This window comes from Brachybacterium tyrofermentans, from assembly GCF_039526165.1.
In the GTDB taxonomy this organism is placed as follows: Bacteria; Actinomycetota; Actinomycetes; order Actinomycetales; family Dermabacteraceae; genus Brachybacterium; species Brachybacterium tyrofermentans.
In genome coordinates, this window is record NZ_BAAAIR010000105.1 from 1 (window position 1) to 56,410 (window position 56,410).

Here is a 56,410-nt window from a genome sequence, read left to right on the forward strand (position 1 = left end):
CTCGTCGGGGTACTTCCTCGGTGCTGCCATGCTCCTCATCCTCCCGTGGATTCAGAGCCTCCACCAGACCCGGGGCGATTCACAGGATGCCGCCACGACCTACGCCGAGTCCTATGAGGACGCGACCGTGAAGGTCAACTGGGTGACCGGCGATTACGCCGCCCGGCTCTCGACCGCCCTGCTCTCGGGCGGCGGCGTCGACGTGTTCGAGAACAACGGGATCGCCGTCGACCAGGCGCAGCAGGGGCGATACGCCGACCTGACCGACATCATGGAACCGGTCAAGGACCAGTTCAACGAGGCGTCCCTCGGCCCGGTCACGATCGACGGCAAGATCTGGGGCATCCCCATGATCCTGGACCCGCAGCACTTCTACTACCGCAAGAGCCTGTTCGAGAAGGCCGGCATCGAGCCGCCGACGACCTTCGACGACCTGGTCGCCGCGGCCACCGAGCTGACCACGCCGGATCAGAAGGGCCTGTTCCTGGGCAACAACTACGACGCCAGCTCGTGGGCGATGGTCTGGGCCGCAGGCGGATCCCCGATGAACGAGGCGAAGGACGCGGTCGGCTACAACACCCCCGGCTACGCCGAAGGACTCGGGTCGATCCAGCAGATGATCAAGGACGACGTGCTCCTCACCGGTGCCCCCTCGGACTGGGCGGATCCGGCGGCATTCGCCGCGGGCCTCGCCGCGATCACCTGGGGCGGCTGCTGGGCGCTGCCGGCCCTCGAGGGCGCTCTCGACGACATCGGCGTGTTCCCGCATCCGGCCGTCGGCTCGGACGGCCGCCAGGTCGCCTTCATGGGCTCCTGGAACGAGCAGGTCGCCGGCAACAGCGAGAAGACCGATGCGGCCACGGCGTTCGCCAAGTGGCTGTGGGTGGACCAGACCGATCATCAGACGGACTGGGCGCTCAGCTACGGATTCCACATCCCGCCGATCACCGCGGTCGCCGATCAGGCGGAGGCGCTCAAGGAGGGCAACGGCCTGGAGATCGCGACCATGGCCAAGGACATGGGGGTCACCGGCCCGCCGGAGTACACCGGGGACATCGGCACACCGCGCGACGACGCGATCAGCAACATCCTCAAGAACGGTGCCGACCCGGCCGAGGAGCTGGCGAAGGCCGAGGAGGCCAGCAACCGGGCGATCGGATCGTGAGCGCCCCGTCCGCCACGCGGGCCGACGCCACGGCCGCGACCTCGACCCGCACGGGCCCCACCCGGATCAAGGGGAACGGACTCGCCTTCTGGCTCTTCTTCACCCCGTTCCTGGTCGGACTGTGCGTGTTCACGATCCTGCCGCTGATCTGGGGTGGGACGCTGAGCCTCTTCGAGGCCCGCGGCACCGTGCTGCCCACGAAGTTCGTCGGCCTGGACAACTTCCGCGGCTTCCTCGTCGACACCGCGTTCCTGCAGTCCCTGCGCACCTTCCTCGTGTTCGCGGTGTTCATCGTGCCGGTGACGATGGCGGTCTCCCTCGCGCTCGCCGTGCTGGTCAACGGACTGCCGAGGTTCCAGACCTTCTTCCGCTCGGTGTTCTTCCTGCCCACGGCGTGCAGCTATGTCGTCGCCTGCGTGGTGTGGAGGCTGTCGCTGTTCAACGGGCTCGAGTCCGGGATCGTGAACCAGCTGCTGGGCGTGGTCGGGCTCGACTCGATCTCGGCGTGGCTCTCCGCCTCGCCGTACTGGTGGATCGTGCTGGTCACCGTGCGCCTGTGGCTGCAGGTCGGCTTCTACATGCTGCTGTTCCTCGCGGGCCTCCAGGCGATCCCCACGCAGATGTATGAGGCGGCCTCGGTGGACGGGCTCAACCCCGGCGGCTTCACCATGTTCCGCCTGATCACGCTGCCGCAGCTGCGCACCACGTCCGCCGCGGTGCTGCTGCTCCTGCTCATCGCGTCCTTCCAGGCGTTCGACGAGTTCTACAACCTCACCGGCAACAACCCCGAGACCCGGCCCCCGCTGGTCTACCTCTACAACATCGCCCTCGGCCCCCAGCAGGACTTCGGTCGCGGCTCCGCGGGCGCGCTGGTGCTCACCGCGATCATGGTCCTCGCCGGGCTCCTGCAGACCTGGCTGGTCGGCTTCGGATCCAACGACGACGCCACCAAGCGCCGGTTCGGGTTCCTGCGAGGGCGCCGCCGTCGGCCCGTCGACGCGGCAGAGACAGAGACCGCGGAAGAGCTCGAGGCGACAGGGTCGACAGGGTCGACAGGGTCGACGGAGAAGACGGCGACGCCGGAGAAGGAGGTGCGGCGATGACCGCACAGCTCAACATCGTCGGCCAGAACCGCAGCAGCGTCGGTCTCGTGCTGCGCTATACGGTGGCCTCCGTGCTGGCGCTCGTGTTCCTGGTGCCGTTCTACGCGATGATCAAGACGGCGCTGTCCACGAACGACGAGATCTATTCGCAGGACTTCGTGTTCTGGCCGAGCGATCCGCAATGGCAGCGCATCCCGGAGCTCTTCGCGGATCCGCGGTATCTCGACGCCCTGATGAACTCCGCGATCATGGCGATCGTCTCGACCTCGCTGTCGATCCTCATCGCGGCGCTCGCCGGGTATGCGCTGGTGCGGATCCCGCATCCGGCCGCGAAGCCGATGTTCATCCTGGTCATCGTGGTGCTGCTGGTGCCGGCGACCACGGCGTTCGTCCCGAACTTCATCATCGTCGCCTCGCTCGGCTGGATCGGCACCCTGCAGGGTCTGATCGTGCCGGGCCTGTTCAGCGCCTTCAACGTGTTCCTGTTCCGGCAGTTCTACGTGAACTTCCCGCGGGAGATCGAAGAAGCCGCCTATATCGACGGTGCGGGATTCTTCCGCACCTTCTTCCGGATCGTCTTCCCCAATACGCTGCCCTTCGCCTCCGCGCTCACGGTGCTCGGGCTGATCGGTTCGTGGAACGCCTTCCTGTGGCCGCTGGTGGTGGCGGGTGACGGGCAGAATGCGATGACGGTGCAGATCTATCTGTCCTCGTTCCTCACCGCGCAGACCTTCGACTACGGCGGCCTGTTCATGGCGGCGACCGTCAGCCTGATCCCGGTGCTGCTGGTGTTCTTCGTGCTGCAGCGCTATCTCGTGGCAGGCATCGCGGCGACGGGGCTGAAGGGATGAGGGGCGAGCGCGCGCCCAGCGGGCGGGCCGATCCTGCCGGGCAGACTGAGTTCGTCGGACGGACAGAGCCCGTCGGGCGGGCCGATCCCGCCTGGTCGACACCGCTCGCGGATCCCGCCGTGGTGCGCACGGCCGACGGGTGGATCGCCTACGGGACCGGTCCGGTGGCGGGCGGCCGCGCGGTCCCGGCGGCGGTCTCGTCGGATCTGCAGCAGTGGCGCGGGATCGGCACCGTGCTGCAGGCCCTCGAGCCGGAGGCGGGGGATTCCTACTGGGCGCCCGAGGTCTGCGTGCGCGACGGCATCTGGTGGATGTACTACTCGGTGGGCCATGGCGATCGCGGTCACCTGCTGCGGGTCGCCCGGGCCGAGCGTCCCGAGGGGCCCTTCAACGACCAGGGCGTGGTCCTCACCCCGGATGAGCTGTTCGCGATCGACGCCTCCCCGTGCCGGCTGCCCGATGGCAGCTGGTGGCTGTTCTTCGCCCGCGACGTGCTCGACCATGAGCGGCCGGGCACTCACCTGGCGGCCGCGCCGCTGCTCACGCCGACCTCGCTCGGGGAGACGGCGAGCGTGCTCGCGCCGTATGCGGACTGGCAGATCTTCGCGCGTGATCGGGAGATGTACGGCCGCCGCTTCGACTGGCACACCCTCGAGGGTCCGCACGTGGTGGTGCGCGATGGCGTGCTGCTGATGACCTGGTCAGGGGGTTCCTGGCAGGGGCCCGGCTATCGCACGGCCTGGGCCTGGGCGACGTCGCCCGAGGGCCCCTGGACGGTGCCGGCGCCGGGGGAGGACGTGCTGCTGACGAGCGATGACGAGTTCATCGGGCCCGGCCACAACTCGTGCACCATCGGGCCCGAGGGCCAGGACGTGATCGCCTTCCATGCCTGGGACGAGGAGCGCACCGGCCGCTACCTGCACCTGCGGGAGCTCGAGGTGGGTACGACGCCGCCGTCCCTGGCCGTGAGCCGCCGGGCTCCGTGAGCTGACGGCTTGGGAGAGCAGACAGGTTGGGTGAGCAGACCGGTTGGGTGAGCCGCCGGCCCCGTGTCGCCAGGCTCCAGGAGGCCGCGTCGCCCGCTGTACTGTCCTGCCGCAGCGCCAGGCCAGGTCGAGCCAGGGCAGGCCAGGGCGCCGCGACGGGGTGGGACCGGGAGCGGATCAGCGGGTGTAGGTGAGGATGCGGTAGCGCAGACCGTTCTTCGCCTCGTGCCAGCCTGTCGCCGGATCGGCCGCGGGCGTGCCGAATCGATCCGGCACCTCGGGCGCCGTGGTGTCCCCGTCGACCTCGAGGTCGATCTCGGTGACCACCAGCAGGTCGGCATCCGCGATCGCCTCGCGGTAGACGGAGCCGCCGCCGATCACCCAGATCGTCGGGCGGGAATCGGCGTCGGGCGGTCCCTCGGTCTCGGTCACCTGCCCGGTCGTCGCCACCGTCTCCTCGGCGATCCGCAGCGCATCGGCCAGATCGCGGGCGCGCACGGCGCCGTCGTCGGCGAAAGAATCGTCACGGGTGATGACGATGTTCGTGCGCCCCGGCAGCGGACGGAACGTCGGCGGGAACGACTGCCAGGTGCGTCGGCCCATCACCACGGGCGAGCCCTTCGTGGTGCGCGAGAAGTGCTTGAGGTCCTCGCTCAGGTGCCAGGGCATGGTGCCGTCCGCGCCGATCACGCCGTCGCGGGCCTGCGCCCAGATCAGGCCGATCCGGGTATCCGCGGCATTCACACCGCCACCGGGGCCTTGATGCCCTTGTGGTGCTGGTAGCCCTCGATCTCGAAGTCCTCGAGCTCGTAGTCGAGGATCGACGCGGGCCGGCGCGCGATCGTCAGCGTGGGGTACGGGAACGGCTCGCGGGAGAGCTGTCGGGTCACCTGCTCGACGTGGTTGTCGTAGATGTGGCAGTCGCCGCCGGTCCACACGAAGTCGCCCACCTCGAGGTCGGTCTGCTGGGCGATCATGTGGGTCAGCAGCGCGTAGCTGGCGATGTTGAACGGCACCCCGAGGAACAGGTCGGCGCTGCGCTGGTACAGCTGGCAGGAGAGCTTCCCGTCGTGCACCTCGAACTGGAACAGCGCATGGCAGGGGGCGAGCGCCATCGTCGGGATGTCGGCCGGGTTCCAGGCCGAGACGATCAGGCGGCGCGAGTCCGGGTTCGTGCGGATCTGCTCGACGACGTCGCTGATCTGGTCGATCACGCCGCCGTCCGCCGTGGGCCAGGAGCGCCACTGCGCACCGTAGATCGGGCCGAGGTCGCCGTCGGCGCCCGCCCACTCGTCCCAGATGCTCACGTCGCGCTCCTGCAGCCAGCGCGCGTTGGTGTCGCCGCGCAGGAACCACAGTAGCTCCAGGATGATCGAGCGGGTGTGCACGCGCTTGGTGGTGATCAGCGGGAAGCCCTGGGAGAGGTCGAAGCGGATCTGTTTGCCGAAGAGGCTGCGGGTGCCGGTGCCGGTGCGGTCGCTCTTGGCGTTGCCGGTCTCCATGACCTCGCGCAGCAGGTCCTCGTAGGGGGTCGGGATGGTCACCGGGGGAGCTCCTCGAGACAGGGTGCGGTGGGTGCGGTGGATGACGGGGTGGTCGGAGCGTGGTCGCCGGCCGCGCGATCCGTGGATTCACGGATCACCAGCGAATACGGGGTGTCGGCGATCCGGGGCGGCCCGTCGAACCCTTGGATGCGCTCGGTCAGCAGATCCAGGGCGGTGGCGGCGAGGGCATGCTTGTCCGGGGAGATCGTGGACAGCGGGGGCGAGGCGAACGGGGCGTCGGGGGTGTCGTCGTAGCCGATCACGGCGATGTCCTGCGGCACGCGACGGCCCAGTCGGCGCAGGTGGGCGAGGACTCCGATCGCGAGGTCGTCGTTGCCGCAGACGATCGCGTCGAGGTCCGGGTGCCGGGCCATCAGGTCCTGCGCACCGGTGAACCCGTCATGGCGATGCCAGTCGTCGACCGCCTGCACGAGGCCGGCATCCGGCTCGACCCCGTGCTCCTCCAGGGCGGCGACGTAGCCGTCCCGGCGCAGGGAGCCGGAGCTGTGCGGCTGCAGGCCGTGCTTGGTGGCGATCGCGCCGAGGAACGCGATGCGCCGCCGGCCCGACTCGAGCAGATGGGTCGTGGCGTCGAAGGCGGCGGCGGCATTGTCGATCCGCACGTAGTCGCTGCCGTGGGGCAGCTTCTCGGGCAGGTGCTCGCCGATGAAGACGGTGGGCTGCGTGGTCTGCTCCATGCGCGCGAACACCTCCTCCTCGATCAGCAGCGGATTGAAGATCACGCCGTCGCCCACCACGCGGTTGAATCCCTCGAGCACGGTGCGCTCGGCCTCCCGGCCGCCGGACGTCGAATGCAGGACGACGGTCTGGCCCCGTCGTTGCGCCTCGTCGATGAACTGCTGGGCGAGGTCGGAGAAGTAGGAGAAGGTCAGGGCCGGCACCGCGAGCGTGATCATCTTCGAGGCCCCGGTGCGCAGCTGCTGCGCCGCGGCCTGCGGGCGGTAGCCGACCTGCAGGATCGCCTCGCGCACCGTCTCCCGGGTCGAGTCCTTCACGTGCGGGTAGTCGTTGACCACGTTGGAGACGGTCTTGATGGAGACGCCCGCGAGCTCGGCGACATCGCGCAGCGCCGGAGGGCGCTTGCGGCCGGAGGCGGGGTGCAGGGGCATGGGGTCGATTCTCGCACCTGGCAGGAGGCGCGCGGGTGAGGTGCGGCGGTGAGCGGCCCGAGAGAGGGCGTTGACCGGATCCCGGAGACCCGTTGACGTGGTCACGACGGTATGGAAAGGTTATTGCAACGTTGTAGAACTGGCTAACGTTGTAGAACGGGCCGTCGCACAGCTGCGCACGGACCGGAGCCCCTACCTTCCAGAAGGACGCCGACACCGATGTCTTCGAACGTCTCCCTGACCCTGAACCCCGCCTTCCGTGTCGCCCCCGTGCGCCGTCGCACCTTCGGCGCCTTCGTCGAGCACCTCGGCCGCTGCGTCTACACCGGCATCCACGAGCCGGGCCACCCGTCGGCCGACGAGGACGGCTTCCGCACCGACGTCCTCGAGCTCACCCGTGAGCTCGGCGTGAGCTCCGTGCGCTACCCGGGCGGAAACTTCGTCTCCGGCTACCAGTGGGAGGACGGCGTCGGCCCCGTCGAGGACCGCCCCGCCCGCCACGACCTCGCCTGGCACTCCACCGACCCCAACACCGTGGGCCTGGACGAGTTCATGGCCTGGACGAAGAAGGCCGACGTCGAGCCGATGTACGCCGTGAACCTGGGCACCCGCGGGATGGCAGAGGCGCTGGACGTGCTCCAGTACGCGAACGCCCCGCAGGGCATCGCGCTCTCGGACCAGCGCGCCGCCAACGGGCACCCGGAGCCCTACGGCATCTCGATGTGGTGCCTGGGCAACGAGATGGACGGCCCCTGGCAGGCCGGCCACAAGACGGCCGAGGAGTACGCCCGCCTCGCGACCGAGACCGCCCGTCTCATGCGCCAGGAGAACCCGGACCTCGAGCTGATCGTGTGCGGCTCCTCGAACTCGCAGATGCCCACCTTCGGCGCCTGGGAGAACACGGTCCTCACGGAGGCGTACGACCAGGTCGACATGGTCTCCGCCCACGTCTACTACTCCGAGAAGGACGGCGACCAGGCCTCCTTCCTCGCCTCGGCCGACGACATGGACCACTTCATCGACTCCGTCGTGGCCACCGCCGATCACGTGCGCGCCAAGCTCAAGCGCGACAAGCGCATCATGATCAGCTTCGACGAGTGGAACATCTGGTACCAGCACCGCGCCGAGTCCCGCCCGCCCAGCGGTGACGACTGGCCGGTCGCGCCCGTGCTCCTGGAGGACACCTACAGCGCGATGGACGCGGTGGTGTTCGGCAACCTGCTGATCTCGCTGCTGCGCCACAGCGACCGCGTCGCCTCCGCCTCGCTCGCCCAGCTCGTCAACGTGATCGCCCCGATCATGACCGAGCCCGGCGGCGGCGCGTGGAAGCAGACCACGTTCCATCCCTTCGCGCTCACCTCCCGCTACGCGGTGGGCGAGGTGCTCGACGTGCGCCTGGACGCCCCGAGCTTCGAGAACCAGCGGTTCGGGTCGAGCTCCGCGGCCGACGCCGTCGCCACCTGGGACGACGAGACCGGCACGCTCGCCGTGTTCGTCGTGAACCGCGGGGCCGACGCCCCCCTCGCCCTGGACGCGGATCTCGCCTCCTTCGGCGACCTCGAGGTCGTCGAGGCCCTCACCCTGCACCACGAGGACCCCTACGCCACGAACACCCAGGCCGCCCCCGAGACCGTGGTCCCGGCGGCCAACGACTCGGTGCGTCTCGAGGGAGGCCGCCTCGTCGGTGACCTGCCTGCGATCTCCTGGACCCTGGTGCGTCTGGCCCGCCCGGCAGCCTGACGCCCGCCGCCTGATCCCGGCTGCCTGACCCCGGCTGCCTGATCTCGTCGGCCGGTCCCGATCCGTTCCTCCCGCGGGAGCGGGTCGGGCCCGGCCGTCTGCCTCACCGCCCTGCCGCCCGACGCCCTGCCGCTCGACGTCCTCCGAGGAGAACCCATGACCGCCCGTGCCCGCACCCTCACCCCCGGGCTGGTCTCGGCCCTGAGCCCGACCGCCACCGGTTCCCCCGCCGCCGGCGCGACCGGGTCCACCGGCCCGTCCAGCACTCCGACGGGCGGCCCTGCCCGCGTGGTCGTCGACCTCGACCTGCCCGGCTCCACCATCAGCCGTCACCTCTACGGCCACTTCGCCGAGCACCTCGGCCGCTGCATCTACGAGGGCTTCTTCGTGGGTGAGGACTCCGAGATCCCCAACACCCGCGGCATTCGCGACGACGTGGTCGCCGCGCTGCGCGCGCTGAAGATCCCGAACCTGCGCTGGCCCGGCGGCTGCTTCGCGGACGACTACCACTGGAAGGACGGCATAGGCCCCCGCGAGGAGCGGCCCCGCATGGTCAACTCCCACTGGGGCGACATCGTCGAGGACAACTCCTTCGGCACCCACGAGTTCATGGACCTCGTGGAGCTGCTCGGCACCGAGGCGTACGTCAACGGCAACGTCGGCTCCGGCACGGTCGCCGAGATGAGCGAGTGGATCGAGTACCTCACCCGCGCCGACGACTCGCCGATGGCGTCCCTGCGCCGCGAGAACGGACGCGACGAGCCCTGGAAGGTGCCCTACTTCGGCATCGGCAACGAGGCCTGGGGCTGCGGCGGCAACATGCGGGCCGACGACTACGCGGCGCTGGCCCGCCAGTACTCCACCTACGTGCGCGATCACGGCGGCAACGAGGTCACCCGCATCGCGGCCGGTGCGAGCGATGACGACTTCGCGTGGACCGAGGCGCTCATGCGGGCCGCCACGAACCTCGAGAAGCGCGACGGGAAGGCCGGCCCCTACCAGGCCATCTCGATGCATTACTACACGATGTCGGGCCCCTGGGAGGACAAGGGCAGCGCCACCGAGTTCACCGAACAGGAGTGGTACCGCACCCTCTCCCGCGCCGCCCGGGCCGAGGAGCTCGTGGCCCGCCACGCCACCGTCATGGACCACTACGACCCGTACAAGAAGGTGGGCCTGGTGTTCGACGAGTGGGGCACCTGGTGGAACGTGGAGCCCGGCACCAACCCCGGCTTCCTGTACCAGCAGAACACCGTGCGCGACGCGCTGGTCGCCTCGATCCACTTCGACGGCTTCCACCGCCACGCGGACCGCCTGCTCATGGCGAACATCGCCCAGACCGTGAACGTGCTCCAGGCGATGATCCTCACCGACCCCGACACCGGCGCCCTCGTGCTCACCCCGACGTACCACGTGTTCGCGATGAACGCCGGGCACCAGGACGCCCGCGCGCTCGCCGCCCACGTGCTGCTGCCGGAGGAGCCCGCCGAGGTCGACGGCCGCGCCCTGCCGATGATCTCCGCCTCGGCGTCCACCACCGGGTCGACCGCACTGATCTCGCTGTCGAACCTGGATCATGCGCAGGAGCGCACCCTCGTGCTGGACCTGCGCGGACGCACCGTCACCGGGCACACCGCGCGCGTGCTCACCGGTGCGAGCTCCGCCGCCCACAACACCCCCGAGCAGCCCGAGGCGGTCGCCCCGGCCGAGCTCACCGACGTCCGCGACCACGAACGCGGCCTCGAGATCACCCTGCCCGCGCACTCCTTCGTGACCGTGGAGCTCCAGCTGGGGGAGTGAGCCTGGGCTCTGGGCTCTGGGCTCTGGGCTCTGGGCTCTGGGCTCTGGGCTCTGGGCTCCGAGCCCCGAGTTCCGAGCTCCGGAGATCTGGTGCCCGGCGCGCGAAGCCTGGACCCGACCCGCCGCCGGATCAGCTGTGCTCGAAAAGGTTCCACCTGCGTGGAACCTTTTCGTGCACGGCCCGGCGGCCTTGTGCGGCCTCGCGTGGATGTGCTCAGAAAGGTTCCACCAGGAGGGAACCTTTCTGAGCACGGTCCGGTGAGAGGCGGCGTGGAGTTCGAGTCAGCCGGCCGAAGGATCCACGGTGCGCGAGGAGCCGCTCCACGGTGGCCAGCCCCACCTGCTGCGTCTCGAACTCCTCACGGCGGCGGGAGGGGACCTCGGCGGCGGGAGAGGACCTCGGCGACGGGAGATCGCCCAGCGCTCCCATCTCTCGGAAGGCCGTAGTCAACCACATGGTTGACTACGCTGCTCCGGCGGCGTAGCCTCCTCTTGTCAACCAACCAGTTGAGAAAGGGAGGGATGGACGACGACACCCTGTCGAGAGCCTTTGCGGCCCTCGCCGACCCCACGCGACGGGACCTCGTCTCGCGCCTCACCCTCGGTGACGCCACCGTCGGCGAGCTCGCCGCCCCCTACGCCATGTCCCTGCAGGCCGTGAGCAAGCACATCACGGTCCTCGAATCGGCGGGCCTCGTCACCCGCCGGCGCGACGCCCAACGGCGCCCCGTCCACCTCGATGCCGAGGTGCTGGGGGAGCTGACCAGGTGGATCGATCGCCACCGCATCGCCGCCGAGGCGCGACTGACCCGCCTCGACGCTCTCCTCCATGATCCGGACTTCCATGGCCCGGACCCCCATGACCCGAGCAGCACCGACACCCCGGAGCGCACGCCATGAACCCCACCGAGCACACGAGCCCCACCGATCACCTGACCACCGCCACCATCGAGGCGGACCCCGAGGTCCCCCTGATCCGCATCGTCCGGGACTTCCGCACCACGCCCGCCCAGCTGCTGCGCGCCCACACCGACCCCGAGCTGTACGCGCGATGGGTGGGGCCCGAGGCGCTCTCCACGCGCATCGATCTCTGGGACGCCCGCACCGGCGGGGCCTGGGCGTTCACCAACATCGACCGCGTCAGCGGCGAGGAGTACGCCTTCCACGGCAGCTTCCACGAGGTCGCCGAGGATCGCATCGTCCAGACCTTCGCCTTCGACGGCTGGCCCGACGGCGTCTCTCTGGAGACCATGCGCCTCGAGGACCTCGGCGGCGGCTGGACCCGGATGCGCAGCACCTCGCTCTTCGACTCCTTCGAGGGGCGCGGGCAGATGCTCGACAGCGGCATGGACGTGGGGATCCACGAGGGCTACGCCGCGCTCGACGAGCTCCTGGCGGCCGACGCCACCGCAGGAGGCGCCCGGTGAACGCCACCGGCACGCCTCTGACCCAGCTGCCTCCCGCGGAGAAGTACCGGGCGATCGCTTCCGGCTTCACCGCGACCGTCGATGGCGTCACCGACTGGGACGCCCCCACCCCCGTCGCGGAGTGGCGTGCCCGGGACGTCGTGGGCCACCTCGTCACCTGGCTGCCGGCGATGATCCACGGCGGCTCGACGTTCCGCTTCGAGGAGGGGCCGTCGGCCGAGCAGGATCCTGTCGGCGCGTGGACCCATCTCGACAACCAGCTCCACGCTCTCTTCGCGGATCCCGCTGCCGACCGGCACCTGCATTCGAACCCGCACACGGGATCGGATCGGCCGCTGCCCGGGGTGATCGACGAGTTCTTCACCGGTGACGTCTTCTTCCACACCTGGGACCTCGCCCGCTCCTCGGGGCAGGATGATCGCCTCGACCCTGGCATGGTCCACGACGCCTACGTCGGGATGAGTGCGGCGGAGGAGTATCTGCGCCCCACCGGCCAGTTCGGGCAGCAGCAGCCGGTCCCGGCCGACGCCACCGAGCAGGAGAAGCTGTTCGCCTTCCTCGGCCGCGACCCGAGGTGGACTCCGCCGCCGGCGTGACCCCGTCGGCGGCCGGACCGCGCTGCTGACGGTCCATCCCACCTGGCGGACAGTGTGCCCGGTATCACCACGTGGGAAGGATTCGAGCATAGGCTTTCCGGATGTTCTCGAACCTCTCGGCCGGCGCACTCGGCCTTCCCCTGGACCACACCACCTCGATCGACCTCGCCGCGCGGCACGGCTTCGGAGGGGTCGACCCCGATCTGGGCCACTTCCGCACCCTGGGCGGCACGGCCGCCGTCGCCGAGCATGCCGCCGCTGTGCAGGAGAAGGGCCTCGAGTGGGGGATGGCCGGCCTGCCCGTCCCGCTGGATGCCCCTGCCGCGGAGTTTCGCCAGGCCCTCGTGGACCTCCCCGAGTCCCTCGAGCTGCTCCGGGCGGCGGGCGTGACCCGCGTGGGCACCTGGATGCGGCCGATGCACGACGACCTCGACTACCTGCGCAACTGGCGCCTGCACGTGAGCCGCCTGGCTCTGGTCGCCGAGCTGCTGGCCGACGCCGGCCTGCGCATCGGCCTGGAGTACATCGGCCCGAAGACCTTCTGGTCCACCGAGCGCTACCCGTTCATCCACTCCCTGCGCGAGGCGCGCGAGCTGATCGCGGACTCCGGCGCCACGAACGTGGGGATCATCCTGGACAGCTACCACTGGTACACCGCCGGGGAGAGCGCCGACGACCTGGCCGGTCTCACCGACGCCGACATCGTCTCGGTGGACATCAACGACGCCCGCGCCGATCGCGAGCGCGACGAGCAGCAGGACCTCGACCGTCGCCTGCCCTACGACACCGGCGTCATCGACCTGGCCGGCTTCATGGGCGCCGTCCACGCCGCCGGCTACACCGGCCCGGTGAAGGTCGAGCCGTTCATGAAGTCCCTCGCCGAGCAGCCGGTCGACGACGTGCTCGCCGATATCTCCAGCCGCCTGGACCGGGCCGTCACCGGGAAGTGACCGGACCGGTGCTGTCGCCGATGATGATCTGCGGTTCGAGCAGGACGTCGTCGCGGGCGTCGTCCTGCTCGGGGCGTCCCTGCGCGTCGGACCGCTGGATGCGGCGGCGCAGCAGCGTCCACGCGACCGTTCCGGCGTCCAGCTCCTCTTGACCGACTGTGGTCATGTGCGGATTGAGGACGCGCGACAGCTCGATCCCGTCGAAGCCGGTGAGGGAGAGATCGCGCGGGACATCGACCCCCAGCTCGTGCATCCGCGTGAGGAGGCCGTGCGCGACGAGGTCGTTGAAGGCGAGGACTGCCGTGGCCCCGGAGTCGAGAACCTCTGCAGCCACCCGGTATCCGTCGGCCAGTCCGGATCCGCAGCGGATCGATCGCAGGGTCAGTGCCGGATCCGCGTCGACCAGGGCGTGCAGAGCGGTCAGCCGTTCGCGGTTCGCCACGCTGCGCGGGGGACCGGACGCATAGAGCAGATCGCGATGCCCGAATCCCACGAGGTGCTCGACCAGCTGTTTCATCCCGGCGGCGTAGTCGATCCCGACCGAGGCGAAGCGCGGGTCGGTCGTGCGCCGGTTCACCAGCACCACCGGGGAGATCTGTTCCACGAGCTCGTCGAGGACCTGGTCGTCCATCCGTGGGGAGACCAGGACGACGGCGTCGCACTGCCGGCGCGCCTCCCGGGCGATGGCCGCCTCGCGTTCCGGGGAGGCGACCTCCGCCACGAGCACGCTGTAGCCGTCCGCCTCGGCGGCGCGCGAGATCCCGCGCAGGATGACCTGGAACATCGGGTTCCCCAGATCGGGGATGACCAGGGCGATCGTGAGGGTGCGGCCGGTGGACAGGTTCCGCGCCGTGAGGTTCGGGCGGTATCGCAGGGTGCCTGCGGCCTCCCGGACCCGGATCGCGATCCCCGGATCGACCCGGGTGCTGCCGTTGAGGACCCGCGACACCGTCGCGCGGGAGACCCCTGCCGCCTCGGCGACCTGGGTGATGGTGGGCGATGCGCTGCGCCGGGGCATCGGGCCTCACGTCCTTCGCGGTCCAGGGTGATCGGGCGGGGACCCTCCCGAGGGTCATGGAGTGCATGGTGCACTATGGAATCGTTCGAGGCGAACAGGCCGATCCCGGTACCGCGCCATCATCCCCGCTGTCGAGGAGAACGCATGGTTGCCCGGTCCACGAATCCTGAGCTGCTGCGCGGCCACCTGCGTGTCCTCCTCGGTCTGGGCGACGAGTCCGCCAGCGGGTCCGCCAGCGGGTTCGACGTCGCGGAACTCGTCGGGCCGACGGATGCCCCCACGACGAGGCGATCGTCGTCGGCCCCCGAACCGGCTCTGGTGCAGGTCCGCACCGCAGACGGCACCGAGATCCCCGCCTACCTCCTGCGCCCGGCCCCGGACGTCGGGCACGGCGCCGCCGTGGTGCTGGTGGCCGGGCACGGCCGGGGCATCGACGATCTGGTGGCCCAGGATCCGGTCGACGACTACCACGACGGCCTCGCCCACAAGCTGGTCCGATCCGGGGTCACGGTGCTGTGCCCGGAGATGGTCAGCTTCGGCAGGCGACGCTTCCCGCAGGCCGATGGCGCGGAGCCCTACGAGCCCACCGAGAACACCTGCGGCATCGACGCGGCCGCGCATCTCCTGCACGGGCAGCCGGTCATGGGGCATCGGGTGTCCGACGCCCGCGCCGCCGTCCAGGCGCTACGTCAGCTCCCCGGGGTGGACCCCGACCGGGTGGCCGTGGCCGGCGGCTCCGGCGGCGGAGCCGTCGCGCTGCTGCTCGCCGCCGTGGATCCCACGGTCTCGGCAGCCCTGGTAGCGACCTACTTCTGCACCTTCGAGGCGAGCCTCTGCTCGATCCGCCACTGCCCCTGCAACATCGTCCCGGGCCTGCTGCCCGAGCTGGAGATGGCGGACATCGCCGCCCTGATCGCCCCGAGACCCCTGATCCTCGAGGCGGGGGAGCGGGACCACATCTTCCCGATCGAGGCCACTCGGGCCGCCTTCGCGCGGCTCGCGGGGGTGTGGGAGGAGCAGGGGTCGACGCCGCCGGAGCTCGTGGTCACCGACAGCGGGCACGCCTTCCGGGCCGAGCGCTCCCTCGACGCCCTGGTGGAGCGGCTCGCCTGAGCGACTGCGTGCCTGGTTGGTCTCAGTGCCGGCCCACGGCTCCCGTCCGCCCCGTCGGCCGCAGGAGAATGCGGATCATGACTGGTGATGTCCGCGCCCCGGGTGGCTTCCGGGATGACCTGCTGTTCCGCGGCCTCGCGCTGCTCTGGGTGATCACCGGCGGCCTGGTCGCCGCGGTGACCGGTCCGCTGGGACTGGCGCACGGCTCCTGGTCCGCGGCCTTCCAGGTGCTCGTGGGCGGCGTGCTCCAGGCGGCGCTGGGGATCGCCCAGCACGCGCTGGCCTCGCGAGGCCCGTCGGCCCGCACCGTGGTGGCCGAGGCGCTCACCTGGAACCTGGGCTGCCTCGCCGTGATCTCGGGGACCCTGCTGACCGCGCCCCTGATCGTCGACGGCGGCGGAGTGCTGCTCGTGGTCGCGCTCGCCCTCATGATCCGCACCGTCGGCCGCGGCGGTCACGGCCCGGCCTGGGCGCTGTGGACCTATCGGGCCGTGCTGGTCGTGACCCTCGTGAGCATCCCGATCGGGCTGATCCTCGCGCACCTGCGCGCCGCCTGATTCGTGGTCTCCGGCGCGCGCCGGAGCCGTGCGCTGGAGCGTCAGCGGTGTCGGCCCGGCCATGGCGATTGTCTCCCCTTGCGGGATGTCGTCGGCCAGATGGCCCTCACTGCCGTACGGTAAATGCTGTGAACGCTGCTGCGAGCTCTGCGACGCGCGCGACACCCGACTCTTGAGACCCTGACCCTTCAACGAATCGAGATGCTTCTATGCCCTCCTCCGCAGCCCCGTCCGTAGCGTCTGCCCACCGCAAGCTCACCGCGCCCCCGCGCCTGCCCAAGAACGGCCTGCGCATCACGGCCCTGGGCGGCCTCGGCGAGGTCGGGCGCAACATGACCGTGTTCGAGTTCGGCGGCAAGCTGATCATCGTCGACTGCGGCGTGCTCTTCCCCGAGGAGCATCAGCCCGGCATCGACGTGATCCTGCCGGACTTCACGTCCATCCGTGACCGCCTCGACGACATCGAGGCCATCGTGCTCACCCACGGGCACGAGGACCACATCGGCGGCGTGCCGTACCTGCTCAAGGAGCGGGCCGACATCCCCATCATCGGTTCCGAGCTGACCCTGGCCTTCATCACGGCCAAGCTCAAGGAGCACCGCATCACCCCGAAGACCATCCAGGTCGAGGCGGGGGAGCACCGCAAGATGGGCGCGTTCGACCTCGAGTTCGTCGCGGTCAACCACTCCATCCCCGACGCCCTCGCGGTCGCGATCCGCACCAAGGCGGGCATGGTGCTGCACACCGGCGACTTCAAGATGGACCAGTTCCCGCTGGACGATCGCATCACCGACCTGCGCGCCTTCGCGCGCCTCGGCGAGGAGGGTGTGGACCTCTTCCTCACGGACTCCACGAACGCCGAGGTCCCCGGTTTCACGATGTCCGAGCGTGATCTGAACCCCGCGATCGATCAGGTGTTCACCACCTCGCCGCGACGGATCATCGTCTCCAGCTTCGCCAGCCACGTGCACCGCATCCAGCAGGTGCTCAACGCCGCTCACGCCAACGGCCGCAAGGTCGCCTTCGTGGGCCGCTCGATGGTGCGCAACATGGGCATCGCCCGCGACCTCGGCTACCTGACCATCCCCAAGGGTCTCGTGGTGGACTTCCGCAAGATCCAGTCGATGCCGGACCACAAGATCACGCTGATCTGCACCGGTTCGCAGGGTGAGCCGATGGCCGCGCTCGCGCGCATGGCCAACGGCGACCACCAGATCCGCGTCGGCGAGGGCGACACCGTGCTGATGGCCAGCTCGCTGATCCCCGGCAACGAGAACGCGATCTACGGGATCATCAACAAGCTCACCGATCTCGGCGCGAACATCGTCCACAAGGGCAATGCCAAGGTCCACGTCTCCGGCCACGCCAGCGCCGGCGAGCTCGTGTACTGCTACAACATCGTGCGCCCCAGCAACGTCATGCCGGTGCACGGCGAGTCCAAGCACATGCACGCCAACGCCGAGCTCGCTCGTCGCACCGGTGTCCCCGAGGACCGCATCGTCGTCGCGCAGGACGGGACGACGGTCGACCTGGTGGACGGCCGCGCGAAGATCTCCGGCAAGGTCGAGGCCGGGCTGGTCTACGTCGATGGTCAGACCATCGGCACCGCCACTGAGGACACCCTCGCCGAGCGTCGTCTGCTCAGCGGCGGCGGCGTCGTCACCGTCGTGGCGCTGATCGATCCCAAGACCAACCAGCCGACCGAGCCGCTCGAGTTCATCACCAAGGGCTTCGTGCACGACGACAAGACCTTCGAGGGCGCATCGGCCCAGGTCGACAAGGCGCTCAAGCGCGCCAAGGACGACAAGATCGATGACATCGGCCAGCTCGAGGAGATCATCGTGGAGGCCGTCAGCGGCTACCTGCGACGCACCTACCGTCGTGAGCCGGCCGTCATGGCGGTCGTGGTCGACGCCTGATCACCGGTATCTCGTAAGGCCCCTCCAGCCCGCCCCGCGGCGGCGCCGGAGGGGCCTTCGCCGTCAGGGGCGATCTGCCGGTGCGTCATCCTGGCGGATCTGGTCCAGGCGCTGCAGCACGCGCAGCTGCGCCGGGTTGTACAGCTCGACCACGGCGTGCGCCAGGATGAGCCCGGCGGCGGCCTCCCCGTGGGGCGAGCGTTCGGCGGCATCGACCAGCTCGGGGTGGTCGCGTCGCTGCCGTCGCGCTGCCGGTGCCATGCGTCGGGCGAGGTCGGCGACGTCGGCGTCGGTCGCGTCCGCGGGAAGACGGTCGAACTCCTCGTCGGTCGGATCCGGGTCGGACAGCGCCCGACGGAACGCCTCCAGAGTCGGCTCGTCGAAGACGGTCGCGTAGACCGCGAGCAGGGACTGCTGCCTCGGGGAGAACTCCTGGGCCATCTCCGCGAAGCCGGGCGGGGTCTGCGCCGGTACCTCGTGGGCGAGGAGCAGCGCCAGCTCCGCGCGCACCCGCGTCAGGCGTTCGATCGTCGTGCTCAGCTCCGCGTCGAGGGACCGCAGCTCGTCGAGGGAGGCCGCATCGTCGTGGTCCATCGCGGCGATCTGCGTGAGCGCGATCCCCAGTTCGCGGAGGCGACGGATCCGCAGCAGCCGCACCAGATGAGGGATCCCGTAGCGCTTGTAGCCGTTGCCGGACCGCTCGGGTTGGGGGAGCAGGCCGATGCGGTGGTAGTGCCGCACCGTGTTCACCGTGGTGTTCGCGATCGTGGCGAGCTGCTGCGTGCTCCACGCCATCTGATGATCCTTCCGGGTGCGGGGTGGCAGGTCAGCCCGTGACGAGGAGGGGCACGAAGTATCTGAGGGAGAAGGCCTCATAGATCGCGCCGACGACGAACAGCACGAGCGCGGGCAGTGCGAGACGGCCGATGAGCCGCAGTCCGCGAGCACATCCCTGGCGCCTCGTCGGGGCCTCGACGGTCGCCGGCCACAGCCACGACCTGCCCAGGAGATAGGCACCGAGCAGCAGGAGGATGTAGGCCTGGAACTCGATGAGCATGGTGAGGGAGTGCGGGATGAGGGTCATCGCGGTCACGTGGTCGACCGGTGCGAGGGTGATGCCGGACCGCAGGGCGAAGTAGGCGAAGACGACGATGCCGGAGAAGGGCACGAGCAGGGAGGGCAGCAGGATCGAGGAGAGCGCGATCCGGCCGATGTTCACCGCGAAGATCACGGCCGCGAACAGCCACGGCCTGCTGATGATCGAGAGCACCAGGTCGGTGTCGCCGCTGGCGTCCATCGCTCCGATGGTCGCCGCTCTGAGGCCGGGGAACAGCAGGCCGAGCGCCATGCCGAGCAGGAGCAGCCCGTAGGCGAAGGCGTTGAGGAGCAGGTAGGGGCGGAGGTGCGTGCGGAGGAGCTGGAACGGGGCGAGCGGGGCGCGCACGGTGTGCAGGGGTGTCATGGGCGGGCTCCGGGTTCGAGGTGGGCCGTGCGTTCGCCACGGCGCGCCTCGATCAGAAACCATGTTCCCACCACAGGGTCAAGACTCTCTCGCTGATCACTCTCGTGCGTCCCCGCGCAGGCGAAGAGGGACTACGTGCGATCAGCGGTGCCGCGCGCGATGGGCCGACGGGCTCGCGCCCTGCAGAGCCCGGAAGCGGCGCGAGAAGTACAGCGCATCACGGAACCCCACGCGCCGGGCCACCTCCGAGATCGGCTCTCCCGTCATCTCCAGCAGCCGGGCGGCGAGCTCCATCCGCTGCGCCTCGATGTACCGCGAGATCGGCGTGCCCACCTGCGCGGTGAACAGGTGCGAGAGACGGGAGGGGGAGAGGTGGGCGACGTCCGCGAGGCGCGCGATATCGAGATCCTCGGTGAGGTGCGCATCGAGGTGCTCGAGCACCCTCAGCACGCGTTCGTCGAGCTGGCGCTGCCGCGGGTTCTGGGTGTCGTACCAGAGCAGGGCCGCCTCGATCGCGTTGAGGGCGAACAGCTCGGGGCGGCCGACGGCGAGGCGCGTGGCTCGGGCGGCCCCGCGCAGCTGCTGCTGCACGCGCGCGGACACCTCCGCGCCGAGACGGATGCGACCGATACCGGATGCGGACCCACCGGATACCGCCTCGGGCCAGTCCAGCAGGGCCAGCCAGGTCGCGGGCGGGTGGACGTGGCAGTACAGCAGGTGCCAGTGCCCGGCGGCAGGATCGGTGCCGTAGTCGTGCAGCGTGCCGGGATGCAGCAGCACGGCCTCGCCGGGCTCCGTGGCCAGCACGTGGGTCTCGGAGGTGCGCACGAGTCCGCCTCCGCCGACGGTGTGCAGCAGCAGCCAGTCCGCGGTGCCCCGGGTGCGGCGCACGTGATAGCCGGCGTCCTGGTGGAACTCGCCGGCCAGCACCCGTCCGGTCTCCGGGGGCGGCACCTCGACCGGCGCTACCTGACGACGCACAGCAGGATCGTCCATGTCCGTGACCTCCGATCACCTGGTCCGTGGTGGCCCAGGGAACCAGACTGACACCATGACCACTATTCAGGGAACCACTGCACAGGGACTCAGCCTGACCGCGGACACCGGGACGGCCGATGCGTCGGAACTCGTGATCCTCGATGCCGCCGTCGCGACGCCGCACCAGCTGGCGGCGGCGTACGAGGGCGGGGGAGCGGTGCATCTGCGCGGGGTGCTGAGCGCCGAGGAGATCGCCGAGCTCCGCGACACGTTCACCACCCACATCGAGACCGACGGCACCGGCGGCGCGTTCGACGAGACCGGCGAGGACGATCCGCTGCATGCCTACCCGCGGATGATCCAGCCGCACCGCGACGAGCATGCGCCGGGCGTGCTCGCGAGGCGCTGGCTGCTCGAGGAGCGCGTGATGGGTCGAGTCGTCGAGGCCGTCGGCCCCGTGTGGGCGGCGCAGTCGATGTTCTACTTCAAGCCCGCCGGGGCTCGCGGCCAGGCCATGCACCAGGACAACCTCTTCCTGCAGTCGCATCCCGAGACCTGCATCGCGGCCTGGATCGCGGTGGACGACTGCGACGCCGAGAACGGTGCGCTGGGCGTCGTCCCCGGCACGCACCGCTACGAGATCGTCTGCCCGGAGGAGGCCGATGCGACCGAGTCGTTCACCTCGATCACCGTGAGCATCCCCGACCACCTCCGCGTCGTGCAGACGGACATGAAGGCCGGCGACATGCTGATCTTCCACGGCAGCCTCGTGCACGGCTCGAAGCCCAACTCCAGCGCCGACCGCTTCCGGCGCTCGTTGATCTTCCACTACATCCCCGAGGGCAGTCGAGAGGTGGCGTCCATGTACCAGCCGCTCCTCGACGCGGAGGGCGATGAGGTGAGGATCGAGACCGCAGAGAACGGCGGCGAGTGCGGCGAGGGCTGGGTGGCTCGGAACCACTGAGGGCGCGCGGGCCTGCGCCGACCCTCAGAACGGAGGGTCGGGGTACGTCGCCGGATCCGTGTACGGGACCCTGACCGGCACGACATCGGCAAGTGGGATCGACGACCGGTCCGGTTCCGGCTCCGGTTCCGGAACCGGAACCGGTGCTGGGGCCGGTGACTCGGCGTCCTGGAGAAGCCCACGCCACCGGGCGTCATCCCATGCGAGCATCTCTTCGTAGACATCCCACGAATGCTGGAGGGCGGCGGCGATCTCCGGAGTGAGCAGGTCGCGGTTCTGCCGGGCGCTCAGGCGTTCGATCTCGCCGATATGCCATGTCGTGCTGCCATCCGGGCCGCGAACCGGATCGAGAAGCCCTCGCGTCTTCATCATGTGGTGTTTCCAGCACAATCGATGGAGATTCTCGATGGAGGTCTGGCCGCCCTTCTCTGGATTATCGTGATCGTATTCTTCGATATGATCGGATTCCCCGACGGTGCAGACATTTCTGGTGCACCCGGGAACGGCGCAGACCGGATCGAGCAGGCGGAGATGCTCCTGCATCGTGGTCGTCGGCGAATACCTCGTCGGTGGAAGAGGGAGGAAGGTGCCGTCGGACGGATCGGTGAGGATCCGGTACCAGGTGGGCTCGCCGGCCGCGAGATGGCGGGCCATCGGGGCGGGCAGCGGGATCGTGCCGTCGATCGTGCCGGGGGCGTCGGACTCGCCGAGCAGGGTCATGGCCGGGACGACGACCTGGAGTCGGAATCGGCTTCCGGGTACCTCGACGCCCGCGGTGTCGAGCATGGTGCGGGTGAGGATCGCGTATCGCAGGGCCGCAAGGGTCATGTGGTGGCCGTCGCGGGAGACGTCGCCGTCGATGTCGAACGGTGCGGGGCGGCCTTCGTCGACCGCATGGCGCTGGTCGTTCTGGACGGCGCGCGCGGCGGCGTCCAGACGGTGTGAGAGACCGACGATCTCGTGGACCGGCCCGGTGATGGCGAGGCGGGCGGTTCCGTCGTGATCGCGGTTGACCTCGAGCCCGACATTTCGCTGCTCAGCAGGGGTTTCGCGGACAGCGGCCGCGCCGAACCAGGCGATCAGCTTGCCCAGCTCCCGGGTGAATCGGTCGGAGGGGATGTTGGCGAGGTCCCAGGCAGAGACGCGGTCATCGACCTGCCGGCACTGGTCCGGGGTGAGGCGGCGGACGCGCCGGAGCATCAGCTCGAACCAGTGGGCCGGGAGGTCTCCGGCCTCGAGCCGGGCGAGGGTGTGCGGGAAGCCCGTGACCGCGGTGTAGGCGGCATGCAGCTGCGTGCTGGCCTGGTTGACGGTGATCCGCCGGGCGTCGGCGACGAGGATCGCGTACAGGTCGCCATCATCGCTGGACTCGTCCCAGAACATCGCCATCCTCCGGAGGTGCTCTGCGTAGGCGCGGGCTTCCGCCTGCTGGGCGGCGAACAGCTCCTGCGCCAGATGCGCCTCGAGGCACCCCGGCTCCATGAAGGAACGGGCGGCGAACTCCTCGGGATCCAGGGGCTTGCGGGCGCGGACCACGGGTTCAGGCGGCTCCGTGCCAGCGGGTGGCTGCGTCATGATCGTCATCGTGTCGACGCCCCTCCCCGGTCGTTCAGAATTCGACAATGAATGTTCTGCAACTCCTTCTATTCTAGAAGGTTCCGGCTCGCGGGTCCAGCGTTATCTCCGATGTGGATGAATTTGTGGATAACCACCCTGTGTGGAGGAAAGGTGTTCTCGGGGATTGCGGCGAGCGCGGACGGAGAATCTGCGGCAAGGGCTGCAACGGGTCACCGCCACGGGTCACTACCGCGGGTCCCAGCTCAGCACGGCGTCGACGAGCAGCTCGATGGACTGGGCGCTGTCCAGGTGCAGCACGGGGTGTGCCTGGCGGCTGAGCCATTGCTCGTGGCCTGCCCGACTGCGCCCGGTGAAGCTCGGGTCGTCGTAGCCCACCGCCCAGTCGCGGAACTCCGTCCAGGCGACCTGATCGATCTCCTGGCCTTCCCGGCGCACGGACTCGCGCGCCTCGAGTCGTCGCAGCCGCTCCTGCGGATCCAGGGTCAGGAACACGAAGGCATCGCACTGCGCGAGGACGCTCCCGCCCCATTCGAGCATCGACCCCGACAGCACCCAGGCCTCACGCGGCACGAAGAGCTCGTGCATCAGCGCAACCCGTTCCTCCGTCGGCCGGTATTGCGCGGGCGCTCGCCGCTGCTCAGGCCTGCGCGCTCACTGGTAGGACACGAACCACGGGCGCGGCTCGACCTCGTAGGTCTTCTCCGGCGTGAAGGTCGGGGTGTCCTCGTCGTAGAAGTTCTTCCAGGCCATGAACATCCCCTCGGGCAGGTCGTTCTGCAGCGCGTTCCAGGTCTCGAGCTTGGCATCGGGCGTGCCGTGGCCGTCCGCATGAACCGCCATCGCGAGCTCGGAATGGGAGGTGTCGACGTCCTGTCGATCGGAGATCATCGCGAGGCTGAACTGGTGGAGGATGAACGCCTTCTGCGGCAGATCGTTGTCGGCGGTGAGGTCGGCGAGCCACTGCGCGGTCTCGTTGACCTCGTCGGCCGAGACCGAACCGATCTGCGCGAGGTGCTTCTGTCCCGGCTTCAGCCGCCATTCCGCATCGAGCGCGAGGCCCACATGGGGCTCCTTGAGCAGGTCCTCGTAGAGCTTGGCCTGCGAGAGGAAGTCGCTGGTGCCGGGCTGCAGATCCAGCACGACGTACACCCCGGCCTCGCCGGCTGCGTCGACCCATTCACGGATCGTGTCGGGGTCGAGCTCGGTCGAGTAGTCGCCGTCGGCCCCGGGCTCGGAGGAGGCGAGGGTCGTGATGATCTCGAACGCCGGGACCACCGGCTCGTCGGTCAGGCTCGAGTAGTCGCCGGCGAGGCCCTTCACCCGGTCGATGGACTCCTCGAGGCCCTGTTCGCCGAGGATCCCGAGCGACGGGACACCGGGGGAGCCATAGGCGGCGATCATGCGCCGACCGGGGAAGACGCTCTGCCCGCCACCGGGCAGCTCGGGGGCCGTCGCCGCGGTGTGCAGGGCTGTGGCCCAGTCGTCGGCCGCGCCGAAGGAGGCGCCGAGGGCGAGGATCCCGGCCGACGGGTCGTCCCCGGCGGCGCTCTTCGTCGCGGCCACGCTGTCGCTGCTGAGGCTTGGGTCCCCTCCCGGCATCTCGGAGATCGTGCCGCCGGCCGCCTCCACTTCGGCACGGGCGACGGTCTGCGCGGGGCCCGTCCGATCGGGGTCGACGAACATCGAGAGGGCGGGGGCCTCGTCATCACTGGTGATCCCGGGAAGGTCGTCGGCATCGTCGGCGGATGGATCGATCTTCACCACGTCGAGGCCGTCGCCGAGGGCCGAGACATCGGTGCCCTCCGCAGTGACGACCGTGTCGGCACCGAGGCGTTCGATCTCGTCGGCGACGGCCTGATCGGTGCCGAGCAGCAACGGGAGACCGGAGGCGGCGCTGAGCGGGGCGAGGGCGTCGACGGTGTCCTCGGTGGCGACGATCGCGCCATCGGCCGAGGTGAACAGGGAGGCGCTCAGCGCGAGGGCGGTCTGCGAGGCGTCCTCGTCCGGTACCACCGTCGAGGTCGGTGCGGTGTCGACGACGTCCACCTGGAGATCGTCCTGCCAGAACGTGCAGGCGCCGAGGCTCGCGAGCAGGGCTGTCGCCGCCGTCACGGAGACCGTTCCTCGGAGGGCGATGGTCCGCCGGCTGCGCCGGGTGCGGGGGAGCTGATCCTCGAGCGCGTTCTGGTTCCGTGTCACCGTCCCAGACTGCCGTGCGGAGGCCCCATCGGGCGAATGACGTGGCCGTGCCGGACATGTTGGTCCGGGCGGGCGACTCGACGTCATGTGTTAGCCGAGATCACGGCGTCATAGTGCGCGAGGGCGGAATCCAGGTCGTGCTCGGAGAAGTCCGGCCAGGAACAGCTGGCGACATGGAGCTCTGCCGAGGTGCTCTGCCACGGAAAGAAGCCGGATGCGCGATTGTCCCCTCCGGTGCGGATGATCAGATCGATCTCCTTGGCCGGCCCGCCGGGGAGGTGCTGGGAGATGAGGTCGACCGAGAGGGCGTCCACGTCGCCGACGGGGAGGTCGACGACCGCCCGACGAACCGCGCCGAGAATGTCGGCATGCGCGTCGTAGCAGATCGCGAGGGTCAGGTGCCGCGGGCGGTCCTGCGTCGTCTCGACCGCGTCCATCAAGGCCTCTCGCGTGCGCTTCGGCAGGAGATCGAGGTTGCCGCTGATGTGCAGGCGCCACTGCTCGGACGCGAGCACACGGGCCGGGATGACGTTCTCGATCAGGCGGAACAGGGCGCGGAGCTCGACGGGGCCGCGCCGACGAATGTTGACCGCGGAGAGCACGTACACACTGGCGTGCTCGATCCCTCGCGCGCTCAGCCAGGCGAGGACGTTCGAGAGATGCTCGGCGCCGGCCTGATGCCCGAGGCTCACGTCCGCGAGGCCGTGGCTCCTGGCCCAGCGGCGGTTCCCATCCATGATGAGTCCGACGTGCCGGGGACGGTGCGATCCCGGCGCCGGTGTGCTCGTCGCCGCGTCGGTGGCCTCGTCGATCCTCATGGCACGAAGGTACGTCCGCAGTCGGCCTCCATCGGTCCCGGGCTCGATGATCCACAGGGTCCTCACCGGACGCGCGGTGCGCAGGACGGGATACTGGCCCGATGACAGAACCTGATCTGCAGCTGGTCCTCGGTGGACTCTCCCGGGACGCGCTGCGGGAGGCGCTGGCGGGTGAAGGTGTCGCGCTGAACCCCTACGCCGAGATGCTGCTCCAGTACAGCGAGCTCGACGATCGCACGGAGCAGACGATCCGGGTCACTCGGCGCAGCGTCGCCGAGCTCGGACTGCCCGAGGGCGGCACGCTCCCGCAGATCCTGACCGCGGCCGCCGCTGCGGGACTTCGGCCGTGCCCGCTGCGGACCGGCCCCTTCCTGCGGCTCGCCCTGATGGGGCAGGAGCAGGCACCTGACGCTGTGCTCTCCGCGGGGCGCGCGCCCACCGGGGCGCTCCATGTCCTCTCCGTGCCGCTCAGCGAGGATCACGAGGTGCCCAAGGGCTTCTACCTGCGGGTCGTGGACGGGACGGTGTGGTTGCGCGGGTACCGCTGCGACGACGAGTACGTGATGCCCCCGGAGAGTCAGCTCGTGCTCCAGGTGCCGGAAGCGGGCGAGGGGTCATGAGCGCCCCACGGATCCAGGCGGTCATCGTCGACCTCGACGACACCCTGTTCGATCACCAGGAATCAGCACGACGTGGACTGTCGCGTCTGGTCGACGAGCTCGGCGGGACGCTGACGCCGCAGATCGCCGCCGCGTGGGAGAGCATGGCCGAGCAGCTCACAAACCACCTCCGCGCCGGCGACATCGGACGGGCTGAGTATCGGCGTCTGCGGATCCGGCATCTGCTCACGCGCATCGAACGACCGGTTGAGGCGGAAGCCGTCGACGACGCGCAGTACGATCGCCTCTATGCCCGGTTCCTCGAGGCCTACGAGGAGGAGTGGGTCGGTTTCGCCGACGCCGTGCCCACGCTGCGGGCGCTGCACGACCGGCGCCTTCCCGTCGCGATCCTCACCAACGGGCCCGAGGAGCGCCAGCAGCGCAAGGTCCGTGCGCTCGGCCTCGACCCGTGGGTGGAGGGCGTCTGGACCAGCGAGCGCCTCGGGGCGAGGAAGCCCGATCCGGCCACGTACCTGGCGGTGTGCACCGCGCTCGGTGCGGACCCCGGCACTGTCCTGCACATCGGCGACGACCTCGAGAACGACCTGCGCGGCGCGCTCGCCGCAGGACTTCCGGCCCTCCACCTGGACCGTCGGCGTCGCCTTCTCGCCGGGTCGGCGAGGATCGCCGGGCTGGACGAGGTGCTGGGCAGAGTCTGAGCCGCACGACGCAGCTCAGGCCGACGACGACAGGGACTCGAGGGCGGCGGCCAGATCCGCGCGCAGCCCGTCGTGCTCCGCGGAGAGGCGCAGGGCCGGGTCCGACCAGTTCTCGCGAGGGTGGAGCCAGACAGGCTGGGTCACGAGCTCGGCGGGCTCCCAGTCGTAGCGGGGCCAGATATGGGCGTGGAGGAACGCGTCCGTGTTCCCGAGGATCTCGAGGTTCACCCGACGGAACGCGGCATCGCGCGCGGCGCACACCTGCTCGACGGCCTCTCCGAGCAGGTCCATGCTCTCCAGGAACCGCGAGCGCTCGACGCGGGACAGGTCGGAGAGCCGGTCCACCCCGGGCCGATCCGTGATCAGCACGCAGTAGCCCGGGAGGAACTGGACGTCACCGATCACGGCGAAGCCACCCGGCAGACGCGACAGCACCGTCGGATTCTGCCCGGCCAGGGCGCTGGCCACCCGGTCCTCTCGCCAACTGGGCGACTCTTCAGCGTCTGGCTCCGGGGGCTGGCCGGACGGGTCCAGGCATTCCAGACTCCAGGAGATGTCGCCGTTCTGCACCAGGTCCGGACGGCCGACCGCCTCGGCGCAGTCCGACAGGCTGAGGCCCAGGTCGATGGCGACGAGATGGATCGACGGGGCGTCGCCGTGTCCTTGCGCGACCCGTCGCGCGAACTCCGTGCGCACGAGCTCGTGAGCGCGTTCGGTCGACTCGTGGTCTGCAGGGTCGCTCAGCAAGGGCATGCCTCTACGGTGCCATGGCCGACCGGCCGTGACCACCCTCAGCCCCGGTCTCAGAGCTCCGGCTCGAGCTGGACGTCCCACGCGACCACGGCGCTCTGGCCGGCTTTGGCGGCGTTCGCGGCGTCGGGCGCCCACGGGTGCAGCTCCCAGATGTTCGGCGGGCGCGGGTGAGCATCGCTTCGGAGCCGTCGATGCCCACCACATCGTGCCCACGCTCGACCAGCTGCTGCGTCACCGCGCCGGTCCCGCAGCCGGCATCGAGCACCGGCAGACGAAGGGCGGACGTCGTGCACGCGGCGGATGACCTGCGGGATCGAGGGCTCCTGTCCGTCTCGATCGGTGGTCGAACGCGCTCGGCGATCCGGCCGGGGCGGATCGTGGGCCGGACCGACGACGGCCAGCAGGCCCCCGCAGCACACGAAGGAATCCCTATGCCCTCCACCCCGAGTCCGGCCGTCCTGGACTTCACCGACGTCTCGTTCCGACGGGGCGACGCCGTGATCCTTCCCGGGGTGTCCTTCACCGTCCACCAGGGCGAGCACTGGGTGATGCTCGGCGCGAACGGCGCCGGCAAGAGCACGATCCTGGGCCTCGCTGGCGGGACCAGTCATCCCACGAGCGGCACGGTGGACGTGCTCGGCGAACGCGTGGGCCGGGTCGAGCTGCGCGCCCTGCGCGAGCGCATCGGCCATGTGAACCCGCGCCACCCGCTGCAGTCCGCCCTGCTCATCGAGGAGGTCATCCTCACCGGGCTCACCGGCAGCACCGAGATGATGATGCGCTGGGAGCCCACGGCCGCGGAGCGCGCCCGGGCGCGCGAGCTCATGGGGACCTTCGGTCTCGCGGCGAAGGCCGACGCTCGCTGGCCGACGCTCTCCCAGGGCGAGCGCGGGCGCACCCTCGTCGCACGGGCGCTGATGACCTCGCCCGAGCTGATGCTGCTGGACGAGCCGTCGACCGGGCTGGACGTGGCCGCCCGGGAACAGCTGCTGGAGACCCTCGAGCAGCTCCCGATCCACGATCCCGACCTCACGACGCTCCTGGTCACGCATCACCTCGAGGAGATCCCGCCGATCACGACCCACGCCCTGCTGCTGCGCGACGGAGAGGTCACGGCGGCCGGCCCGATCCACGAGGTCCTCACCTCGCAAGCCGTCTCGGAGACCTTCGATCACCCCATCCGCGTCAGCGTCGACGACGGTCGCTGGCAGGCCCGGACCGGCTCGCGGCGGGCTGCGTCGATGCCGGAGCTGGTCCCAGTGCCTGCGCGGGCCGGGGAGAAGTAGGGGCCGAAGGTCCCGGCCGAGGGGTGAGGCCCGGCTGCTGCTACCCGCGCAGAGCTGCGACCTCGACCCGTACGGCCCTCTGGTCGGTGAGCTCCACCTCGACGCTGTGCTCGCCGCATCGCACACGGTGCATGCCGACCGCACCCGGCCCGACCGCGCGCAGGCTCAGCGCGGTGAGGGTGCCGTTCTCCCAGGCCATATCCACCTCGATGCCGGGGCGGGCGCGCAGGCCCCGCACGGAGCCGGTGCTCAGGATCGGTGCCGGGGCCGGGAGCAGCTCGATCTCGCCGCGGTGGCTCTGCACGAGGCATTCCGCGATCGCGGCGACGATGCCGATGTTGCCGTCGATCTGGAACGGGGGATGGGCGGAGAACAGGTTCGGGTACAGGCCGCTGCGCTCGCCGTCCGCGGTCTCGGCGGGGCGCAGGAACAGCTGCAGGAGGTCCTGGACCTTGTCGGGGCGGTGCAGGCGTGCCCACAGGGACGTCTTCCAGGCGAGCGACCAGCCGGTGGCCTCATCGCCGCGGGCCTCCATCGAGCGGACCACCGCCTCGGACAGCTCCGGGGCGAGATGCTGCGCGCCGGGGTACTCGAAGCCCAGGTGGGAGACGTGACGGTGGGTCGGCTCGACCTCACCCACGCCGTCCAGGTGCCATTCCAGGATGCGGCCGTCGGTCCCGATGCGGGGCTCTGGGATCCGCTCGAGGGCGGCGGCCGCCCGGGCCGCCACGTCGTCGTCGGCGCGCCCCAGCAGCTGGGCCTTCGCGACGAGGGACTCGAGCACCTCGCGCAGCAGCCAGCGATCCATCCCGGAGCCCTCGGTGAGCGAGACGACCTCGCCGCCGGCGGTGATCCACTCGTTCTCGGGGGAGGTGGAGGGGAAGGTGACCAGGGTGCCGTGCGGCCCGTCGTGCAGCAGGTCCAGGGCGAAGGCGGCGGCCTCCCGGAGCGCGGGCAGGCGACGCTCGGCGATCACGGCGGGATCCTCGCCGCTGAACGAGGCGATCGAGTCGAGCTCCCGCTCGAGCCACAGCCCGCCCATCGGCCAGGTCGCCCACTTCGGGTCGCCCTCGACCGGATCGGTGTAGCCCCAGGGATCGGAGTTGTGGTGCACGGTCCAGCCGCTCGCCCCGTAGAGCCGTCGCGCGGTCTCGCGACCGGACTCCCGCAGCATCGCGACATAGCCCTCGAGGGCGCCGGCCGCGCCGGGGACGTGGGCGATGCCCGCCGCCCAGTGGTTCATCTCGAGGTTGATGTTCACGGTGTAGTTCGAGTTCCACGGTGCGAGCACCTTCTCGTTCCACAGGCCCTGCAGGTTCGCCGGCGGCAGCCCCGGCCTCGACGCGGAGGCCAGCAGGTGGCGGCCGAAGGCGAACATCGTGGACAGCAGCTCGGCCTCCGCGGTGCTGGAGGGATCGGCGCCGGTCAGTTCGAGGGCGACGTCCGCGAGGCCTGGCAGCGGAGCCTCCCGGTGGCGGCGTCGGAGCTCCTGCTCGCCGCGCGCGAGGGCGGACTCGGCCTGCTCCGTCGCCTCCGCGAGAACCTCGGCGAGGGGACGGTCCGGCTGCTGGCCGAGGCCCTGCCAGGTGGTGACGATCGCGCAGGCTACGAGCAGCCTCTCGTCGACCGCACGGGTGCGCACCACGACCGCGACGCGGCTCGCGCCCTCGGAATCCCAGGCCAGCTCGGCCATGTCGCCATGGCGCGTCGGCACGCCGTCCGACGGTGCTCGCAGCACCACGGTCAGGCCGTTCGCGTCGGCCGTGCGCTGCTCCTCGACCAGCGGCGAGGTCAGCTCGAGTGCGAAGCGGGTGCCCGGGGCGCAGGGGGCGGCGTGCACGAGGACCTCGTCGGCCGCGCTGACCAGCGTGAGGTGCTCGCCGTCGTCGGTGCGCACCACGTGCTCGCCGCGGGCGAGATCGAGGAGGCGCTCGGAGTCCTCGGTGGAGGAGCCAGCGGAGGGGGTCTCCGGCTCCAGCGTCACCACGAGCTCTCCGACCGGCTGATAGGCCTGCGACCAGGCGGCGCCGAGCCCCTCGAGCAGCATCTGCGCGTCGGCGACCTCGCCCGCCTCGAACAGCTCCCGGGCGCGCTCGCGGATCGGTGCGGCGTCCTCGGCGGAGGTGAGCCAGCGCTGCGTGGTGGTGGGGGTGCCGGACCACAGGGTGGAGTCGTTGAGGCTGAAGCGCGCCCGCCGGGGGTCGCCCCAGACCATCGCACCGATCCGACCATTGCCGAGGGGGAGTGCCTCGAGCCAGCGGGAGGCCGGGCGCGGGCGACGGATGGTCATGCTCGATGACATGGGGATTCCTCCGGGAGCTGGGGGTGCGGATGCGGCGTGAGCGACGGTCGGGCCAACGCTTTCCGCTGCCATTCATCCTAGGTGTGCGCCCGGGTGCTGTCGAGGGAGCGACAGGGCCGACAAGCGCTTGCCCGTCGGCCGCGTCCATGCTTGACTAGGGATGAGGCAAGCGGTTGCCCTTCGGGGAGGGGGTGACGGTCGAGGCGGATCGCCCGGCCCGCCGAGCAGCCGCCCGCGAGCACTCGCCCGGTACGGGGCGCCACAGGAAGCACAGGAGACAGTCATGGCAGAACGCAGGATCGGGATCATCGTCAACGGGGCCACCGGCCGCATGGGCTACCGCCAGCACCTGGTGCGCTCGCTCCTCGCCATCCAGGAGCAGGGCGGCGTGGAGCTGGCCGACGGCGATCGCCTGGTGCCCGACCTGCTGCTGGTGGGCCGCAACGAGGAGAAGCTGCGCGGGGTCGCGGAGAAGCACGGCCTGCTGAACTGGACCACCGACGTCGACGAGGCCCTCGCCAACGACGACTACGAGGTGTACTTCGACGCCCTGGTCACGAACCTGCGCGTCGAGAACCTCAAGAAGGCCATCGCCGCGGGCAAGGCGATATATACCGAGAAGCCGACCGCCGAGACCTTCGAGGACGCCCTCGAGCTGGCCCGCCTGGCCACGGAGCACGGCACCGTCAACGGCGTGGTCCACGACAAGCTCTACCTCCCGGGGCTGCTCAAGCTGCGCCGCCTCCTCGAGGGCGGTTTCTTCGGGGAGATCCTCTCGGTGCGCGGCGAGTTCGGCTACTGGGTCTACGAGGGTGACTGGCAGGCCGCCCAGCGCCCCTCCTGGAACTATCGCTCCGAGGATGGCGGCGGCATCGTCGCGGACATGTTCCCGCACTGGAACTACGTGATCGAGGAGCTCTTCGGGCGCATCGAGGACGTCTACGCGCAGACCGCCACCCATATCGGCACCCGCTGGGACGAGAAGGGGGAGGAGTACACCGCGACCGCCGACGACGCCGCCTACGGCATCTTCCGCCTCGACGGCGGCACCGTGGTGCAGATGAACTCCAGCTGGGACGTGCGCGTGCACCGCGACGAGCTGGTCGAGTTCCAGGTGGACGGCACGCACGGGTCCGCCGTCGTCGGCCTGCACAGCGCTCGCATCCAGCCGCGCGAGGCGACCCCGAAGCCGGTGTGGAACCCCGACGTCAAGGACGGACACGACTACTACGCCGACTGGATCGAGGTGCCGGACAACGAGCCGTTCGACAACGGCTTCAAAGTGCAGTGGGAGGACTTCCTGCGCCACTACGCAGAGGGCCGGGCCTATCCCTACGACTTCCTCTCGGGAGCCCGCGGCGTGCGCCTCGCCGAAGCGGGCCTGACCAGCGCCGCCGAGGGTCGCCGCGTCTCCCTCGATCCGCTGACGGAGGCCTGATCATGGCAGAGCCCCTGCAGCTCACCCTGCTGGGCGAGGACGGCACTCTGCGCCGGATCGCCCTGGACGAGGCGCCCGCCTTCGCACGGCCCACCTCGCCGCTGCGCTCCCGCGTGGTCTACGCCGCCGTGCACGTCGTCCCGGCCGCCCACGGCGACAACACCCCCGGCGCCCCGGCGGACATCGACTGGGACGCGACCCTCGCCTTCCGTCGCACCATGTGGTCCCGCGGCCTCGGGGTCGCCGACGCGATGGACACCGCCCAGCGCAACATGGGCCTGGACCCGGCCGCGACCCGCGAGCTGATCGCCCGTACGGCCGACGCCGCCCGCGAGGCGCTCGCCGACCCGGAGATCGCGGCCGTGTTCCCCGCCGGGGCGAGCGTGCGCGACCTCGTCGTCGCCGGGGTCTCCACCGATCAGCGCAGCGAGCACGAGCTGAGCCTCGACCAGATCGTCGAGGCGTACATCGAGCAGCTCCGCGCCACCGAGGCCACCGGGGCGGGCGCCGTGCTCATGGCCAGCCGCCACCTGGCCCGCGTCGCGACGAGCGCCGGCGAGTACGAGGAGGTCTACCGCCGGGTGCTGGAGGCCGCGACGGAGCCCGTCGTGCTGCACTGGCTCGGCACGGCCTTCGACCCGCAGCTCGAGGGCTACTTCGGGGACGCCGACACCACTGTCGCCGCGACGACCCTGCTGCGCATCATCGAGGCGGATCCGTCGCGGATCCGCGGCGTGAAGATGAGCCTGCTGGACGACGCCGCCGAGATCGCCGTGCGCGAGCAGCTCCCCGCCGGGGTGCGCATGCTCACCGGCGACGACTTCCACTTCTCCCACCTCATCGTGGGCGACGGCACCGGCACCACCGAGGTCGGCGGGGAGCAGGTCGCGGGGGAGTACTCCGACGCCTTGCTCGGGGCGTTCGCCGCCACCGCGCCCGCCGCGTCGGCCGCCGTGCAGGCGCTGGATGCCGGCGACCCGGAAAAGGCGCGCCGCATCCTCGACGCGTCCGAGGAGCTGGGACGGCACGTGTTCTCCGCCCCCACCTTCCACTACAAGACCGGGGTCGCCTTCCTGGCCTGGCTCAACGGCCACCAGAAGGCGTTCGCGATGGTCGGTGGGATGCACTCCGCCCGCAGCCTCCCGCACCTCTCGCGCACCATCGAGCTCGCCGCCACCACCGGCAACCTCGAGCAGCCGGCCCTGGCCGCCGAGCGCTGGCACGCGATGCTGCGCCTGGCCGGCTACGACATCCCGATCCTGGACGGAGCCACCGCATGAACACCCCGCACACCTCGCAGGCCACACCTCGGCTGTCGATCAACCGCTGGACCTGCCGCAGCACCCCGATCCAGGACTTCCTCGAGGCCACCGCCGCGCACGACCTCGAGGCCGTCGGCCTGTGGCGCCAGGACGTCGAGGAGGTGGGTCTGGATGCGTTGCGCCGCCGCGTCGACGACGCCGGCCTGCGGGTCAGCAGCCTGTGCCGCGGCGGGTTCCTCACCGCGGCCGACGAGACCGCCCGCGCCGCGTCCCTGGATGACAACCGTCGGGCGATCGACGAGGCCGCCGCGCTCGGCGCCCCCACGCTGGTGATGGTGGTCGGCGGGATCACGCCGGAGGACAAGGACATCGTCGCGGCCCGGGCGCGGGTCGCCGAGAGCATCGCGACCCTGGCCCCGTATGCCGAGCAAGCCGGCGTGACGCTCTCGCTCGAGCCGATGCACCCCATGTTCGCCGCCGACCGCGCCGTGCTCTCGACCCTCGACCAGGCCCTCGACATCGCCGAATCCACCGGCAGCGACGCCGTGGGCGTCATCGTGGACACGTATCACGTGTGGTGGGACCCGGCGCTCGAGGCGTCGATCGCCCGGGCGGGGGAGAGCGGCCGTCTCTTCAGCTACCAGGTGTGCGACTGGAACCTGCCGCTCGCCGCGAACCCGCTGTTCTCCCGCGGCTACATGGGTGACGGCTTCATCGACTTCCCCTCCATCACCCGCATGGTGAAGGCCGCCGGGTACACCGGCGACATCGAGGTCGAGATCTTCCACGAGGACGTGTGGGCCACCCCGGCGCATGAGGCGATCGGCATCGTGAAGGATCGCTACGAGGAGCTCGTGCTGCCCGAGGTGTGAGGGGTTCTTCGCCTGAACGGGCAGTCAGCAACGAGCCGGCAACGACGGACGGTCGATCATCGTGAGGTGACCGTCCGTCCGTCTCTGCGTGGGCGGGACCTCGTGCTCGCGGTCAGGTGCTTATGGTGCGCGGGGCTCATGCGTCGTGGTGCACAGTGCTGGAACGTTTCTCGGCGTCGGGGGAGGACATGTCCTTGCTTCCCGTCCGGTCAGCGTGCGGAGGAGCTGGGGTTGCAGCGCGCCTGTGCCACTTCACCACTGCGAGGATGAGGTATCCGAGCGTGAACGTCGCCATGAGCGCCCATAATCTCGGAGTTCCGAAAGTGGAGACCACGACCTCGGCAATTATTATGAGGGCGAGGGAAAGTAGAAGGTAGCCTAGAAGGTTGCGTATTTCATGAAACATTCAGACCAGCAACTTCTTGAGGTACTTGCCGACGTACGGGATCGCGGCGAATGCGAGTGCGCAGTAAGTTCCGTTGTTGTCGCACCACACCTTCAAGTCCACGGCCGTTCCCGGATTAAGGGAGTCGTCGTACGCTTTAAGTCTGAGCATGTTCACTTTAGAGATTCGCTTGCCGTCCAAGTATTCATAATATCAGCCGTAGCAATACTTCGGAGAATTATTTGTCCACATCATTAGACCGCTACTCCCCTCTTCGCAATAGGAGTAATACTGCCCGGTCGCCATTGGCGTAGGTGTCGACTCTAGATGCTGAGTGATGGCGAGATCGCGGTCGCGCTCTGTTGCGTCGGATGGGGCTAACTGTTGCGCTTTGATTCCCGATTCGCTGGTCACTTCTGTGATTGACGGCAGGGCGTCGTCTGCGTGCGCGGCGTTCGATGCCCCCACGACGACGGCAAGTGCAGATATCGTTGCCAGACTTCTCTGGATCTAGGGTTTCACGGCACAATCCTCATCGTTGATGATGTGTAAAGGGACCATATCATCGGCGGGGCTGCGGTAGTCAAGTCTGTAGCGACTCCGCGGGGCGGCTGACTGGTCGATGTGCGAGGTCTGCGGTGAACAACTCCAGGCTCTGTGCGTCCACGCCGACGTTGGCAATATCGCGATCACCTGCACCGGCACCTGTGTCTGGGGCCTAGTGCCTGGATGGTCGATACCTTGCGAATGCGACGGTTAAGGCGGCCGACATGCTCGATGTCAGCTGTCACGCGGCGGGATTTTCAGGGAGGATGACTCCTTGTGCGGCGTATGAATAAATCGCCCATAACATGACAATCGCGGTGAAAATGAGGCCGAAAGCGACTCTCTTGGATGTCTTTGTCACGTTCGCTTCGCTTTAGAAAGACGAACAAATTTTTAGGAAGCAGCTCTTATAATTACAACTCCGGCCGAGGCTGCTGCGATGCCGACTGGCCCTCCTGTGACCTTCAGCGCGCCCTTGAGAGCTGCAGGCCCGAGCTCGAACAATGGTGGAAGCCGCGAGTCCCCACTTCCCTCATCGCAGTTCCGATCGCGGCCCAGGTGCCGGCGGAAAGAACGCCGGTAGAGATGCCGAGTGCGCTCAGTGCGACGCACTTCGCGTAACAGCGCGCCGACCCCGAGCCGGGCGCGGAGGCGCAGCTCGACTGCGCTGTACCTCCGACCTCGACGGTGCGGCGGCCGGGCTCAGACCTTTGCCGTGAGCGCCGTGGACTCGCGCAGCAGCACGTCGCCGCGCACGTGCACCTCGAGGGGCTCCTCCGGGGCGTCGGACTCCATCGGCTCTGACCCCGTCGTCCCGGTCTCCGCGTCCGCGGGCGGGGTGCCGAGCACCCACTGGACCGCCTGGCGCGCCATGTCGTGCAGGGGGAGGGCGATGGTGGTGAGCGCGGGGTTCGAGTCCGCGCTGTCGGGCACGCCGCCGAAGCCGGCGACGGAGACCTGGCCGGGCACGTCGATGCCGCGACGGCGCAGCTCGCCGAGGGCGCCGAGGGCCATGACGTCGGCCGGGGCGAAGACGCACAGCGGGGCGTCGTCGGTGCTGGTGGCGGAGCTGAGGTGCGACTCGATCGCCTCAGCCAGCTCATAGCCGCCGTCGCGGGTCAGTCCCGCCTCGATGCTCAGCTCGGGCTCGATGCCTGCCTCGGTCAGCGCGGCGATGAAGCCGCCGGTTCGGTCCGCGGCCGAGGGGATCCCGGAGATGCCCTGGACCACGGCGAAGCGGCGGTGGCCCTCGACGATCAGCGCGGTGGCGAGCTCGTGAGCCGCCGCGGCGTTGTCGGGCACGATGGTGCGGCCCACGCCCACGGACTGGCCCATGCCCACGACCTTGCCGCCGTTGCGGGCGAAGCCCTCGAGCAGGGTGCTGATCGCGGCGTCGGAATCGTTGCCGTAGCGGTGCGAGCCCACGAGCACCAGCGCGTCGACCTGCTGGGCGATGAGGGAGCGCAGTGCGCGCACCTCGGTGTCGATCTCACGGTCGGTCTGGGTGAGCAGCACCTGGGACTGCGACGCGAACACCTGCTGCTGGATCTCGCGGGCGATGGTCGCGAAGTACGGGTCGGCGATGTCGTGGACCACCAGACCGATCAGGCCGGAGCGGGAGCGCGCGAGGGCCTGCGCCTGGGCATTGGGGACGTAGCCGAGCTTCGCGGCCGAGGCCTCGACCCTCTCGGCGACCGCCTTGCCAGGGACGCGGGCGGATCCGTTGAGCACGCGGGACGCTGTGGCCAGGGAGACCCCGGCATCCTGGGCGACGTCGCTGAGACGCACTGCGGCCATCGGGGGCTCCTACTTCTCGGGGATGCTGTCGGGATCGGACGGGGAAACGCTGTCCCGATTTTTCCAGCATAACGACGCCAGGAGCGGCCGACGGGGGAATGGCGCCTTCCGGTGGCGTGACTTTCGTCCTCCTGCGCCGTCCGCTCCGGGGCGCGCCAGCCGGACCTGTCCGGCGCGCTGGCCCGTCACCTGAGCCGGCTGATCAGGCGAGGAGCCCGATCACCATCACGAGCGGCAGGGAGATGAGCGACGCGATGGAGGTGACTATCGTGAGCGTCTTCAGGGTGCCCTGCGTGGAGAGCCCGATCAGCGACTTGAACATCCAGAAGAAGTTGCTGTTGACCTGGAGGGCGAACATGGCGCCGGAGGCGACGGCGAGGCCGATGGCGATCGGGGCGACGTCGATCGAGCCGAGCACCGGGGCGATGATCCCGGCCGCGGCGATCGAGGCCACCGAGACCGAGCCGATCGCCAGGTGCAGCACCGCGGCGATCACCCAGGCGAGCAGGATGCTGAGCACGATCGGGGCGCCGGCGTCGGCCGAGAACAGGCCCGCGAGGATCTCGTCGAGCCCCGTCTCCGCGATCACCGCGCCCAGCGAACCGCCGATGCCCGTGATGAGCAGGATCTCGCCGGTGGTGTGGAAGCCGGTGCCCAGGGCGTTGTTGGTCCCCTCGGAGCCCAGAGTGCGACGGGCCAGCAGGTACGCGCCGAGCAGGCCGACGAAGAGGGCGAGATTGGCGTCGCCGATGAAGGCGACCGCGTCGGAGGTGACCCCGAACAGCTCCGCGAAGGCGCCGCCGCCGATCATCACCAGCGGGACGAGGATCGGCAGCAGGCACACCAGCAGCGGCGGCGTGCGGGGGTGGTCCGTGGCGGGGGCGTCTGTCTCGTCGGTGGTGGTCGAGGGGCCGGCACCGTCGGCCTCCGCGCCGTCGGCGAGCTCCGCGCTGTCGGCGAGCTCCTCGTCGGCGGCGGGCTTCCAGTAGCGCCCGCGCAGCAGCTGGCGGAAGATCAGGGTGGTCGCGATCGCGGTGAGCGGGCCCAGCACGATGCCGTACAGGATCCAGGTGCCCAGCGGGATGCCCATCAGTCCGGCGATGGAGACCGCGGCCAGGCCCGGCACCACGAACACATAGCCGGCGAAGATCCCCGTGCCCAGTGCTCCCGCCATGAGGGGCAGGCCCCGCCGGCCGATCAGCGGTCCTGCCGAGCGCACCACGGGGGAGGCCAGCACGACCTGCACGTCCACATAGATCGAGGGGAAGATGGTCGACATCGCGGCGGTCAACGCATACGGGAGCCTGCGCCCGCCCACGTCGTTGACCAGCAGCTCGACCATCTTCTGGAAGGCGCCCATCGCATGGAGGAGGGAGCCGATGAGCACGCCGAAGCCGATCAGCAGCCCGACCTCGGCCATGATCTCGCCGAAGCCGGTGGTGATGGCGCCGATGGTGCCGGTGAAGCCCACGCCGGTGGCGAGGCCCAGGTAGAGCGAGCCGATGATCAGTGAGATCACCGGGTCGACCTTGCCCTTGATGATGAGGGCGACGACCCCCATGATCGCTATCACCGTGTGGAGTATGACCACGGAATGCTCCTGTCCCAGCGCGGGGTGCCAGGGACGTAGTGCCGCGACGCAGTTCCGGGACAGTCTGCGGCACCCGGAGCCCCTGATCTGCGAGATCGGCTCTGCGTGTCGGGACGGATCGGCTCAGGCGGAGATGTCCAGGCGTGAGGGGTCCACGGGGTGACGCGGGGGTTCGCCGGCCGTCAGCCGCCCGGAGGCGAGCTCCGTGCGCAGGGCGCATGCAGGCTCACCACGTCGGCGCGGGAGTACAGCTCCTCGGGCTCGACCTTCGACGCCCCAGGGCCCTCACCGAGCGTCTCCTGCTCCGGCGGCATCCGCGATCAGGGTGCGCAGGGTCTGCGCCTCCCCGGCGAGGGTCGCCGGGTCGTCGCCCGGGAGGAACTCGAGCAGCGCGTCACGGTCCGAGACCTCGGCGGCGAGCAGCGTGAACACCTCGCGCCAGAGGCCCGCGCGCGCGGCCAGGGGAAGCCGCTCGTGGGTGGGCCACCAGGAGAAGACATGGGTGGTCGAGGTGCGCGGCAGCACCTGGCGCAGGGTCTCGAGGGCGTCGGCGTCCGGCATGCCCTGATGGGGCTGCCAGTACGAGAGCACGGTCGGCCGGGCCACCTCGTCCAGGAGATGGAGCGTCGAGCCGAGCTCGTCGGTCAGGGTCCGGCCGTGGAACTCGAGACCGACGTCGACGCCATGCTCGGCCGCGCGATCCGCGAACTCCTGGATCCGGCGCACGATCCGCGCACGATCCCGCTCGTCGACGTCGGCCGAGCCGCGGCTGCCCGCCCACACCCGGATGCGGGGCGCGCCGAGCGCCCGGGCAGAGGCGAGGACGCCTTCGAGCTCCGCCGAGAACTCCTCGTCGGAGCCCTTGAAGCGCAGGTAGGAGCCGTAGGAGGCGACGGCGAGGCCCGCCTGCTCGGTGAGCTCGCGGGCATGGCTCGCGGCGACGGTGTCCCCGGGCGGGACGTGGGCGTCGCCGGCCCATTCGATGCACGCGAGGCCGGCGTCGGCGGCGAGTTCGACGACACGGTCGACCTCGAGCGCGCGGAAGGTGACCGAGCACAGTCCGGGACGGATCATGGTGACTCCTGGGGTCGGTAAGGTCTGGTGTTGGGACGGTCGGGCGTCGGGGCGGTCAGGACAGGGCCTCCGACGACCAGATGGCAAGCGTTTGCCCAGAGCGTATCGCGAGCACGAGGAGGTGGAGGTGATGGTCGGTGATGCGAGCGGCGCCGACGGGTCGCACCCGGGTGCTGCGCCCCGCGCCGCTGCGACGCCGAACGTCCTGCTGCTGGTCACCGACGACCAAGGGGCCTGGGCGCTCGGCTCGCGGATGCCCGAGCTGCGCACCCCGACCCTGGACCGCCTCCAGCGCGAGGGGAGGACGTTCGAGCAGTTCTTCTGCGCCTCCCCGGTGTGCTCCCCGGCGCGGGCCAGCCTGACCACGGGACGCATGCCCTCGGCTCATGGCGTGCACGACTGGCTCCGGCCGGAGGCCCTGGCCCGCACGGATGCTCCGCTGCGGCCGTTCGAGCCGGACTTCCTGGAGGGCCTGCCCGGCGCGGACTCGCTCGGCGCGATGTTCTCCCGCCACGGGTACCGGTGCGGGATGACGGGCAAATGGCACCTCGGCTCCGCGGCCAGCCCCGCGGAGGGATTCGAGTACTGGTACGCCCACCAGCTCGGCGGCGGCCCCTACTACGACGCCCCGATCTGGCAGCAGGCCGACGGGACCGGCATCCCCGCATCCCCTGCGCAGCCCGGCACCGAACCCGCCTACCTCACCGACGCGATCACGGAGCGCGCCCTCGACTTCCTGGGCATGACGGAGGCCGACGATCGGCCCTTCTTCCTCCAGGTCAACTGGACCGCCCCGCACGACCCCTGGTTCGACGGCAACCATCCCGCGGACCTGCTGGACCTCTACGCCGAGACGGACTTCCCCTCCGTGCCGCAGCCCCCGCCGCACCCCTGGTTCGTCCCCGAGAACTTCCCCCGCGCCGGCGCGGACCGCCACGGCGCGCTCGCGGGCTACTGCGCCGCGCTCAGCGGTGTGGATCGCAGCATCGAGGCACTCCTGGCCCAGCTCGAGCGCAGCGGACTGCTGGAGGACACGATCGTCGTCTTCACCTCGGACAACGGCTTCTCCTGCGGCCACCACGGCATCTGGGGCAAGGGCAACGCCACCACCCCGCTGAACCTCTGGGAGCCCTCGATCACCGTGCCTCTGATCGTCCGCTGGCCCGGTCACGTTCCTGCGGGAACGCGCGATCGCACCCCGACCTCGGCCACCGGTCTGCTGGAGACCCTGGCCGAGCTCACCGGTGCCGTCCCTCTCGAGGACCCGCTGCGGGCGGGACGATCATTCGCTGCGCGGGTGGTGGGTGGCCGGGGCAGTCCGGGGCTCGGGGATGAAACCATCGTCATCCACGACGAGTACGGAGCCCACCGCATGATCCGCACCGACGGCTGGAAGCTCGTGGTGCGCCGCGAGGGCCCCACCGAGCTCTACCACCTCCAGGACGATCCGGGCGAGGAGCGCGACCTCTCCCACGATGCCGCGCACGCGGGCCGACGTCGCGCGCTGGCGGACGATCTCACCTCGTGGTTCGCGGCCCATGAGACCCCAGCGCTGAGCGGCTGGGACACCGCGGTGGACGGCGCCGGCCAGCGGCGCCCGGTCGGCTGAGCCGTGCCGCCGACCAGCATCTGCGCGACGTGCGCCGGCCCGCTCGTCGATCACTCCCGACCCGTCTCCCCGTGAGGAACCCTCCCATGCCCACTCCGGATCGTCCGAACATCCTGCTCATCGTCTCCGACGACCACGGCTACGCCGACCGTTCCGCGAGCGGCAGCAGCGATGCCCGCACCCCGAACCTGGACCGCCTGGCGGCCACGGGCACCACGTTCGAGAACGGGTATGTCACCGCTCCGATCTGCTCGCCGTCCCGAGCCGGCCTCATCGCGGGGGCGCACCAGCAGCGCTGGGGCGCGCAGTGGTTCGACACCTCGGCGTTCCCGCCGGCGCCGCGGAAGGTCATGCCCGAGATCCTGGGGGAGGCGGGCTACCGCACCGGATACTTCGGGAAGGTGCACTACGGGCCGGAGCGGCCGGGTGATCGCGCCTGCCCCGACCGGCACGGCTTCGACCGGTCGCTGTACGGACTGGCAGGGCTGAGCATGGGGCGCCTGCACTACCTGCGCCACTCCGAACAGGCCCTGGAGAAGTACGGCGAGGCCGCCTCGCGCCACGGCGTGAGCCCGCTGTTCGAGGATGGCCGCGAGACCGACTGCGAGCGACACCTGACGGTCGAGTTCACCGAGCGGGCGATCGACTTCATGGCGGATGGGGCGCAGGTGAGTGGACGCGAGGACCCCTTCTTCTGCATGGTCGCCTACAACGCCGTGCACAACTTCGCCTGGCAGCTGCCGCAGGACGAGCTCGACACCCGCGCCCTGCCCGCCCATGACGACTTCGACCCGGCGGCCGCGGAATATGTGGACTGGTACGACGGCGCGATCTCCCCGCGCCTCGAGCGCGGCCGCGACTACTATCTCGCCCAGCTCGAGATCATGGATCGCGAGATCGGCCGGATGCTCGACCACCTCGAGGCCACCGGGCGGCGGGAGAGCACGCTGATCGTCTACCTGACCGACAACGGCGGCTCGACCTGCAACTACGGGGACAACGCCCCGCTCGTCGGCACCAAGTACAGCCTCTTCGAGGGTGGCGTGCGGGTGCCGTTCCTGGTCTCCCGCCCCGGCACGGTCCCGGCCGACGCGCGCTCCGCGGCGCTGGTCTCCGCGCTCGATCTGCTGCCGACGTTCGCGGCCGCGGCCGGGGTGACGCTCCCGCCGGGCATTCCCGTGGACGGGATGGACCTCCGCCCGGCCTGGGAGGCCGTGACGGAGCAGGGTGTGGGGGAGCGCCAGACCGATCGCGGGCACGAGGCGCTGCACTTCGACACCGGCTTCCAGTGGGCCGTGCGCACCCCGGACTGGAAGCTGCGCTGGGTCGATGCGAGCACCGGGCACCGCGAGCACCTGCTCGCCGTCGAGCACACCGACATCGGCGACGGGCTCACGCTGGTCCCGCTCGGTGCCGGCCTCACCGATGAGTCACCGCAGGCCGACGTCGCCGCGCAGCACCCGGAGGTCGTCGCCGAGCTGACCGCCCTGCACGAGCAGTGGGCGGTGCAGCTGGCGTCGAACTGACCCCTCTCAGCTCGCGTCGGCCTGGCCTCGCTCAGCCGCGGCCGAGCAGCCTGTCCATCGGTACGAAGTCCGCGAACTCCGCATCCAGGGTCGAGGTCGGCTCCGCAGGAGCCCCGTCGGCCGCCTCGGCGGCAGTGCCAGCTGCATCCCGAGCTGCCGCGTCCTGCGCTGCTCCGGCCGCTGCCTCTGCGCCGCCGGCCGAGGCGCCGATCCCGGCGCTGAGCATCGTGGCGAGCTCGCGCGCGGCCCGGCGCACGCGCACCGCGAGCGGCTGCTCATCGGCCTGGCCGTCCGTGTCGGCGCCGAAATCGGCCGACGCCGCGAAGACGACCGTCGGCACGACCTCCGCCTTGAGGTACCCGAACATGGGGCGGATCGCGTAGTCGATCGCGAGGGAATGGCGCGCGGTGCCCGCGGTCGCGCCGAGCAGCACCGGCTTGTTCTTCCAGATCTCGATGTCGATCGCGTCGAAGAGCATCTTGAACAGACCCGAGGGGCCGACGTTGAACACCGGGGTCACCGCGATGACCGCGTCAGCGGCGCGCACAGCCTCGATCACCATCGACAGGCGCTCGTTCGGGAAGCGGGTGAGCAGGGCGTCGGTGATGTCGTGCGCGTACTCGCGCAGCTCCACCGTGGTCACGTCCACCTCGATCCTGGCGTCACCCTCGGCACCGTCGCGGCCGATCGCGGTGGCGGCGGCTCGGGAGAGCTGGTCGGTGAGCATGCGGGTCGAGCTGGGGGTGGAGAGCCCGGCGGACAGGGCGACCAGGCGGACGGTATCGGTCATGGGGTGATCCTCTCAAAGAGCGGGACGACGACGAGGGCGGCGTGACGCCGGCAACGTGGCGTCGGTGGCGTCGGTGGGGTCGGTGTCAGCGGGGCAGAACGGGTGGGCTGGCGCTGAGGGCCAGGTCTGTTCGCGTCGGCGGGGCAGAGTTGGGGGAATGTCCGGCGGATTCCTCCAACTCTGCCCCGCTCGCAGGGTTGGGGGTGAGCCGAGGCGGGTCAGGGTCGCTGAGCCGCCGGCCGCGGGGCCAGGGTCGGCGAGCCGGCGACCGCGGGGTCAGCGGCGAGTGGTGCCGGCGTCCTCGGCGCGCAGGCCCGTCCAGTTGTCGCCGGTCTCGAACTTGTAGGCGTCGTCGAAGGAGCCGCGCTCGGCTTCGGCAGCGGCGACTCGTGCGGCGTGGGTGGGCGCCTCGGGGACGTCGGCCGGCTTGCGTGCCTCGAGCTCGCGCCGCAGCACCGGGACCACCTCGGTGCCGAGCAGCTCGATCTGCTCCAGGACGGTCTTCTGCGGCAGGCCCGCATGGTCCATGAGGAACATCTGGCGCTGGTAGTCGCCGACGTTGTCCGCCATGGTCAGGTAGCGCTCGATGACCTGCTCGGGGGAGCCGACGGTGAGCGGGGTCTGCGCGGTGAAGTCCTCCATCGAGGGTCCGCCGCCGTAGACGGGGGCGTTGTCGAAGTACGGGCGGAACTCGGTGATCGCGTCCTGGGAGTTCTTGCGCATGAACGCCTGGCCGCCGAGGCCCACATAGGCCTGGCGGGCCGTGCCGTGGCCGTAGTGCTCGAAGCGCTCGCGGTACAGCTGGACCATCTGCGCGGTGTGGCTCATGGGCCAGAAGATGTTGTTGTGCAGAAAGCCGTCGCCGTAGTATGCGGCCTGCTCGGCGATCTGCGGGGAGCGGATCGAGCCGTGCCACACGAAGGGGGCGACGCCGTCCAGCGGGCGCGGGGTGGAGGTGAACTGCTGCAGCGGGGTGCGGAAGCTGCCCTCCCAGTCCACGACGTCCTCGGTCCAGAGCCGACGCAGCAGGTCGTAGTTCTCGATCGCGATCTCGACGCCCTTGCGGATGTCCTGGCCGAACCACGGGTAGACGGGGCCGGTGTTGCCGCGGCCCATCACGAGGTCGATGCGACCGCCGGTGAGGTGCTGGAGCATCGCGTAGTCCTCGGCGATCTTCACCGGGTCGTTGGTGGTGATCAGCGTGGTCGCGGTGGACAGGATCAGATCGGTGGTCTGCGCGCCGATGTAGGCCAGCGTGGTGGTGGGGGAGGAGGTCACGAACGGCGGGTTGTGGTGCTCGCCGATCGCGAACACGTCCAGGCCCACCTGCTCGGCGAGCTTCGCCTGCTCGACCATGCCCTTCAGGCGCTCGTTCTCGGTGGGCACCCTGCCGGTGGTGGGGTCCGGCGTGATGTCGGCGATGGTGAAGATTCCGAACTGCATGATCGCTCCTCGTGGTAGGTCTCGATGATCGGGAGGAGCTCTGCGTCCTGTGAGGATCTGCGCCCTCCGGGACTCCGTGCCCTCAAGGGCTCTGTGCCCTGAGGCCCGGTGGAGCATCTCCGATCGATAGTTCAAAAATAAACTAGTTCGGCGGGGGATGCAAGCCCGGGGTGATCGGCGTCCCGTCGGCCGGGTCGGGAATCCCGTCGGCCGCCGGTCGTGACCCCGTCGAGACCTGGATCCGGCCCCGACTGTTCGTCACAGTGACAGGATTGCTGACCATGACATCCGAGAGCATTGAAGCCCTGTTGGACGCGACCCGGTTGGCCGGGCTGGAGACCACCGACGGGGGCAGGATCCTCGCGAAGGTCTCCGCACCGACTGCGAAGGGCACCGCCTACCGCAGCGCGCTCGTGGAGCTCGAGGGTGACCGCATTCTGCCGCTGACCCGCGGCGATGCCTCCATCGGGGCGGTCGCCGCCGCCGAGGACGGCACCACCTTCTTCACCGCCAAGCGGGTGGGCGAGGACGGCGCCGAGGCGGACGACGCCCAGCTGTGGGCGCTGCCCGTGCGCGGCGAGGCCCGCGAGCTCGCCGCCCGCCCCGGCGGCTTCGGCACGCTCCACCTGGCCGGCGACCACCTGCTCGCCGAGCTCGAGGTCCATTCCCAGGCCCGGGACGAGACCGAGCACGCCCGCCTGAGCGCGACACGGCAGAGCGCGAAGGTGACCGCCGCCTTCCACAGCGCGTTCCCCACGCGCTACTGGGACCAGGATCTGGGGCCGACGCGCACCGTTCTCGCCCTCGCCGCCCTGCCTGAGGACCTCGCCTGGGCCGAGGCGACGGAGCCCGCCGGCACGGAGCCCGCCGGCACGGAGCCCGCCGGCACGGAGCCCGCCGGCTCGGCGACCGGATCCGCCGACGGCACCACCGACAGCTCCGCCGACGACGGGCCCCGCGCGCAGGTGCTCCACTTCCGCCACGTCGAGATGCCGCCGGGACGGCTCGTCGACTGGACCGTGGACCGCACCGGATCGCGCGCCCTGGCGGCGATGTCGGATTCCCGCGGTGACCTGGTCGCCGTCCCGGATCTCTACCTGCTCGACCTGATCGGGGCGCAGCCGCCGCGACTCCTGCGCGAGGCGACGGCGGACCTCGAGCACGGCCCCGGCGAGTTCAGCCCGGACGGCACGCGGGCGCTCATCGGGCGCCAGCAGATCTGGACCCAGGAGCTGAGCCTCGCGGCCTCGGTCGAGCTGCTGGACCTGGCCGACGGGACGTCGACCCCGGTGTGGCCCGAGCTGGACCACTGGGTCGATCCGGTGTGGCTGGACGACACCACGCTCATCGCGACCAGCGACGACCACGGCCGCGGCTCCGTCTGGATCGGCGGGGTCGACGACCCGGCACCGCGACGCCTCGTCGGCGGCCCGGAGCAGGATCTGGCGTTCTCGTCGGCATCGGTCGCCGGGGGAGCAGTCATCGCGTCGACCTCCGGGATCGACGTGGCGCCCTTCCCGGTGCGCATCGACCCGGCGACCGGGGTTGTCGAGGAGCTGCCGAACCCGGCCGCCTCCCTGGCCTCCGCCGGCACGCTCACCGAGGTCGCTGCGACCGCCGAGGACGGCACCGATTTGCGCGCCTGGCTGCGCGTCCCCGAGGGCGAGGGCCCGCACCCGCTGGTGGTCTTCGCCCACGGCGGCCCGTGGGGATCCTGGAACGCCTGGACCTACCGCTGGAACCCGAACCCCTTCGTGGCCGCCGGCTACGCCGTGCTGCTTCCGGACCCTGCGATCTCCACCGGCTATGGCCAGGCGATGATCGACCGCGGCCAGCACGAGCTGGGCGGCGCCCCGTTCACCGACATCATGGCGCTCACCGACGCGGCCGTGGAGCGGACGGACATCGACGCCGAGCGCACCGCCTTCTCCGGCGGCTCCTACGGCGGCTACATGGCCAACTGGGTGGCCGGGCACACAGGCGACCGCTTCCGCTGCATCGTCACGCACGCCTCGCTGTGGGACACCGAGTCGATGGGTCACACCACCGACAACGCGGGCTGGGAGCGGTCGATGCGCGACCAGAACCAGCAGTACAACCCCAAGGACTACGTGGGGGACATCGTCGCCCCGATGCTGGTCATCCACGGCGACCGCGACTATCGGGTGCCGATCGCTCAGGGCCACGCCCTCTGGTACGACCTGCACGAGTTCTCGGCGACCCCGCGCGACGCCGACGGACGCACCCGGCACCGCTACCTGTACTTCCCCGACGAGGGCCACTGGATCCAGGGCCGCGGGAACGCACAGGTCTGGTACGAGACCTTCCTGGGGTTCCTCGACGAGCACGTGCGCGAGGTGGCCTGGGCCCGACCAGCGACGCTGGGCTGAGGCGCACCGGCTTCGCGGCGCGCGTCGAACGGGACGCCCTGGCAGGGGGAGGCGGAGGGGGGTGCCCTGACCGTCCCAGCCCGGACACGCCGGAGCGGGCTCGCCGAAACCACTGGTATGCCCCACCTGCGGGACGTATCAGTGGAATCGGTGGGCGTGTGCTGTGCCAGCGGGACGATCCACCAGGCGCGGTGCGGCATTCCCTCGATATGTCCCGTTAACGGCACGTTTCGGCGGTTTCGGCCTGCGTGTCGGGCAACGTCGGCGCCTGTCGCGGTGGCCTGCGCCGGCTGGGCCTGCCAGCGTGGCCTGCGCCGGCTGGGCCTGCCGGCGTGGCCCCGACCGAGAACGCCGCGGCCTGCGCCGGCACCCTGTCAGAACGAGGGGAGCAGGGTCTCGCTGTGCTCGTCCTCGAGGAAGGTGCGCACGGCGTCGCTGGTCATCGCCCGGCGCAGCACCTGGATCTTCTCGGAGTCCTGGTTGTCCTCACGGGCCACCAGGGAGATCGCGAAGCGCTGGTCGACCTTCTCCTCGAGGAGGATCGCGTCCGCCGGGGTCAGGCCCACCTTCGAGATGTAGGTGGGGTAGTTGTAGACCATCGCGATGCCGTCCTCGTCGTACGCCGAGGCCAGGTTCAGCAGATCCACCTGCACGAACTCGAGCGCCAGGGGATTGTCGACGATGTCGCCGACGCGGCCCTCGAAGCCGGCGTCCTCCGGCAGGGTGAGCAGCCCGTGCTCGTGGAGGATCGCGAGCGCCCGTCCCTCGTTCGAGGCGTCGTTGGGGATCGCGATCTTGGCGCCCTCGGGGATCTCGTCGGCGCTCTCGTAGGCCTTGGAGTAATAGCCGACCTTCGCGTCGTAGATCGGCTCGAGCAGCACGAGGTCCGCGTCGTTCTCGGCGTTGAACGCCTCCATGTACGGCTTGTGCTGGGCGAAGTTCGCGTCGACCTCGCCGTCGGCCAGGAGCCGGTTGTACTGGACGTTGTCACTGACCTGCACCAGCTCGATCGTGTAGCCCTCCTCCTTCGCGACCGTCGCGGCGGTGGTGACCACGTCGGTCATCGGTGGCAGGTGCGAGGCGACCTTGATGACGGCGTCCTCCCCGGAGCCACCGGAGTCGCCGGAGCCACCGGAGCCGGACCCGCCGCCGACGCCGCAGGCGGCGAGGGCGAGCGTGGAGGCACCGGTCAGGGCGGAGAGGGCGAAGAGGCGTCGGTTCATGAGAGGACTCGTTTCATCGTGGGGGAGGGCCGTGGGGCGCTCGCCGGGGGTACCGAGGGTGCGGGATCGCCGGTCAGCGACCGCGTTTGTCGAGGAGCCGGGCGAGCAGGGTGCCTGCCCCCTGGATGAGCATCACGGCCACGATCATCAGGACGATCGTGGTGTACATGAGGTCGTACTCGTAGGTCTGGTAGCCGTAGCGGATCGCGAAGTCGCCCACGCCGCCGCCGCCGACCACGCCCATGATCGTGGAGTAGCTGACCATCGAGATCGTGACGGTGGTCAGGCTCAGCACCAGGCCGGAGCGGGCCTCGGAGTACAGGAAGCGCACCACCAGCTGCAGCGGACCCGCGCCGAGGGACCGGGCCAGCTCCACGGTCTGCTCGGGCACGTCCAGCAGGGTCTGCTCGGAGAAGCGGGCGTAGAGAGCGGCGGCCACGAAGGCGAGCGGCACCGACGCCGCGGTGGTGCCGAAGGAGGTTCCCACCAGCCAGCGGGTGATGGGGATCAGGGCCACGACGAAGAGCAGGAAGGGCACCGAGCGCACCACGTTCACGTAGGTGTTCAGCACGCTGTGCAGCCAGCGGCGCTCGAAGGGCCCGCCCGGGCGGGAGAGGTACAGCAGGGTGCCCAGGGGGAGGCCGACGAGGACCGCCGCGAGCATCGAGTTGCCCAGCATGTAGCCGGTCTCCACGATCGACGTGATGATCTCGCCGCGGTACTCGCCCAGCCGGGTCAGCAGATCGTTCATGCCAGGTGCTCCCGGGCGCGGTCGGCGTAGCTTCCGGTGCGCTCGCGCGGCGGGGGAGGCGTGACATCGAGGAGGGCCGCCAGGTGCCCGCCCTCGAGCACGGCGGCCCGGTCGCAGGAGGCCTTGATCACGTCGAGCTCGTGGCTGACCAGCACGATCGTGGTGCGGAACTCGGTGCGCACGTCCCGCAGCACGGCCATCACCTCATCGGTGTGCCCGGAGTCCAGGGCAGACGTCGGCTCGTCGGCCAGCAGTATCTGCGGCCTGGTCGCGAGCGCTCGCGCGATCGCGACGCGCTGCTTCTCGCCGCCGGAGAGCCGGCTGGGATGCTTGTCGCGGTGGTCGGCCATGTGCACGAACTCGAGCATCTGCAGGGCGGTATCCCGCCCGCGACGCCCCTGCAGACGCAGCGGCATCGAGACGTTGTCCAGGACGGTCGAGTTGCCGAGCAGGTTGAACTGCTGGAACACCATGCCGATGCCGCGCCGCCGGGCGCGCTGGGCACGGGGCCGGAGAGTGCTGAGGTCCTCGCCGTCCACCAGCACGGTGCCCGACGTGGGCGCCTCGAGATGGTTGATCAGGCGCAGCAGGGTCGATTTCCCGGAGCCGGATTCGCCGACGACGCCGAACATCTCGTTCTCGGTGATCCTGAGGTCGATGCCCTCCAGGGCGGTCACGACGGACCGGCCCTGCGGGAAGGTCTTGGCGACGTTCAGGAACTCGATCATCGGCTCTCACGAGGGGGAGGGTCGAGCTGTGCGCCGGGGCCGGAGGGCCGAGGAGAGGCGGCTCGAGAAGGTTCCTTCAGCGTACCGAGCACCCTGGTCAGGGGGCTATGCGGTGCATCACGTCGGCCTCAGCCCTGAGCGGACTTCCACGCTCCGTCGGGCGCCTGGAGCTCGACGACCGGCTCGCCCGAGCCGCTCAGCAGCTTCGAGACCGGGCAGCGGGCATGAGCGGCATCGAGGAGCGGCTGCGCCTCGTCGGGCGCCATCGCGTTGATCGTGACCAGCGCGCGGGGCGCGAACCGGTATCCGCCCGACGGGTCCCGGTGCAGGCCGACCTCGACGCTCACGTGGCTCCCGTGCGGCAGGCCGTGCTCGGCGAGGACCACGCGCAGGGTCTCGCCGAGGCACGTGCTCCAGGCCATGGCGAGGAGCTGCTCGGGGTTGAACCCGCGTGCCGGTGCCGTCGGCCCGCCCGTGGGGAGCAGGACCTCGGGGGTCGGCAGGGCCTCGGAGGTCGGCAGGGCCGTCGCGGGCACCTCGGCGGCTGGGCGCTCGCCGCCGGGGCGTGCTGCGGCGGGATCCTCCGCGGCGAGCGCGGTGGGACCGTCGTGCACGCGCACCTGGCCGGAGGTGCCGCCGATGTTGTCCACGCGGGCGACGTACAGCGCATCGGCCCGAGGGCGGTGCGGAGCAGATTGGTCCGGACTCGTGGCCGGAGCCGGGGTCGAGGGCTGCACCATGCTCCCAGGCTAGTGGGTGACGCGCCCGGCGGGATCACGCCACCTGATCCGACGGCGCGAGCCAGGTGTTGCACTGAGCGACATCGCCGTCCGATTCCAGACCGACCGTCAGCCAGTGCACGCGGGACGCCGGCTCGAGGCTGTGGGGCTCGTCCTCCGTGGGCCAGGTCGACTCGTCGAGCAGGGTCTCGATCATCTCCGGCGTGGGCTGGGCCTCCGCGGGCAGCTGCATGGTCGAGGCCGCTGCGAGGCAGCGCATCTGCAGGTTGTACCGGCGCCAGGCCTCCTCGGCGCGCTCCGGGTCGTCCGCGAGCTTCTCGTCGAGCGCGTTGAAGTAGAACGCCAGCGAGCTGTTCCAGGTCAGCGTGTTCATGTACTGGTACGACAGGTCCCACGCGTACGCGCCCGGCACCGCGGCGGGATCGGTCTGCTCGGCTCCGGTGCCGTAGCCCGCGGGCCAGTAGATGGTGAAGTCGGGGTTGCAGACCCGCGGGAAGTCCTCCTCGAAGGTATCGGGTTCGCAGGGGGAGCTGGGGATGTCCGGGTAGGTGTAGACCTGGACCGATGGCCCGTCCCAGGGCAGTCCGCGGTCGGAGCTCGCGCTGGACCACAGGAAGTCCAGGCAGTCGTTGGCGGCGTCCAAGGTCGCCTGCAGCTCCTCCACGGACTGCTCGACCGGCGTCTCGGGGATCTCGCAGCTGCTGACATCGGGCAGGGACCCCGTGGTCAGCGGGTTGTTGGCCATGACCGCCCAGACGTCGTCGGCGTCGCCCTCCACGGTGTCGAGCGGGGAGATCCCGACGAACGTCGACTCCGCCGGGTCCGTCGAGAAGTCGGCCTCCGGAGGCTGTGTCGAGGTCGATTCTGGGTCCGACGGGGCGGCGGTGGAGTCCGGCCCGCCGCCGCGCTGGAGCGTGAGGTAGAGGACGCCTCCACCGATCACGAGCAGCAGCATGGCGATGCAGCCGAAAGCGACCGCGATCAACGCCCAGCGGCGCCCGGGGGACGGCTGCCGTCCCGGGGTCTGCGGGCCGTCGGGGCCGACGGAGCCCGGTGGGCCGCCCATGCCCGTCGGACCGCCTGGGAAAGTCGGACCGCCTGGGGCCGTGTGCCCGCCCGGGCGCGCCGGACTGCCCGGTCCGCCGTAGGGGGAGGCGCCGAACTGTCCGTTGTGCTGCGGAGCAGGGGACGATGCGTTGTCGGGGGAGGCACCGGGGTGAGCGTTCGGGTGGGGCTGGTCCGCTCTCCACGCCTGGTGGGTGGCGTCGGGATCGACGCCGTGCGGGCCGGGTCCCTGCGGATCGGGTCCTTGCGATCGGTTCTGGCCGTCTCCGCCCCCGTACCCCGGTGGCCCGTCATACGGCGCGCCGTCCCCTGTGCCCGACATGCGTTCCCCCTCGTGTTCCCCGGCCGTTGCAGATCGCAGGATATCCGGGGCGGACGCAGCGGGCAGGGGAACTGTGGGCTCGGGGCTGCGGAACTGCCGGTGCCGGCCATCCAGGCGCGCACGAACCGGGCCGCCTCGCACCGCTGACGTGGGCTTTCGCGGAGATCGACGTCGGAGGTCCCGATGCGGTCACGAGGTGGCACCCGTCGGCCTCCACCCAGGATGCGTGCGCGCCGCCTTGACAAAGGATCGAACACGCGTTCGACTGTGCAGTATGCGATGGAGTGGACAGGCGATCGACGGCGAGCAGCGCTCCCAGGCCCTTCTCGGGATGAAGGGTCTGGTGCGCAGCGTGCGCACCCCTGAGTTCCAGGGCGTCACCTTCCACGAGGTGACGGCGAAATCGGCGCTGAACCGGGTGCCCGCCTCGAGCTCGATGCCCTTCGCATGGAGCGTCAACCCGTATCGCGGCTGCTCCCACGCCTGCGTCTACTGCTTCGCGCGCAGCACGCACACCTATCTCGACCTCGATGCGGGTGCGGACTTCGACCAGCAGGTCATCGTGAAGGTCAACGTCGCCGAGGTGCTGCGCGCCGAGCTCGCCAAGCGCTCCTGGAGCCGCGAGCTCGTCGCGCTGGGCACCAACACCGATCCCTATCAGCGGGCCGAAGGGTGCTACGGGCTCATGCCCGGGATCATCTCCGCCCTCGCCGACAGCGGCACCCCGATCTCGATCCTCACCAAGGGCACCCTGCTGCGGCGGGACCTCCCGCTCCTGACGACCGCCGCGGACAGGGTCCCGGTGGACCTCTCGATGTCGATCGCCGTGTTCGACGACGACCTGCAGAAGACGATCGAACCGGGCACGCCGACCACCGCCGCGCGGCTCGCGACCGTGCGCGCCGCGGCCGACGCCGGCTTCCGCGTGACCGTGTTCCTCATGCCGATCATGCCGTGGCTGACCGACTCCGACGCCCAGCTCGACCAGGCCCTCGCGCGGATCGCCGAGGCTGGTGCGGAGCGCGTCGTCTTCGGCGCCCTGCATCTTCGGCCGGGGGCCAAGGAGTGGTTCCTGCAGTGGATCGAGCGGGAGCATCCCGAGCTCGCCGCCGGATATCAGCGCTTCTACGGCCGGGAGTCCTACGCGCCGGCGAGCTACCGCAAGAACCTGTCCCAGCGGGTGCGACCGCTGCTGCAGCGCCACGGCCTGGACATCCATGAGGACGAGGATCAGCCCGAGCAGCGGCGGGCGGCCGCCGGCAAGGTCGCCCGGGCCGGCAGGGTGCGGTCCGCGCCGGCGGCGCTCGACCTGGTCCCGCAGCCGTCACTGTTCTGAGTGGTGCAGCTGTTCTGAGATGAGCACCTGTTCGGGGACGAGCAGGGACGAAAATGCCCCTCACCGCCAGGTGAGGGGCATTTCTTCGGCGGAGGATAGGGGATTTGAACCCCTGAGGGCGTTAACCCAACACGCGTTCCAGGCGTGCGCCATAGGCCGCTAGGCGAATCCTCCAGCGCTCGTAAGAGCAGGCATCAGCGTACCCGACACCCAGGGGTGGTGCGAACCGAGCGGGCGCAGGTCACACTGCGTGCCCGCTCAGGGCTCCAGCTCCTCGAGCTCGACCAGTCGCAGATCGTACTGATCGATGCTCAGGGCAGTACGCAGTGGCACCTCGTGGGACGAGCCGACGACGAACAGAACCCGTCCGCCGGGGACCGCGCCTGTCGCCGACCGCAGTCGCGCCGCGATTGCCAAGTTTCTCGCGCGCCAGTTCGCCAGCATCACCCGGCGCAGCCGAGGAGTAGTCCCTCCGCCGACGAGTCGCTCCGAGCTCTCCAGACGTTCGGTCGTGGCCCGCACATCATCCGATGCGTAGAACCGCCATTGAGCCCAGAGATCCTCCGCGAGCTGCGGCGGAGAGATAGCCTCCGCGAGCAGACCGGAGACCTCGTTCTTGTAGTCCTGGAGCTCCGCCTCGAACCCCTCCGGCAGGGGGTCGATGTTCTCGACCCCGGCGTGATCATCGACGTGGGCGACGCAGTCATGGCCGAGCTCTCGGGCGATGTGCGCGTCGATCGAGATGGTCTCCCGACGTCGACCCGCGAGGTCGTCGAGGAACTCTCGGACGGCTTCGTCGAGGTTCGCCTCCTGATACGGGAGCAGCAGGGCATTGATCGGCTCCCGTGCGCGGAGCCAGGCAAGGACTCGTTGGGTCAGCGATGTGTCGGGAGCGCAGGCTTCGCGCCGCGCGGCCCAGGCCTCGCCGGGGGTGGCGTCGAGCAAGGAGGCTCCCCGCCTCGCGTCCACGGCCCCGCCGACCTGGAAGTCTGCGAACGTCCCGCCCCGCTGCTCGTACTCGACGACGAGGTTCCCCGGCAACGCCTCGATCGCCACCAGGTCCGGCCTCCAGGAGAGCAGGCGCTCGCGGGCGTGGGCCACCACGGGCTCCGGCGTCGTCGCGGACAAGTGCGCGGTCGGGACGATCAGGAGCTCCGTGCTCGGCGGGGGAGAGGGCATCGTCGGCCTTTCTGCGCTGGAGGCACGGTCAGGCTATCGAGCGGAGCCCTCGAATGGCTCAGATCTCGTACTCGAGGAGCTGGTGGTAGGTGCGGTTGCGGTAGACCAGCGGCTCGTCGTTCGCGATCTCGGCGCGGTCCGCGGCGACGATCACGAGGTGGCTGCCGCCGGCGGGGACGCGCTCCAGGATCCGTCCGCTGATCCAGCCCGCGGTGCCGCCCAGCACGGGCTCCCCGGTGGGCAGCTGGTGCCAGTCGACCTGCGCGAACCGGTCGATGCCCGAGGTCGCGAACACGGCGGAGACCTGGCGCTGGTCCGCGGCCAGCAGGTTCACCGTGACCGTCTCGGCCCCGCTGAGCGCGGGCCATGACGACGAGGTGTCGTTGATCGAGAAGGCGAGCACCGCAGGCTGTGCGGACACGGAGATCACCGAGGTGGCCGTGAAGCCCACGGGTCGGGTGCCGTCGGTCAGGGTGACGACGGCGACGCCGGCGGGGTGACGCCCGAACAGCGCGGCGAAGGTCGCCCGGTCCAGGGTTCCGTCGGCGGCGTTCGGCCCGTCGGCATCGGCGGGGCGGTGGCTCGTGGTGGCATCGGATGACATCGGAATGCCTCCTCGGAATCGTCGGGTCGGGCAGGAGCGCCCCGGGCAGCGCGGTGCTCGGGAGGGCGTTCGTCCGACTGTAGAGAGCGCGGCGCGGTCGACGCCACGAATGTGACGCCGGAAGACATCGGACGGGACCGGAGACGCGGACGACGGTCGAGGGACCGGTGGGAGTGCGGAGC

Annotated in this window: 50 protein-coding genes and 1 tRNA gene; 24 read left to right on the forward strand and 27 right to left on the reverse strand. The window is 70.3% G+C overall.

What is annotated here, in order from left to right; translation table 11 throughout:
- The 4 genes from ABD093_RS19290 to ABD093_RS19305 all read left to right on the forward strand — a co-directional run.
- The coding region (locus tag ABD093_RS19290; RefSeq protein ID WP_343926591.1) for an ABC transporter substrate-binding protein at positions 1-1,165 on the forward strand (1,165 nt) is incomplete at its 5' end.
- A complete protein-coding gene (locus ABD093_RS19295) occupies positions 1,162-2,268 on the forward strand; it encodes a carbohydrate ABC transporter permease (protein ID WP_226851079.1) in 1,107 nt (368 codons plus the stop codon). The genes ABD093_RS19290 and ABD093_RS19295, both read left to right, overlap by 4 nt.
- Positions 2,265-3,119: a carbohydrate ABC transporter permease gene (locus ABD093_RS19300; protein WP_193119520.1), complete on the forward strand. Its 855-nt coding sequence runs from the start codon at positions 2,265-2,267 to the stop codon at positions 3,117-3,119. Before ABD093_RS19295 ends, ABD093_RS19300 begins: the two co-directional genes overlap by 4 nt.
- Complete coding sequence (locus ABD093_RS19305; RefSeq protein ID WP_343926595.1) at positions 3,116-4,105, forward strand: glycoside hydrolase family 43 protein; 990 nt, start codon at positions 3,116-3,118, stop codon at positions 4,103-4,105. Before ABD093_RS19300 ends, ABD093_RS19305 begins: the two co-directional genes overlap by 4 nt.
- A 177-nt stretch (positions 4,106-4,282) precedes the next feature.
- Here the strand turns inward: ABD093_RS19305 and ABD093_RS19310 are convergent, their stop codons facing one another.
- The 3 genes from ABD093_RS19310 to ABD093_RS19320 are packed head-to-tail and all read right to left on the reverse strand — an operon-like array spanning position 4,283 to position 6,779.
- Positions 4,283-4,849: a dihydrofolate reductase gene (locus ABD093_RS19310; RefSeq protein ID WP_343926597.1), complete on the reverse strand. Its 567-nt coding sequence runs from the start codon at positions 4,847-4,849 to the stop codon at positions 4,283-4,285.
- Complete coding sequence (locus tag ABD093_RS19315) at positions 4,846-5,649, reverse strand: thymidylate synthase (RefSeq protein ID WP_343926599.1); 804 nt, start codon at positions 5,647-5,649, stop codon at positions 4,846-4,848. Before ABD093_RS19315 ends, ABD093_RS19310 begins: the two co-directional genes overlap by 4 nt.
- Complete coding sequence (locus ABD093_RS19320; protein WP_343926601.1) at positions 5,646-6,779, reverse strand: LacI family DNA-binding transcriptional regulator; 1,134 nt, start codon at positions 6,777-6,779, stop codon at positions 5,646-5,648. The genes ABD093_RS19315 and ABD093_RS19320 overlap by 4 nt, the downstream gene beginning before the upstream one ends.
- Before the next feature lie 219 nt (positions 6,780-6,998).
- Here ABD093_RS19320 and arfA point away from each other — a divergent pair, with 219 nt between their 5' ends.
- From arfA to ABD093_RS19350, 6 genes are all read left to right on the forward strand, one after another.
- The gene (gene arfA, locus ABD093_RS19325; protein ID WP_343926603.1) at positions 6,999-8,519 is read left to right on the forward strand and encodes an arabinosylfuranosidase ArfA; all 1,521 of its coding nucleotides are present in this window, start codon (positions 6,999-7,001) and stop codon (positions 8,517-8,519) included.
- Positions 8,520-8,675: 156 nt separating this feature from the next.
- Complete coding sequence (locus ABD093_RS19330) at positions 8,676-10,319, forward strand: alpha-N-arabinofuranosidase (protein ID WP_343926605.1); 1,644 nt, start codon at positions 8,676-8,678, stop codon at positions 10,317-10,319.
- 522 nt (positions 10,320-10,841) lie between these two features.
- Positions 10,842-11,219, forward strand: a complete 378-nt coding sequence (locus tag ABD093_RS19335; RefSeq protein ID WP_343926607.1) for an ArsR/SmtB family transcription factor — start codon at positions 10,842-10,844, stop codon at positions 11,217-11,219.
- Positions 11,216-11,746, forward strand: coding sequence for an SRPBCC domain-containing protein (locus ABD093_RS19340; protein WP_343926609.1), 531 nt, complete (start codon positions 11,216-11,218; stop codon positions 11,744-11,746). Before ABD093_RS19335 ends, ABD093_RS19340 begins: the two co-directional genes overlap by 4 nt.
- The gene (locus tag ABD093_RS19345) at positions 11,743-12,342 is read left to right on the forward strand and encodes a TIGR03086 family metal-binding protein (protein ID WP_319021693.1); all 600 of its coding nucleotides are present in this window, start codon (positions 11,743-11,745) and stop codon (positions 12,340-12,342) included. Before ABD093_RS19340 ends, ABD093_RS19345 begins: the two co-directional genes overlap by 4 nt.
- A 101-nt stretch (positions 12,343-12,443) precedes the next feature.
- On the forward strand, positions 12,444-13,292 hold the full coding sequence (locus ABD093_RS19350) for a sugar phosphate isomerase/epimerase family protein (protein ID WP_343926611.1): 849 nt from the start codon (positions 12,444-12,446) through the stop codon (positions 13,290-13,292).
- On the opposite strand, the gene ABD093_RS19355 is transcribed toward ABD093_RS19350, so the two are convergent.
- On the reverse strand, positions 13,279-14,310 hold the full coding sequence (locus ABD093_RS19355) for a LacI family DNA-binding transcriptional regulator (protein ID WP_343926613.1): 1,032 nt from the start codon (positions 14,308-14,310) through the stop codon (positions 13,279-13,281). The genes ABD093_RS19350 and ABD093_RS19355 overlap by 14 nt on opposite strands.
- Before the next feature lie 144 nt (positions 14,311-14,454).
- On the opposite strand from ABD093_RS19355, the gene ABD093_RS19360 reads away from it, so the two are divergent.
- From ABD093_RS19360 to ABD093_RS19370, 3 genes are all read left to right on the forward strand, one after another.
- Entirely contained in the window at positions 14,455-15,423 is a 969-nt protein-coding gene (locus ABD093_RS19360; protein ID WP_343926615.1) for a dienelactone hydrolase family protein, read from the forward strand.
- A 77-nt stretch (positions 15,424-15,500) separates the two neighbouring features.
- Positions 15,501-15,980 (forward strand): hypothetical protein, encoded by a 480-nt coding sequence (locus ABD093_RS19365; protein WP_343926617.1) that lies wholly within the window; start codon positions 15,501-15,503, stop codon positions 15,978-15,980.
- A 209-nt stretch (positions 15,981-16,189) separates the two neighbouring features.
- The gene (locus tag ABD093_RS19370) at positions 16,190-17,899 is read left to right on the forward strand and encodes a ribonuclease J (protein WP_343926619.1); all 1,710 of its coding nucleotides are present in this window, start codon (positions 16,190-16,192) and stop codon (positions 17,897-17,899) included.
- Positions 17,900-17,962: 63 nt separating this feature from the next.
- On the opposite strand, the gene ABD093_RS19375 is transcribed toward ABD093_RS19370, so the two are convergent.
- The 3 genes from ABD093_RS19375 to ABD093_RS19385 all read right to left on the reverse strand — a co-directional run bounded on the left by ABD093_RS19375 (position 17,963) and on the right by ABD093_RS19385 (position 20,357).
- Positions 17,963-18,694, reverse strand: coding sequence for a MerR family transcriptional regulator (locus ABD093_RS19375; protein WP_193119126.1), 732 nt, complete (start codon positions 18,692-18,694; stop codon positions 17,963-17,965).
- Positions 18,695-18,725: 31 nt separating this feature from the next.
- Positions 18,726-19,361, reverse strand: coding sequence for a hypothetical protein (locus ABD093_RS19380; RefSeq protein WP_343926621.1), 636 nt, complete (start codon positions 19,359-19,361; stop codon positions 18,726-18,728).
- Between the two features lie 141 nt (positions 19,362-19,502).
- Positions 19,503-20,357, reverse strand: coding sequence for a helix-turn-helix domain-containing protein (locus ABD093_RS19385; RefSeq protein ID WP_193119128.1), 855 nt, complete (start codon positions 20,355-20,357; stop codon positions 19,503-19,505).
- A 55-nt stretch (positions 20,358-20,412) separates the two neighbouring features.
- On the opposite strand from ABD093_RS19385, the gene ABD093_RS19390 reads away from it, so the two are divergent.
- Positions 20,413-21,303, forward strand: a complete 891-nt coding sequence (locus ABD093_RS19390) for a phytanoyl-CoA dioxygenase family protein (protein ID WP_343926623.1) — start codon at positions 20,413-20,415, stop codon at positions 21,301-21,303.
- A gap of 24 nt (positions 21,304-21,327) precedes the next feature.
- Here ABD093_RS19390 and ABD093_RS19395 read toward each other — a convergent pair whose 3' ends face one another.
- From ABD093_RS19395 to uppS, 4 genes are all read right to left on the reverse strand, one after another.
- Positions 21,328-22,878, reverse strand: coding sequence for an HNH endonuclease signature motif containing protein (locus tag ABD093_RS19395; RefSeq protein ID WP_343926625.1), 1,551 nt, complete (start codon positions 22,876-22,878; stop codon positions 21,328-21,330).
- 228 nt (positions 22,879-23,106) lie between these two features.
- Positions 23,107-23,466 (reverse strand): P-loop NTPase family protein, encoded by a 360-nt coding sequence (locus tag ABD093_RS19400; RefSeq protein ID WP_343926627.1) that lies wholly within the window; start codon positions 23,464-23,466, stop codon positions 23,107-23,109.
- A gap of 66 nt (positions 23,467-23,532) precedes the next feature.
- Positions 23,533-25,080: a hypothetical protein gene (locus tag ABD093_RS19405; protein WP_343926629.1), complete on the reverse strand. Its 1,548-nt coding sequence runs from the start codon at positions 25,078-25,080 to the stop codon at positions 23,533-23,535.
- 83 nt (positions 25,081-25,163) lie between these two features.
- Complete coding sequence (uppS, locus tag ABD093_RS19410; protein ID WP_343926631.1) at positions 25,164-25,898, reverse strand: polyprenyl diphosphate synthase; 735 nt, start codon at positions 25,896-25,898, stop codon at positions 25,164-25,166.
- 101 nt (positions 25,899-25,999) lie between these two features.
- Here uppS and ABD093_RS19415 point away from each other — a divergent pair, with 101 nt between their 5' ends.
- The gene (locus tag ABD093_RS19415; RefSeq protein WP_193119132.1) at positions 26,000-26,518 is read left to right on the forward strand and encodes a hypothetical protein; all 519 of its coding nucleotides are present in this window, start codon (positions 26,000-26,002) and stop codon (positions 26,516-26,518) included.
- On the forward strand, positions 26,515-27,216 hold the full coding sequence (locus ABD093_RS19420; RefSeq protein ID WP_193119133.1) for an HAD family hydrolase: 702 nt from the start codon (positions 26,515-26,517) through the stop codon (positions 27,214-27,216). The genes ABD093_RS19415 and ABD093_RS19420 overlap by 4 nt, the downstream gene beginning before the upstream one ends.
- Positions 27,217-27,231: 15 nt before the next feature.
- Here the strand turns inward: ABD093_RS19420 and ABD093_RS19425 are convergent, their stop codons facing one another.
- Together ABD093_RS19425 and ABD093_RS19430 are read right to left on the reverse strand one after the other, a co-directional pair.
- Positions 27,232-27,969 (reverse strand): HIT family protein, encoded by a 738-nt coding sequence (locus ABD093_RS19425; protein WP_343926633.1) that lies wholly within the window; start codon positions 27,967-27,969, stop codon positions 27,232-27,234.
- A 4-nt stretch (positions 27,970-27,973) separates the two neighbouring features.
- Complete coding sequence (locus ABD093_RS19430) at positions 27,974-28,492, reverse strand: class I SAM-dependent methyltransferase (RefSeq protein ID WP_319021695.1); 519 nt, start codon at positions 28,490-28,492, stop codon at positions 27,974-27,976.
- On the opposite strand from ABD093_RS19430, the gene ABD093_RS19435 reads away from it, so the two are divergent.
- Positions 28,401-29,255 carry an ABC transporter ATP-binding protein gene (locus ABD093_RS19435; protein WP_193119134.1) on the forward strand — a complete coding sequence of 285 codons (855 nt, stop codon included), beginning with the start codon at positions 28,401-28,403 and terminating at the stop codon, positions 29,253-29,255. The two genes, ABD093_RS19430 and ABD093_RS19435, sit on opposite strands and share 92 nt — an antisense overlap.
- A gap of 40 nt (positions 29,256-29,295) precedes the next feature.
- Here the strand turns inward: ABD093_RS19435 and ABD093_RS19440 are convergent, their stop codons facing one another.
- Positions 29,296-31,557, reverse strand: coding sequence for a glycosyl hydrolase family 95 catalytic domain-containing protein (locus ABD093_RS19440; protein WP_343926636.1), 2,262 nt, complete (start codon positions 31,555-31,557; stop codon positions 29,296-29,298).
- Between the two features lie 283 nt (positions 31,558-31,840).
- Here ABD093_RS19440 and ABD093_RS19445 point away from each other — a divergent pair, with 283 nt between their 5' ends.
- The 3 genes from ABD093_RS19445 to ABD093_RS19455 are packed head-to-tail and all read left to right on the forward strand — an operon-like array spanning position 31,841 to position 35,129.
- Positions 31,841-32,995 carry a Gfo/Idh/MocA family protein gene (locus ABD093_RS19445; protein WP_193119137.1) on the forward strand — a complete coding sequence of 385 codons (1,155 nt, stop codon included), beginning with the start codon at positions 31,841-31,843 and terminating at the stop codon, positions 32,993-32,995.
- Between the two features lie 2 nt (positions 32,996-32,997).
- On the forward strand, positions 32,998-34,275 hold the full coding sequence (locus ABD093_RS19450; RefSeq protein ID WP_343926638.1) for a DUF993 family protein: 1,278 nt from the start codon (positions 32,998-33,000) through the stop codon (positions 34,273-34,275).
- A complete protein-coding gene (locus ABD093_RS19455) occupies positions 34,272-35,129 on the forward strand; it encodes a sugar phosphate isomerase/epimerase family protein (protein WP_193119139.1) in 858 nt (285 codons plus the stop codon). The genes ABD093_RS19450 and ABD093_RS19455 overlap by 4 nt, the downstream gene beginning before the upstream one ends.
- Before the next feature lie 1,633 nt (positions 35,130-36,762).
- Here ABD093_RS19455 and ABD093_RS19460 read toward each other — a convergent pair.
- From ABD093_RS19460 to ABD093_RS19470, 3 genes are all read right to left on the reverse strand, one after another.
- Positions 36,763-37,857 carry a LacI family DNA-binding transcriptional regulator gene (locus ABD093_RS19460; RefSeq protein WP_193119140.1) on the reverse strand — a complete coding sequence of 365 codons (1,095 nt, stop codon included), beginning with the start codon at positions 37,855-37,857 and terminating at the stop codon, positions 36,763-36,765.
- A gap of 202 nt (positions 37,858-38,059) precedes the next feature.
- Complete coding sequence (locus tag ABD093_RS19465) at positions 38,060-39,448, reverse strand: GntP family permease (RefSeq protein WP_343926641.1); 1,389 nt, start codon at positions 39,446-39,448, stop codon at positions 38,060-38,062.
- Between the two features lie 285 nt (positions 39,449-39,733).
- Positions 39,734-40,522, reverse strand: a complete 789-nt coding sequence (locus ABD093_RS19470; RefSeq protein WP_193119142.1) for a sugar phosphate isomerase/epimerase family protein — start codon at positions 40,520-40,522, stop codon at positions 39,734-39,736.
- A gap of 130 nt (positions 40,523-40,652) precedes the next feature.
- Here ABD093_RS19470 and ABD093_RS19475 point away from each other — a divergent pair, with 130 nt between their 5' ends.
- The gene (locus ABD093_RS19475; protein WP_193119143.1) at positions 40,653-42,131 is read left to right on the forward strand and encodes a sulfatase-like hydrolase/transferase; all 1,479 of its coding nucleotides are present in this window, start codon (positions 40,653-40,655) and stop codon (positions 42,129-42,131) included.
- Between the two features lie 86 nt (positions 42,132-42,217).
- Complete coding sequence (locus ABD093_RS19480; RefSeq protein ID WP_193119144.1) at positions 42,218-43,657, forward strand: sulfatase family protein; 1,440 nt, start codon at positions 42,218-42,220, stop codon at positions 43,655-43,657.
- A 31-nt stretch (positions 43,658-43,688) separates the two neighbouring features.
- On the opposite strand, the gene ABD093_RS19485 is transcribed toward ABD093_RS19480, so the two are convergent.
- Together ABD093_RS19485 and ABD093_RS19490 are read right to left on the reverse strand one after the other, a co-directional pair.
- On the reverse strand, positions 43,689-44,447 hold the full coding sequence (locus ABD093_RS19485) for a CE1759 family FMN reductase (protein ID WP_193119145.1): 759 nt from the start codon (positions 44,445-44,447) through the stop codon (positions 43,689-43,691).
- Between the two features lie 276 nt (positions 44,448-44,723).
- Positions 44,724-45,890: an LLM class flavin-dependent oxidoreductase gene (locus ABD093_RS19490; protein ID WP_343926642.1), complete on the reverse strand. Its 1,167-nt coding sequence runs from the start codon at positions 45,888-45,890 to the stop codon at positions 44,724-44,726.
- A gap of 281 nt (positions 45,891-46,171) precedes the next feature.
- On the opposite strand from ABD093_RS19490, the gene ABD093_RS19495 reads away from it, so the two are divergent.
- A complete protein-coding gene (locus tag ABD093_RS19495) occupies positions 46,172-48,280 on the forward strand; it encodes a S9 family peptidase (protein ID WP_343926643.1) in 2,109 nt (702 codons plus the stop codon).
- A gap of 374 nt (positions 48,281-48,654) precedes the next feature.
- Here the strand turns inward: ABD093_RS19495 and ABD093_RS19500 are convergent, their stop codons facing one another.
- The 5 genes from ABD093_RS19500 to ABD093_RS19520 form a co-directional block, all read right to left on the reverse strand.
- Complete coding sequence (locus ABD093_RS19500; protein ID WP_343926645.1) at positions 48,655-49,503, reverse strand: MetQ/NlpA family ABC transporter substrate-binding protein; 849 nt, start codon at positions 49,501-49,503, stop codon at positions 48,655-48,657.
- 73 nt (positions 49,504-49,576) lie between these two features.
- Entirely contained in the window at positions 49,577-50,254 is a 678-nt protein-coding gene (locus tag ABD093_RS19505; RefSeq protein ID WP_343926647.1) for a methionine ABC transporter permease, read from the reverse strand.
- Entirely contained in the window at positions 50,251-50,982 is a 732-nt protein-coding gene (locus ABD093_RS19510) for a methionine ABC transporter ATP-binding protein (protein WP_343926649.1), read from the reverse strand. The genes ABD093_RS19505 and ABD093_RS19510 overlap by 4 nt, the downstream gene beginning before the upstream one ends.
- 128 nt (positions 50,983-51,110) lie before the next feature.
- On the reverse strand, positions 51,111-51,722 hold the full coding sequence (locus ABD093_RS19515; RefSeq protein ID WP_343926651.1) for an OsmC family protein: 612 nt from the start codon (positions 51,720-51,722) through the stop codon (positions 51,111-51,113).
- Between the two features lie 34 nt (positions 51,723-51,756).
- Positions 51,757-52,788: a hypothetical protein gene (locus ABD093_RS19520; RefSeq protein ID WP_343926653.1), complete on the reverse strand. Its 1,032-nt coding sequence runs from the start codon at positions 52,786-52,788 to the stop codon at positions 51,757-51,759.
- A gap of 595 nt (positions 52,789-53,383) precedes the next feature.
- On the opposite strand from ABD093_RS19520, the gene ABD093_RS19525 reads away from it, so the two are divergent.
- Positions 53,384-54,445, forward strand: coding sequence for an Rv2578c family radical SAM protein (locus tag ABD093_RS19525; RefSeq protein WP_343926655.1), 1,062 nt, complete (start codon positions 53,384-53,386; stop codon positions 54,443-54,445).
- An 89-nt stretch (positions 54,446-54,534) separates the two neighbouring features.
- Here ABD093_RS19525 and ABD093_RS19530 read toward each other — a convergent pair.
- From ABD093_RS19530 to ABD093_RS19540, 3 genes are all read right to left on the reverse strand, one after another.
- Positions 54,535-54,619 (reverse strand) — tRNA-Ser (locus tag ABD093_RS19530).
- A gap of 84 nt (positions 54,620-54,703) precedes the next feature.
- Complete coding sequence (locus ABD093_RS19535; RefSeq protein WP_343926657.1) at positions 54,704-55,624, reverse strand: hypothetical protein; 921 nt, start codon at positions 55,622-55,624, stop codon at positions 54,704-54,706.
- A gap of 58 nt (positions 55,625-55,682) precedes the next feature.
- Complete coding sequence (locus ABD093_RS19540) at positions 55,683-56,228, reverse strand: flavin reductase family protein (protein ID WP_343926659.1); 546 nt, start codon at positions 56,226-56,228, stop codon at positions 55,683-55,685.
- Positions 56,229-56,410: the final 182 nt, after the last annotated feature.

Bases quoted from the DNA above. Each gene is read 5' to 3' on its own strand.
- ABD093_RS19305 (WP_343926595.1), top strand. From the start codon at position 3,116: ATGAGGGGCGAGCGCGCGCCCAGCGGGCGGGCCGATCCTGCCGGGCAG.
- ABD093_RS19300 (WP_193119520.1), top strand. From the start codon at position 2,265: ATGACCGCACAGCTCAACATCGTCGGCCAGAACCGCAGCAGCGTCGGT.
- ABD093_RS19420 (WP_193119133.1), top strand. From the start codon at position 26,515: ATGAGCGCCCCACGGATCCAGGCGGTCATCGTCGACCTCGACGACACC.
- ABD093_RS19355 (WP_343926613.1), bottom strand. From the start codon at position 14,310: ATGCCCCGGCGCAGCGCATCGCCCACCATCACCCAGGTCGCCGAGGCG.
- ABD093_RS19375 (WP_193119126.1), bottom strand. From the start codon at position 18,694: ATGGCGTGGAGCACGCAGCAGCTCGCCACGATCGCGAACACCACGGTG.
- ABD093_RS19520 (WP_343926653.1), bottom strand. From the start codon at position 52,788: ATGGGCGGCCCACCGGGCTCCGTCGGCCCCGACGGCCCGCAGACCCCG.
- ABD093_RS19330 (WP_343926605.1), top strand. From the start codon at position 8,676: ATGACCGCCCGTGCCCGCACCCTCACCCCCGGGCTGGTCTCGGCCCTG.
- ABD093_RS19495 (WP_343926643.1), top strand. From the start codon at position 46,172: ATGACATCCGAGAGCATTGAAGCCCTGTTGGACGCGACCCGGTTGGCC.
- ABD093_RS19390 (WP_343926623.1), top strand. From the start codon at position 20,413: ATGACCACTATTCAGGGAACCACTGCACAGGGACTCAGCCTGACCGCG.
- ABD093_RS19450 (WP_343926638.1), top strand. From the start codon at position 32,998: ATGGCAGAGCCCCTGCAGCTCACCCTGCTGGGCGAGGACGGCACTCTG.
- ABD093_RS19435 (WP_193119134.1), top strand. From the start codon at position 28,401: ATGCCCTCCACCCCGAGTCCGGCCGTCCTGGACTTCACCGACGTCTCG.
- ABD093_RS19385 (WP_193119128.1), bottom strand. From the start codon at position 20,357: ATGGACGATCCTGCTGTGCGTCGTCAGGTAGCGCCGGTCGAGGTGCCG.
- uppS (WP_343926631.1), bottom strand. From the start codon at position 25,898: ATGAGGATCGACGAGGCCACCGACGCGGCGACGAGCACACCGGCGCCG.
- ABD093_RS19350 (WP_343926611.1), top strand. From the start codon at position 12,444: ATGTTCTCGAACCTCTCGGCCGGCGCACTCGGCCTTCCCCTGGACCAC.
- ABD093_RS19500 (WP_343926645.1), bottom strand. From the start codon at position 49,503: ATGAACCGACGCCTCTTCGCCCTCTCCGCCCTGACCGGTGCCTCCACG.
- ABD093_RS19335 (WP_343926607.1), top strand. From the start codon at position 10,842: ATGGACGACGACACCCTGTCGAGAGCCTTTGCGGCCCTCGCCGACCCC.
- ABD093_RS19415 (WP_193119132.1), top strand. From the start codon at position 26,000: ATGACAGAACCTGATCTGCAGCTGGTCCTCGGTGGACTCTCCCGGGAC.
- ABD093_RS19370 (WP_343926619.1), top strand. From the start codon at position 16,190: ATGCCCTCCTCCGCAGCCCCGTCCGTAGCGTCTGCCCACCGCAAGCTC.
- ABD093_RS19400 (WP_343926627.1), bottom strand. From the start codon at position 23,466: ATGCACGAGCTCTTCGTGCCGCGTGAGGCCTGGGTGCTGTCGGGGTCG.
- ABD093_RS19470 (WP_193119142.1), bottom strand. From the start codon at position 40,522: ATGATCCGTCCCGGACTGTGCTCGGTCACCTTCCGCGCGCTCGAGGTC.
- ABD093_RS19380 (WP_343926621.1), bottom strand. From the start codon at position 19,361: ATGACACCCCTGCACACCGTGCGCGCCCCGCTCGCCCCGTTCCAGCTC.
- ABD093_RS19475 (WP_193119143.1), top strand. From the start codon at position 40,653: ATGGTCGGTGATGCGAGCGGCGCCGACGGGTCGCACCCGGGTGCTGCG.
- ABD093_RS19480 (WP_193119144.1), top strand. From the start codon at position 42,218: ATGCCCACTCCGGATCGTCCGAACATCCTGCTCATCGTCTCCGACGAC.
- ABD093_RS19320 (WP_343926601.1), bottom strand. From the start codon at position 6,779: ATGCCCCTGCACCCCGCCTCCGGCCGCAAGCGCCCTCCGGCGCTGCGC.
- ABD093_RS19340 (WP_343926609.1), top strand. From the start codon at position 11,216: ATGAACCCCACCGAGCACACGAGCCCCACCGATCACCTGACCACCGCC.
- ABD093_RS19505 (WP_343926647.1), bottom strand. From the start codon at position 50,254: ATGAACGATCTGCTGACCCGGCTGGGCGAGTACCGCGGCGAGATCATC.
- ABD093_RS19515 (WP_343926651.1), bottom strand. From the start codon at position 51,722: ATGGTGCAGCCCTCGACCCCGGCTCCGGCCACGAGTCCGGACCAATCT.
- arfA (WP_343926603.1), top strand. From the start codon at position 6,999: ATGTCTTCGAACGTCTCCCTGACCCTGAACCCCGCCTTCCGTGTCGCC.
- ABD093_RS19510 (WP_343926649.1), bottom strand. From the start codon at position 50,982: ATGATCGAGTTCCTGAACGTCGCCAAGACCTTCCCGCAGGGCCGGTCC.
- ABD093_RS19440 (WP_343926636.1), bottom strand. From the start codon at position 31,557: ATGTCATCGAGCATGACCATCCGTCGCCCGCGCCCGGCCTCCCGCTGG.
- ABD093_RS19490 (WP_343926642.1), bottom strand. From the start codon at position 45,890: ATGCAGTTCGGAATCTTCACCATCGCCGACATCACGCCGGACCCCACC.
- ABD093_RS19535 (WP_343926657.1), bottom strand. From the start codon at position 55,624: ATGCCCTCTCCCCCGCCGAGCACGGAGCTCCTGATCGTCCCGACCGCG.
- ABD093_RS19365 (WP_343926617.1), top strand. From the start codon at position 15,501: ATGACTGGTGATGTCCGCGCCCCGGGTGGCTTCCGGGATGACCTGCTG.
- ABD093_RS19395 (WP_343926625.1), bottom strand. From the start codon at position 22,878: ATGACGCAGCCACCCGCTGGCACGGAGCCGCCTGAACCCGTGGTCCGC.
- ABD093_RS19445 (WP_193119137.1), top strand. From the start codon at position 31,841: ATGGCAGAACGCAGGATCGGGATCATCGTCAACGGGGCCACCGGCCGC.
- ABD093_RS19455 (WP_193119139.1), top strand. From the start codon at position 34,272: ATGAACACCCCGCACACCTCGCAGGCCACACCTCGGCTGTCGATCAAC.
- ABD093_RS19460 (WP_193119140.1), bottom strand. From the start codon at position 37,857: ATGGCCGCAGTGCGTCTCAGCGACGTCGCCCAGGATGCCGGGGTCTCC.
- ABD093_RS19540 (WP_343926659.1), bottom strand. From the start codon at position 56,228: ATGTCATCCGATGCCACCACGAGCCACCGCCCCGCCGATGCCGACGGG.
- ABD093_RS19425 (WP_343926633.1), bottom strand. From the start codon at position 27,969: ATGCCCTTGCTGAGCGACCCTGCAGACCACGAGTCGACCGAACGCGCT.
- ABD093_RS19360 (WP_343926615.1), top strand. From the start codon at position 14,455: ATGGTTGCCCGGTCCACGAATCCTGAGCTGCTGCGCGGCCACCTGCGT.
- ABD093_RS19525 (WP_343926655.1), top strand. From the start codon at position 53,384: ATGCGATGGAGTGGACAGGCGATCGACGGCGAGCAGCGCTCCCAGGCC.
- ABD093_RS19485 (WP_193119145.1), bottom strand. From the start codon at position 44,447: ATGACCGATACCGTCCGCCTGGTCGCCCTGTCCGCCGGGCTCTCCACC.